This is a genomic window from Chloracidobacterium sp. (assembly GCA_025057975.1).
Taxonomy (GTDB): domain Bacteria; phylum Acidobacteriota; class Blastocatellia; order Chloracidobacteriales; family Chloracidobacteriaceae; genus Chloracidobacterium.
The window spans coordinates 57,672-115,342 of record JANWUV010000009.1 but is presented as its reverse complement, the minus strand read 5'-3'; the positions used below and the strand labels follow the sequence as shown (position 1 = coordinate 115,342).

The following is a 57,671-nucleotide window of genomic DNA, read 5'->3' as shown; positions in this document are numbered from 1 at the left end:
CATTCGCGGACTCAGCCCTGCCATCGCCGTTGAACAAAAAACCGTCAGCCGTAGCCCGCGCTCGACGGTTGGCACGGCGACAGAGATTTACGACTACCTGCGGCTACTCTACGCGGCGATTGGGATACCGCACTGCCCAACCTGTGGGACGCCGATTCGCCGGCAGGCGCCGGAAGCGATTGCCGCGTGGGCGATGGGGCAACCAATTGGGACAAAGCTAATGGTCCTTGCGCCTTTGGCCCGGCAGCGCAAGGGTGCGTTCAAACGAGAACTGGCGGTGGCGCTCAAGCGGGGTTTTCCGCGGGCGCGAATTGACGGCGTGATCTGTGAACTGGATGAAGGAGAGATTCAACTCGACAAGCGCAAAGCCCACGATGTTGAAGTGATTGTTGACCGGCTGGTGGTCAAGCCGGGGAGTGAGGAACGATTACGGGCGGCGGTTCAGGCAGCGACCGAACTGGCCAACGGTTTGGTTGTGCTCTCCCTCAGCAACGGCGAGGAGGTGTTGTTTTCACTCCGGCTGGCTTGCCCGGATTGTGGGATGAGCCTCCCCGATCCCGAACCACGCTCATTTTCCTTCAACAGCCGCTTCGGAGCCTGTGAGCAGTGCAATGGGCTGGGCGCCGTGACGGAGATTGTTCCAGAGGCGATTGTAAGCGATCCCGGCCAACCACTCGGTGACTTAGCGTTTAGGGTCAGCGACCGCCAAGCGGTCAGCGTGTTGCGGGCGGCGCTTCAGGCGGTAGCGCGCCGCCATCAAGTTTCGCTTGAGACGGCTTTCCGTGACGCGCCGCCTGAGATGCGGCGGGCGTTTCTCTACGGCACAACGGAAAAACTTGTTTTTCAGCATGGCGAGAACGCCTACCGTACGCGGTGGGTTGGCGTTGCTAACTACCTCAAGGGGCGGCTTGAGGTAGGGCGCGCGGCACGCTTACGGGCGGACGTGGAGCAGTTGACACAAACGACGGTGTGTTCGGCCTGCGGTGGAGCGCGGCTGCGGCCGGAGGCGCGGGCGGTGACGGTGCAGGGGCGGCCGATTGCGGCACTGACCCAACTGCCGCTGACGGAACTGGAAGCGTGGGTGCGCAGCCTGCGCTTGACGGCACGGGAAGCGCAAGTTGCCGCTGGCGTCCTCCACGAAATCCAGACGCGACTGCGATTTCTGATTGAGATCGGTCTTGGCTATCTGACGCTCGACCGTCCAACCAGCTCACTTTCCGGTGGCGAGAGCCAGCGTGTGCAGCTCGCGACTCAGCTTGGCGCGCCGCTCCGAGGGGTGCTGTATGTTTTGGACGAGCCGAGCGTCGGTCTGCACCCGCGCGACAACCAACGCTTGCTGGCGTCACTGGAGCGCCTACGCGACGCCGGCAACACCGTCATTGTCGTCGAGCATGATGAGGCCACCATTCGTCGGGCGGACTGGGTGGTTGACCTCGGCCCGGGTGCAGGCCGACATGGCGGGCGACTGGTTGCCGCCGGTCCTCCGGAAGCTATCATGGCTGCGCCGGAATCCGTCACTGGGCGCTATCTGATTGGCGCTGCGACGGTTGCCCGGCATCGGACGCGGCGCACCCCCAGCCGGGGTTATGTGACGGTGATTGGCGCTTCCCACAACAACCTCCGTGACCTCACAGTCCGCTTCCCGATTGGGTTACTGACCGTTGTCACCGGCGTTAGCGGCGCCGGCAAGTCGTCGTTGGTGATTGACACGCTCTACCGTGCGCTGAGTCGGACGGGACAACGTGAAGGGCCGCCGGGCGCACACCGCCGGATTGAGGGCGCAGAGGCATTTGACAAGGTCATCGAGATTGACCAGTCGCCCATTGGTCGCACCCCACGCTCGAACCCAGCGACCTACACAGGAGTTTTCACACCGATTCGGGAACTTTACGCCAGCTTGCCGGAAGCGAAAGCGCGCGGCTACCGGGCGGGACGCTTTTCATTCAACGTCAAGGGCGGTCGGTGCGAAGCGTGCGAAGGGGATGGTCTCAAGCGGATTGAAATGGCTTTTCTCCCTGACGTGTATGTGCCGTGCGAGGTTTGTCGGGGGCGAAGGTACAATCGGGAAACCCTGCAGGTAAAGTACCACGGCCGCAACATTGCCGAAACGCTTGACTTGACCATTGAGGAAGCGCTGACGGTGTTTGCCGCGTGGCCGGCGATCACAAGGAAGCTGCAAACCTTAGTTGAGGTCGGTCTGGGGTATGTCACGCTTGGCCAGGCGGCGACCACATTGTCGGGCGGAGAAGCCCAGCGGTTGAAGTTAGCCTGCGAGCTGGCGCGGCGCGCCACCGGCCGAACACTGTACATTCTAGATGAGCCGACGACAGGACTGCACTTTGAGGATGTCCGGCGGCTGCTGGAGGTGCTGCACGCGCTGATTGACCAAGGCAATACAGTGATTGTCATTGAGCACCACACCGATGTGATGTGGGCGGCGGACTGGATTATTGACCTTGGCCCAGAAGGTGGGACGGAAGGCGGTCAGCTCGTGGGCGAGGGACCGCCGGAGACCATCGCGCGGCTGGCGACGGCGACCGGCGCTGCGCTGGCCGCCGCCGCGAAGGCGCCTGGGCTGGGGGGAAGGTGACCGTGAGCTGACAGGTCGGCCTTCCTCCCGGCCTCAGTGGAACAACTCAGCCGTTGGAAGCAGGCTGGTTGAGCAAACGCTCCAGCGCCGGCTGTACCAACCGCGCGGCGTTTTCACCGGCGGAGAAGCTTCTGAGTTTGCCCTCGGCGTCAAAGAGGTAAAACGCCGGGACAAACTCGTTGCCAAAGGCGTCAGCGATGCGGTGGAGATTGTCAATGGCGCAAGGCTGAGTGAGACCGTACTTGGCGATAGCGGCGTCCACAGCGGCTGTGTCAGTATCGGCTTCATAGCGTGGCATGTGAACGCTCACCAACCGCACCCCTTTCTCGGCGAGCATCTCACGCCAAGCATTGATCTGGGGCATTTGTTTGGAGCAAATGCCGCAGCTGACGGCCCAGAAGTGAATCAACACTGGCGCTCCGCGGAGATCATCGGCCGTGACGGTCCCGTTGCGCCATTCGGTGGCACCGTCCAGCGACGGCAGCGGTGTTCCAATCCGCATCGGCATGGGTCGTTTCCCGGTGGTTGGCGAAAGGGTTAGATGTTCGGCTGGCCCGGCTTCCAGTTGGCAGGGCAACGGCCGCCGGATTGCAGCGCCTGCAGGACACGCAGCACCTCGTCTACGCTCCGGCCGATGTTGAGCGAGTGTACAACTTGGTATTGGAGGATGCCTTCCGGGTCAATGATGAATAGGCCGCGCAGCGCGACACCTTCGTTCTCTATCAGAACGCCGTAGTTGCGGCTGACCTCCTTAGTGATGTCGCTGGCGAGGGGGTACTTCAGACCGGCGACGCCGTTTTTCTCGCGTGGCGTCTCGATCCAGGCCTTGTGGGAGTACACACTGTCGGTGCTGACGGCGACCACCTCGGCGTTGAGCGCATGGAACTCTTCCAAACGGTCGCTGAACGCCGTGACTTCCGTCGGGCAAACGAAAGTGAAGTCAAGTGGGTAGAAAAACAGCACGAGCCACTTGCCACGGTAATCTTCGAGCTTGACCCGCTCTTGGAGCGTGGTCAGGTCTTTCGTAGACGCCATATCAAAGCTCGGCGCCGGTTGACCAACTTGCAGCATAGGACACTCCTTGATGGGAACAGTTCTGAAAAAGGTGAAAACAGCAATGCGCCGCCCCGCCGTGCGGAGCAACGGACGGGGCAACCTTACTTGCGCGGCCGCCTTGGCCGCAACGAGGGTTGGCGGAGTGCCGGTTGATGGATCTCAGTGGACACTGGCTGGCAGTTGAAGAGAACGTCGGGAACACGCCAGTTACGGGCCAATGCAGCGGCAAGAGGGGAAGTGCGGAAGGAGAGACTCGAACTCTCATGCCTTGCGGCGCCAGATCCTAAGTCTGGTGCGTCTGCCATTTCGCCACTTCCGCACCGAAGCACGCCGGCCGACACCAGCCAGCGGGATACAAGCCTACCATAAACTCAGGTTTGGACGGTAGCCGGCGCCTGCTGATTCTGGGGATCGCGCCAGAAATCCATCATTGAAGTTCGATGGACGCAGGCGATGGTGCAAAACGGCGCACAGGGTTTCGGCGCAGCGTACTCGCGGCGGAGATCGTCCTTGGTGTAGTTAGCGAGTGGAATGCCCGGATAACCGCGCTGTTGCGAACAGTAGTGCACCAAGCCGTCTTCACAGACGTACAGGTAGCGCGCCCCGGCCCGGCACTTCCACGTGTTCGGCCGCCCGTGGGCGAGGTTATCCTGAAACGTGTGAATCATTGAGTAGCCTGTCTTGCCAATGCGTTTGACTTCTTGGTAAGCGCGCAATTCAGCAGGCGAGAGAGGTTTGAGTGCGCCTCGGTGGTCGTGGATGATGCCGCAGGAGACGGCAAAGCCGAGCTCGGCGGCGCGTTTGGCGACCGTCACAGCGTCTTCGGGCCGGCGGATGCCGCCGCCGATGACAGAGTTAATGCTGACCTCAAAACGCGCATAGTGATGCAAGTCGACCAGCCGGCGGTCGAGCACCTTGAGGCTTTTCTGGGAAACTTCATCCGGCTGAACATTGTCAATGCTGATTTGCAAATATTCTAGCCCGGCTTCGTTGAGTTGCTCGATGCGCTCGCGGGTGAGGTAGTAGCCGTTGCTGATCAGGCCGGCCATCATCCCATGGGCGCGGATGTGCCGAATCATGGCGTAGAGGCCGGGATGCAGCATGGGCTCACCACCGCTAAACGCAACGATTGAGCTGCCGAGTGCGGCGAGCTTATCGATCCGGCGCAGCATCTCGTCGAGTGGAATAGGGTTAGAGACGGCGTCGTATTCGTTGCAGTAGGCGCAGGCCAGGTTACATCGGCGAATCGGGACAAGATGCACCAAAACCGGATGCCAACGGTCCAAGATGCCCCGGACAACCATCCGGGCCTCACGGTAGCGGCGAACAATGGGGCGAAAGGCGTCACAAAACCTCATTGGGGGTGTTACAAGCTGCACAAGACTTTGATACAGCGGTTGGTCCCCGGCCTAGCCGCCTGCTGGCGCTTGAGCGGAAGCGCCAGCAGCGGCCGGCGCACGTTCCGGCTCGGCTGGCGTTGCGCTAGTGCTGTGCGGTGCCGCCGGCAGCTTGACACGAAACGTCGTACCGTGGCCAGGCCGGCTGTCAACAACAATATGGCCGCCATGTTCTTGCACAATCCCGTAGCTGACGGCGAGACCAAGTCCCGTTCCTCGTCCGATTTCCTTGGTCGTGAAAAAGGGATCGTAGATGCGGTGGATGACATCGGCCGGGATTCCAACGCCAGTATCTGTGACTTCGATAACGACGGCGTTGCCCTGCCCAGTCGCCGCAATTGTCAGGACACCGCCGTGCGGCATGGCGTCCCGCGCGTTGAGAATGAGGTTCATAAACACCTGCTGCAGCTTGCCGGCGTCGCCCCAAACCGGTGGAAGGTCGCGGCTGTAGCAGCGTCGGATGTCAATCGCCGTCCCGCGCAAGTGTGTTTCCAAAAGCTGGAGTGTGTCGTCCAACACGCTGGACGGCGATACCGGCGCAAAGGTGGCGTTGCCGGTACGGGAAAAGTTCAAGAGGTTGTTGACGATGTTGGAAGCGCGGAGTGTCTGGCGACGAATCTTCTCCAGAATCACCCGGTTCGGATCGTCGGCGGCGCATCTCGCCAACAACATTTGCGTATAGCTGGAGATGCCGGCCAGCGGCGTATTGACTTCATGCGCCACACCAGCGGCCAGTAAGCCAATGGAGGAGAGTTTGTCGGCTTCACGGAGTTGCTCCTCCAGCCGAACGTGCGCGGTCATGTCTTCAAAGCACATCAAGACCCCCTCTTCCGCCGCTCGACTCCGAAACGGCAACAGCGTGATGTTGAGAACCAGCGCCTGGCCGTCGCGCCCCTGCGTACGGCGTCGGTAGATGGTGCGAGCGTCAGGGATGGACCAGTCGTCGCCGCCAACCTCGCGCATGGTACGCAGCAAATCGGGATCAAACACCGCCTCGACAGTCGGAGCGGCGGTCGCCGGGATGGCGAACAGCTTTTCAAAGGCGTGATTCCAGGTTGTCAGCCGGCCACACCGGTCAATGACGGTGATGCCGACATTGATCGACTCAATAATGCTTTCGTTAAACTCCTTGAGCCGGGCCAGTTCTGCGACGCGCGCGCGCTCACGCTCATAGAACAAACTGTTCTCGATAGCCACGGCGATGTACGGCGATAGGCTGCGCAGCAGTTCGGTGTCTTCAGAGGTTAGGAGCGTGCGCTGGGTGGTTTTACCTAGCGCAATGACAGCAACCAGTCGTCCCCGTGCTAGGCAGGGGAAGTAGTAGGCTAAGCCGCCAGCCGCTAGTCCAGCCTCATCTACCAGATACCCGCGCGGCCCCGCCTGAAGCAAGCGCTCCCGAATGTGGGGTGGGGCTTCCGGCGCATCGAGTCCGCCGACGAAAACTGGGCGCAACGGAACAGGCATTAGGGCGGCGTCGCCGGTGTGTAGGGCGTCCGGCAAAAAAATCGCCAAGTCGGTCACGGACACTGTTTCAGAGAGCTTGGCGGCGATGGCGGAAAGCAGTTCTGGGAGCGCCGTTGTCGTCGCCATGGCGCGGCCAAAGTCGGCGACGCCCAGCCGCGTGTCGTAGCGCGCACCGTAGAAGAGCCGGTCAATCCGTTCCTGAAGCCAGTTTTTGAACGGCGCGTAGAGGATGGCGCCACAGGACAGGATGATGACTTGAAGGAACGTCGTCGTGCCCGCCGGTATGGTGGGATACGTTTCACGCATCCAGTCGGCGGCCTTGACCACGCCGAGCATAAACAGCATGACGACGCTGAAGGTCGCCAGCGCATAGGTCAGGCTGCGACGAACGATGACATCCACGTCCATGAGGCGGTAGCGGACAATCGCGTACCCGAAGGCCAGCGGGATAAAGACCGTTGGTCCCAGCGCCAGCGCCTCCATAGTCGGGGTGGGTTCGACGCCGGCGACCACCGGCCCGCCATAGAAGGCCAGCCAGGGCACAATCCCCAGCGTTAACCCAACGACCATCCACTTCAGCTGCTGCTTGAGCAACGCCGTCTCGGTTTGGAAGAACGTGACGGTGACGACAACCAAGGCCGCGGTAAATGCTGCGGCAAAGTGGAGTAGGGCGAGTCGGTCGAGCGTCGAACGCAGGTTAAGCAGCCAGGCGCTGTAGCGCCCGGCATACAGATGCAGCGCTTCAAAAATGACCAGCAAAAAGGCGGGCGCATAAACCAGCCATGCCAGCCGCCGGTGGCGTTCCAGCCAAGCACTCCGCAGCGGAAAAACAGCGCAGAAGTGCAGGAAGGTCGGACACAACAGCGTCAGCGCGGCCCGGTCGCCCCAGAGAATGAACGTGTCGAAGGTGCCCAGCGTGCCGCTGGTGTTCCAGACCAAGTACACAAACGACAACGCGCAAATGGCAAAAAAGTGCAACGACTGTCGCAGATGCTCGTGCTTGACGAACACAACCAACCCGATGAGCAGGTACAGGGCCCCGACCACAGCGGCGTACAGTTCGAGCCAAAACCGACTGGGTTGCGAGTCCAAGTCGCGCAGCTCGGCTTGCCAGAGCCCAAGGCTGACGCCCAGTGGGTTGTAACGTTCGACAAGGTAGGTCACATGGCCGCCGACATGAACGTACTCATCAAGGTAATACTGGACATGCCATTCCTGAGAGACGGCGAGTGGTTCTGGATCGCCGCCAGCGACTGGCGGCAACACCATCGCTCGCAAAACGTCGCCTCGGATGACGCCGGCCCGCTCCGCTGAGCTGCCGGGACGGACGTACTCGGCCGTCAGTCCCAAGCGCGTCATCCGCCAGCGGACGCCGTCATCAGCCGGAGGCGGTTGGACGGCCCGCTCAACCAAGTTGCCGACGCCGAGCAGAACAATCGCTAGACTGACTGTGATGACCAGAGCCGTTGCAGAAGAGCGGGTGGGCATACACCGTCAGAAACGAACCCGCAGCCCGCCCCGCACCAACCGGCGGTAGGGCAAACCGAACTGCGCGCTCAGTCCCGTGATCTCGCCCCGGCGTTCATCTAGGTTTCGCCCCTCAACGACAGCTTCCCAGCGACCAAGCGGCGTCAGCCACGCGGGAAGCGCCTGGACAAAAGCAAAGCTTAACCCTGATTCCGTCCACGGCAATCGCGCCGTCAAGGGATCAATGGCATGAACCGCCGCGCCAGTGGCTCCCCGGTAGCCAATGCTCAGACGAGTACCTGTAGCCGGCAGGAAGGTCTCCGCCACGACGGCGACCACATGGTAGGTTGTCGCCGTGCGGGAACCGCTGTCCGGCGCGACGGCCGGCGCTCGCCCGGCGGCGTAGGCGGTGGAGATGGTCAGGCGATGGTGTGGACGGTAAGCGACCACGCCACCGCCCCCCTGCGCCCGGCCGTTCATGCGAGCGGCCATCTGTGCCGCCGCCGGCCAAGCGCGTCCATCAAGCCAATCTTGATAAGCAAACGTTTGGGCGGTTACCTTAGGGGAAAACCGCCAGGCGACGCCGAATTCCGCCCGCAGGGCGCGCGTTGCAACCAGTCCGTCCGCGTCACCCGCCGCCGGCGTTGGCGGCGTTGGGAAATCCTCGGCGAACAACACCCCTTCTGCGCCAACCCAGTCCGGCGTCGCTCGGCCGTCGGCGGTCAACGCCGTGTGAAAATGCAGGCTGGGGCATGGCCGCCAGTGCGCCGCCACCCGTGGTTGCCAAGCGGTCGCCTGCGCTCGCCCCATCTGGATGTAGTCAAAACCATACACCAGTTGTAGCGCTTCGGTGACTTGCCAAGCGTCCGCCGCTTGCGTCGTAGTGCGGCGGAAAAAGACAGGCGGAGCGGGCGGGGCTTCATCAGGGGACAGGTTGGCTAGCGTGATGCGGTCGGTTGCCATTCGGACAATGACTTGGTGCTGGTCGGTCACGTACCGCACCGCGCCGCCGACCATGGTGTTCCTACCGGCCCAGTCGCGGCGCAACAGCGCGCCGACTTCGAGTCCCGGACGAACTTCCGCCACGGCTTGGGCGCTGTATCCCGGAGAACCCGCTAGGAAGGTTGTCTGAAGAGAAGGCGACGCCGAGGCAGCGGCGGCCGGGGCGGCGTTGAAAATACTGCGGTGACGCCGGTTCTGGTACTTGACCGGGTTAACGCCAGAGGTTTTCGCGTCCGGCGCCGGGCGAAGCGTCAGGCGCATCGGCGTGGCGTCGCCTGGTGTCAGCGTCAAGCGCTCCGTCATCAGCGTTTGAAAGCCGCGCGCTGCCGCTAGCAGGCGATAGAGGCCAGGCGACAGGCGTGACAGAGTGAACCGTCCATTGCGGTCGCTCGCCGTCGTCACCACCACCTCCTGGTCGTTCCCATCGCGGAGCAGAGAAACAACAGCATGCGCGATGGGCGTTCCGTGGGAGTCCATAATGACGCCAGTCACACGGCAGCCTTCAGAGCGCTTGCTTGCCGCAACCGTCGCTGGGCCGGCCGCCAACAACACAAGGCTCAGGAGAAAACCGCCAATGAGGTATCGCATGCACTCGCTAAGCGCCGGCGTCCCGGCAGGTAGGATGTTTGGCGGCGTCGGCTTGCGATTGCCCATGGGTTGGTTTGACGTAAGCAAGCCCGCCGCTGGAAGGCGATATAATCAAATGGCGCGCCGCTACGCCTTGTCAAGCGGTCAGTTCCAGCTGAAGAGGCGGAAAACGGTCAGAGCCGAATGACCGTTTCGGGACCGCCATCCACGTGTACCGTCTCGACCAAGCGCACCGTATGCGGCTGCGTGGTCATGAGGAGCGAGGATGTGCGCTTGCCATCCCCGAAAAACCGCACGCCGCGCAACACCGTGCCGTTGGTGACGCCGGTCATGGCGAAGATGATATTTCGTCCCGGCGCAAGGTCATCTGTCCGGTAGACACGGGTTGGATCGGTGATGCCCATCGCCTGCAGGCGCGCAATGGTTTCGCTGTCCTCTGGGACCTTGGCGTAGTCTTCAGCGTGCAATTGGTCCTTGAGAACGAAGCGCGCCTGAATTTCACCGTTGAGGCATTTCATCGCCGCCGCCGTCAGGACGCCTTCGGGCGCGCCGCCGATGCCCATCACGGCATGGACGCCAGAACCGCCAACGGCGGCGCTGATGCCGGCTGAGAGATCGCCATCCGGAATCAGCTGGATGCGAGCGCCGGCGGCGCGAATGTCAGCAATGAGCTTTGCGTGGCGTGGGCGGTCGAGGACGGACACCACTAAATCGCTGACTGCCCGCCGCAGACAGGATGACAAAATCTTGAGATTTTCCGCCACCGGCGCGTCAATATCGAGCCGCCCGCGCGCCGCCGGCCCAACCACAAGCTTGTCCATGTAGATATCCGGCGCGTGTAAGAGCCCACCGCGCTCAGCGGCGGCTAGGACCGAAATGGCATTGGCTGCGCCGGTGGCACAGAGGTTCGTCCCTTCCAGGGGGTCAACGGCGATGTCCACAGCCGGAAATGTCTCATCGTCATCGGGCAACTCCGCGCCAGCGCCAACGCGCTCGCCAATGTACAGCATCGGCGCTTTGTCGCGCTCGCCCTCGCCGATGACGATGCGACCATTCATGCGCACCGTCCGCATGGCTTCGCGCATCGCCTCAACGGCGGCGCGGTCAGACTGTTTCCGTTGCCCGAAGCCCATGGTGCGCGCAGCAGCGATGGCGGCGACTTCCACAACGTGTAGGAACTCTTTTGAAAGATGGGAAAACTTGGTTTCGACGGACATAGTGCGTTACCCTAAGCGGCGGGAGACAAGCGCCGAACGGTGGCGCACCGACCGGCGGCGCAGGTGCGGCGCGAAACTAAGAAGGTCAAACCGACGGAAAGTCTTGGTGCCTGTCGCCGACTACGATACCGTTCTCCCGGCAAGAAACCAAGTCAAAATTTCACACGGCTACTTCCACAAAAAAGCCTGCACGAAAGTTTCCTGTGTCTGCTGAAACGACGCCGATTGAGTCCACCGCTGAGACCGCGCCGAGCTTGCCCGCCGCCCACCTGACACTTGGCGTGACGGGCTGTATCGGTGCCTACAAGGCCGTCCTTGTGCTGCGTGGTTTGCAGCAGGCAGGTGCAACGGTGGAAGTCGTGATGACGGAGGGCGCGCAACGGTTCATCCAACCGCTGACCTTCGAGGCGATTTCCGGCCGTCCCGTCCACACATCGCTGTGGGAGCCAAACACCAACGCAAGCATCGCCCACATCGCGCTGGCGCAGCGAACGCAGGCGCTGATTGTCGCGCCGGCGACCGCCAACTGTTTGGCGAAGTTCGCCCACGGCTTAGCGGACGACTTTCTTTCAGCGCTGTACCTAGCGACGACACGCCCAGTGTTTGTCGCGCCGGCGATGAACGTTGAGATGTGGCGGCATCCGGCGACCCAAGAAAACCTCGCTCGGCTTCGTGCGCGGGGTGTTGACATCATTGAGCCGGAAGCCGGCTTTCTTGCCTGCGGGATGACGGGCGAAGGGCGCTTAGCGGCGCCGGAGCGCATTGTCGAGACGGTGGTACAGCGTCTGGCATGGCGCGCCGCGCGTTCGCTAGCCGGGCAGCACGTTTTGGTGACGGCCGGCCCAACGGTCGAGGCGATTGATCCGGTGCGCCACTTGACGAATCGCTCGTCCGGCAAAATGGGCTACGCCGTGGCGCGCGCCGCCCAGTCGCGGGGGGCGACGGTGACATTGGTGACGGGACCAACACGGCTTGACCCACCGGCCGGCGTAGAAGTTGTTCCGGTTTGTTCGACGCGCGAGATGTACGACGCCGTGATGGCGCGGTTGGACGCCGCGACCATCGTAGTCAAGGCGGCGGCTGTGTGCGACTACCGCCCGCGGCGAACCGCTGCAGAAAAGCTCAAGAAAAACCAGACGCCGCTTGTGTGTCTCGAATTAGAGCCAACGGAGGATATTTTGGCGGCGGTCGGTGCCCGTAAAGGGAAGCGCTTCGTTGTCGGCTTCGCCGCCGAGACCACGTGGTCGCCGACGGCGGCGCTTGAAAAGCTGCGTCGCAAACAAGCCGACTTACTGGTATTCAACAACGTCACCGAAACGGGCGCTGGGTTTGACACCGACACCAACCGCGCCACGCTGATCGCCGCCGACGGTTCGATTGAGCCATTGCCGCTGATGACGAAAGAGGCGCTGGCCCATAAAATTCTCGACGCCGTTTTGGATCGACTGCAACCGCCACGACCTCCTGCGACACCCCATGACTGATGAGCCGCCGATCACTGCTGCCGTCTCTGAACCACTCCTTGGACTGTCCCGCCGTGTTCTCGTGGTGGATGACGAGGCTGAAATCCGGGAGTTTTTCCGCGACTTTCTTTCGGATTGCGACGTGCGGACAGCAGCCGACGGCAGCGAAGTAGCGCCGATCCTGCCGGCGTTTCGCCCGCATCTAGTCATCACCGATCTGCGGATGGCGCGCCAGAGTGGGTTGGCTGTGCTTGAGGTCGTCAAAGGCCACGATCCGTTTACGGAAGTGTTGGTCATCACCGGCTACGGACGCATTGAAGAAGCTGTCCAAGCAATGAAGCTCGGCGCGAGCGACTTTATCCTCAAGCCATTTGAGATTGAGCAAATGCGCGCCGCCATTGAAAAGTGCTTCGAGCGCCTCGCGCTCCGACGGCAGAACACGGTGCTGCGTCAGGCTAACGAGGAACTGCGCCGTATAACGGAGCTCAAGGAGAAGTTTCTGCGCCTGACCAGCCATGAGCTGCGTGGGCCGCTGACTGTCTTACAGGGCTACTGTGATTTGCTGGACGACATGGCCGAGTCGCCTGACGATGTGCGCGAGGCGCGCGCCGCAATGCAGGTCGCCATTTCCAACCTGACAACCATTGTTCAGAACCTAACGCTGTTGATGACGGCCACGACCGATGCCCTGCCGATCAGCCGCCAGCCGTTTGACGTAATGAGCGTCTTACGAACCACGCTGGCAGAAATCAAGGTGCAGGCCCGCCACCGGGCGCACCAGTATGTGCTGACCGGGCCGGAGACGCTGCCGGTTCTAGGCGACCCACTGCGGATTACCCAGATTGTCCGTGAGCTGCTGTTCAACGCCGTCAAGTTCACGCCCGATCAGGGTCGCATCCGCCTGGCGCTGACAACCGACGGCCCAAACTTTCGCCTTGAGGTGGAAGATAACGGCATTGGCATGAATGCGCAGGAAGTCGCCGTCGCCTTTGAATCGTTTTACGAAGCCGCCAAGACACAGTACCACAGCACATCACAGACGAACTTCAAAGGAGGCGGCCTGGGCATTGGTCTGACGCTCGTCCGCGACATTGTCGCCGCCTATGGCGGGCGTGTCGGAATTGTCAGTCAACCGGGGCAGGGAACAACCGTCACGGTGGTTTTGCCGCAGCAGTACGCGCCGCCGGACGTCGCTGCCGCAACCCCCGCTCAGCCACAACCAACGCCATGACCGACTGGTTAGTGACAGGTGGTACGGGGTACTTAGGCGTTCATGTGGCGGCAGCGCTTGGTGCAACGGCTGTCGGACGCCGTGTTGGGTGTGGTTTGTTCGAGCCGGCGCTGGCGGAAATGGTGGCGGAGCACCGCTTGGTTGTTCACCTCGCCGCGCATGTCGCCAAGCAGCCCGCCGCAGTGTTGCAATGTTTCGAGGTCAACAGCGACGGAACCCGCTGGTTGTGCGCGCAACTGACCGAACGCCACACGCTGATTGTGGCCTCAACCAAGGATGTGTACGGCGCACACGCTGAAGCGTACGCCGCCGTCCCCGAAACGTGCCAGACGACGCTCAACGGACAAAACGCCTACGCTTGGTCAAAATGGTTGGCCGAAGAATACGCCCGTTTCTACGCTGCGCAGCGCGGGTTCCGGTTGTTTATTCTACGCCTTTCAACCATCTTCGCCCCACCGACGCCAGGTAACCCGGGCGGGTTAGTCAGCGGATTGGCGCGGACAATTCGCGCCGGACAGCCGCTCACGCTGCGTTGGCGCGGTCAGCAAGTCCGTGATCTGCTGCCGGTAACAGAGCTGGTCGCCGTGATCCGCGCCTGCGTTGCGTCGTCATTGACCAATGAAACATTCAACGTCGGCGGCGGCCCTGCCTATGCCATGACGTTGGCGGAACTGGCGCAGCGGCTGGGTCGCCTCCACGGCGTGACGCCGCTGCTAACGCTAACGGATGAGACGCCGCCGCCGGGAGAACAGCGGCGCTACGTCAGCGACCTAACACGCATTCATCAAAAGCTTGGTTGGCAGCCCAACTTTGATCTCGACGCCGCGCTGGCGCGCGCTTGAACGCCGTGCAGGGAGTTTAGAGGCCAGTCATGAGCTGGCTTTCGGTGGCGTTTGCGCTGCGCCTCGCAGTAGTGCGGCGAGCGTTCGCACTACCGTGTTGGAAAAGAGCATCGCCTGCGTCTGGGCGATGGCCAGCGCTTTCTCCGGCAGGGAAAGCATCCGAAATGTTTCCAAAGAAGCTTTGACAGTGGGGGATTCTCCAATGGGCGCCGTCGGTTTTTCCTGCATGACGAGAACCTCCAAAAGATGAATGCAAGGGACACGTAGCGTTCATCGTCCATAACCATGAACCACGGCCAGCGCCGTCAGCGCCGTGACGGTAAACAGATTACTGCCGAACAGAAAACGAATGAAGCCGGGGTGCGCGCCGGTCTGACGCTGAGTAATGAGCGACCGTCCGGCGGCGTTGCGCCCCAAACTAGTCAGGAGACGGGCGTCATTCGGCGCACGATATAGCTGCACTTGCTGAATAATTTGCGGAACAAAGAACGCCACGCCCACCCAACCAATCGTCGGGTGGCCGAAGTGAAAACAGGCAGCGACAAAGATCAGTTGAGCAAGGTTGATTTCGGTGAAAGCAATGAGCATCGCGCCGCGCTCCCCATAGAGCACCGGCAGCGTCCGTAGCCGGTTCTGGCGGTCGCCCTCAATTGACTTGAAGTCGTTCATGGTAATGAGGCCCATGGCGACCAGCGTGTTGACGACGCCCAATGTCAAATGAAAGGTCGGCACTCCCGGCTCGCGTGAAAAGAGGTGCGCCGCCAAAAGCCACGGGACAAAACAGTAGCCAATGCCAACCGAGGTTGTGCCCAGCCAGCCGTTTTCCTTCAGCCGAAAACCAGGCGCGCTGTAGGCGTACGCTAAAAGCAGGCCGGCGACGCCCAACACCAAAATCAGCACGCTGCCGGTGACAAGGTAGAGCGCGAGCATGTTGCCGACCGCGAGCAAGCCCGTTAGGGTAAAGTTGGCTCTGGCGGCCGCCAGCGAAATCCGCCCCGACGGGATTGGGCGTTCGGGGTCGTTAATGGCGTCTAAGTGGCGGTCGAAATAATCGTTGATGGATTGGCTGAAGCCGGTCAGGAGCGGGCCAATCAGTCCACAGGCAAGGAAAAACTTTAGCCCATCGGTCGGCGTTACCTCCGACCACCGAAGCCCGGTCGCCAGAACGCCGCAGCAAAAAGACTGCCATGGCCCAAGCCAAGTCACGGGATCAAGCAGTTGGATGTGGGTGAGAAGCGCCCGCGTAAACGTGGGTCGGGCAATCGCATTCGAAGACGGCATTGAGCGATTTTCTGGAAAACCTCGATGAAAACATCCCGGCGTCGCCGTCGGACCCAGAGGGCGCTCAGCCGCCGCCGTTGACGCCAGGGCATAGTCTATACCATAGTGCGCTGTGTTTTCACGCACAGGCAGCCCCCCAGAACCGCCCGTTGCACGACCGCCATGCCAGCCAACGTCGGCGTCATCACTGGCAGCGACCCCTTTGCAGGTTACGCGCGGATTCAACAACCGCAGGCGGAGCAGGTCGCCGCTGCCTATGCCTACTGCCGCGACGTAACCCGGACGCACGCCAAAAGCTTTTACTTTTGTACGCAGACGCTCCCGGCCTGGAAGCGCCCGGCAATTTACGGCATCTACGCTCTCTGTCGGCGAATAGACGATCTGGTAGACACGAACCGCCGGGCGGCGGCCGAGGACATCGCGCGCGCCGTGAATGCTTGGTCGGAGGCGCTCCGCGCTGTCTATGCCGGCGAACCGTTTCCGGCCCATCCGGTATTGGTGGCTTGGTATGACTTTCTGCCACGTTTTCCCGTCAAGCTTGAGCACCCACTGGAGTTGATGCAGGGTTGCCTGATGGACGCCCGGCTGGATGGCCCGGTCCGCTTTGAAACGTTTGATGAACTCTATACCTACGCCTACCGGGTGGCGTCCCTAGTTGGGCTGATGACCAGCGAGGTTTTTGGCTACCGCGACGTGAGTGCGTTGCAGTATGCCGTGGCGCTCGGCATTGCGTTTCAGTTGACGAACATTCTGCGTGATGTCGGCGAAGACGCCCGGCGGGACCGGATTTATTTACCGCTGGAAGACCTTCGGCGCTTCGGCTGTACAGAAGCAATGATTTTGCAGGGGCGGCTGACGCCGGAAGTCATTGCGCTGCTGAAATTTCAGATCCGCCGGGCGCGAGATTTTTACCGTGAGGCGGAGTGCGGTATTCCGCTGCTGTCGCCAGACAGCCGGTTTACGGTGTTTTTGAGCAGTCGGTTGTACGGCGGCATTTTACGTGATATTGAGCGTCATGGCTATGACGTGTTTTCACGGCGCGCGCATGTGCCGTTGAGCGGCAAGTTATGGGCGCTACCGCGGTTGTGGCTGCAGGCGCGCTGGCAGTTTCGGACGTAAGGTCAATTATCAGACTCAAGCTGCCCCTAGCCAGCGCTCCGTGCTTTCAAGCAATGCGATGACAACCTCCGCTCTCGGCATTGACATCGGCGGCACAGGCGTCAAAGGCGCGCCTGTCAACCTCCACACCGGTGAACTACTCCGGGAACGCTTCCGCTTGCTTACCCCACAGCCGGCGACACCCAGCGCTGTTGTGGAGACCGCCTTCGAACTGATCCGGCACTTCGGCTGGAGCGAACAGGACGGCCCGATCGGCGTCGGGTTGCCGTCTGTCGTCAAGCAAGGGGTTGCTCATACGGCCGGCAACATTGATCCAGCCTGGATTGGTTGCGACGCCGCTGCGCTCTTCAAAACGTGTACCGGTTTTACCGTCACCCTGCTTAACGACGCTGACGCCGCCGGCCTTGCCGAAATGCGCTTCGGTAGCGGCCGCGACCTCTCCGGCCTGGTCGCTGTCGTTACGCTCGGCACAGGTATTGGAACGGCGTTGTTTTACGACGGACGACTTATTCCCAACACCGAGCTCGGCCACCTCACTATCCGCGACAAGGACGCCGAACGCCGCGCGTCTCTTGCCGCCCGCGAACGGCATGACTGGTCATGGAAGAAATGGGCCGGCTACGTCAGCGAATACTTGAGTGAATTGCACCGCCTACTCTGGTGCGACGCCTTCATCATCGGCGGCGGCGCCAGCAACAAGTTTGACCGGTTCGCCGCCTACCTGGAATGCCCTGCGCCGGTGCTTCCCGCGCAAATGGCGAACTTGGCCGGCATTGTCGGCGCGGCGCTGGCGACGCTCCCCACCCAAAAACCCAAAGCCTCCTGATGACGACCACGCGCCTGCTGCTCGCCGGCGATGTCGGCGGCACTAAAACCCACCTTGGCTTATTTGAGGCCGACTCTTTGACGCCGGTGGAGATTAAGACCTTTGCCAGCGCTGATTTCACCGACCTGCCGGCCATGCTGCGCGCCTTCTTCGGTGACCGCGACCCCCGCTGTCACGCCGCCTGCATCAGCGCAGCGGGACCTGTTCTGGACGGCGTCTGCCACATCACAAACCTGTCTTGGGCCATTCGAGTAGACGAGCTCCGCCAAACGCTTCACTGCCCGGCTTTTGTCATCAACGACCTTGAAGCCAACGGCAACGGCATCGCCCTGCTGCCTCAAAGCGACTTCCATCCCATCCAAGCCGGCGAGCCGCGCGTCGGCAATGCGGCGCTGATCTCAGCTGGTACAGGCCTCGGTGAATGCATCCTATTTTGGGATGGGATGCGCCATATTCCCATCCCCTCTGAAGGCGGCCATGCGAGCTTTGCGCCCAGCGACCTAACTGAGGCAGCGCTCCTAGCGTATCTCTGGGAAACCTACGAACATGTCAGTTGGGAACGGCTGGTTTCCGGGACATTCGGCTTTGAACATCTTTACCGTTTCTTACGCGACACTGGCCGCGCTGCCGGTTCGGCCGAACTGGAAGCCTTCGCCGCCGCTCACGGCTACGGCGCAGCCGTCGCCAAATTCGCCGACGAAGGACTCCCAATCGCCGTGGCAGTCATGGAACGCTTCGTCTCACTATACGGCTCGGAAGCCGGCAACTTAGCCCTGAAAGCCCTCGCCGTTGGAGGCGTCTTTATCGGCGGCGGCATTGCACCCAAAATCCTCAAGTGGATGACGGCAGGCGGTTTCCTGCGCGCGTTCATTGCCAAGGGAAGGTTTCGCCGCTTCCTGGAGCGCATCCCCGTCGCTGTGATCCTCAATACACAAACCGCCCTGCTGGGCGCGGCGCAGTACGCCAAACACCACGCTCCATGATCTTGGCGATTGACATCGGCTCGTCGTCGCTGCGCGCGGCCGTCTTTACCGCCGCTGGCGACCTCCTGCCTGACACCTTGGCGCGACGGCCCATCGCTCCGACGACGACCGACGACGGCGGAATGACGTATAACCCGGCGGCGCTTTTCGCTCACCTGACACAAGTCGTCAGTCGGACGTTGCGCCTCGCCGCCCGCTATGGCGGCAGCCTATCCGGCGTCGGTGTCTCCACGATGATGCACAGCCTCATGGGCGTCCGTTTGACGCCAGACGGCACGGCTGATGTCGGCGGGCCGACAACACCTGTTTTCGCTTGGGGCGACACACGTTCCGAGACGGAACGCGAGCACTGGGCAACGTCTTTTGCCGCCCGCCGACTCTACGCCCGAACCGGCTGCCCGCTCCACTCCAGCTACTGGCTGCTCAAGCTGTCATGGCTCAAGCGCCGCCTGAACCTTGCTGAATGGCGGTGGATGTCGTTCGCCGAGTACGCCTGGCTGCGACTCTTCGGTGTTGCGTACACTAGCGTTTCCTTGGCGTCGGCGACCGGCCTCTACTCACGCCGGGATGCCGATTGGGACGAGGAAATCCTCGCCGACCTTGGGCTGACGAAACACCACCTTCCGCCCGTCGCCGACGATGATTTTGCGTTGGCCGGCGACCAATTGCGTCCGCCGTTCCGAAACCGGTGGTCGCCGCTTCGCCAAGCGAAGTTTTTCCCACCGCTGGCGGACGGCGCCTGCGGCAACCTTGGCAGCCTGTGTTTCACGGACACGCGGGCTGCCGTCAATATCGGAACAACGGCCGCGCTCCGCATCACCGTTCCAACCGACCGCGAACCGGAAGCGCCGCCGCCGGGACTCTGGGCATACCGTCTTGACCGGCGGCGCGCGCTCATTGGCGGGGCGCTCAGCAACGCCGGCAACCTCCTCGCTTGGGCTCGCCGGACGCTGCGCCTGCCGCCGCCGGCGGCGTTGGAAGCCGCCACGAGCGCCGCCCGGCCCGACGACACCGGCCTGACGGTCCTGCCGTTCTGGGCCGGCGAGCGCAGCCTCGGCTGGCGCTCACACGCCGTCGGCGCCATCATCGGACTGCGGCTTGCCACCGACGCCGTTGCGCTCTGGCGGGCGCTGCTCGAAACGCTCGCCGTCCGTCTTGCCTGGATTGCCGACGAACTTGAAGCGGCGGGACTGCTTCCAGCGACCACACCGTGCGTGGCGTCCGGAGGGGTTTTGGCGTCGGTAGCTTTTGCTACGATACTGTGCCACGCGCTGGGACGCCCCCTGTGCGTCATTCCGACAGAGACCTCCGCCCGTGGCGCGGCGCTCTGGGTTAGCCTCCGTCTGGGACTGATCACAGCTGACCGGTGCCGCCCGCCCGACGGACAGTGGTTTCAGCCGGACGCCGCCGCGCATGCGCGCTACCGCGCCTGTCTCCGGCGGCACCGCGCTGCTGCTGACACCCTGTTCGGTGGCTCGACTGCACACCCCTGACGCCGTCGCCAATGCTTCGCACCCTCCACGTCGTTCTTGCTCTGACGCTCATTGCCGCTCTCACCATCGGGATGGGGCTTGTCACCCTACTGCTTTCGTTCTTTGATCGCACCGGCGAATGGCAACATGGTATAGCGCGCCTGTGGTGCCGCTTGATTGCCCTGATCGTTGGCCTGCGCCCTACCGCCGCTGGCCTCCACCACTTGCCCCGCAACATGCCGGCGGTCATCATGGCGAACCATCAGAGCCTGCTGGACATTCCTGTGCTGTTTGCTTTCCTACCTTTTCAGTTTCGAATTCTGGCCAAGAAGGAACTTTTCCGTATTCCCTTCCTCGGCTGGTTTCTGTGGCGGGCTGGGCATATCCCCGTTGATCGGGGTAACCGTAGCGCAACGCTGCTAACGATGCGGATGGCGCGTAAAGTGCTGGCGGCAGGCCTGCCCATCGTGATTTTTCCCGAAGGCACACGCAACACCCAACCGGCGCAGACCAAGGCGTTCAAGCCCGGTGGTTTTCGCCTAGCGCAGGAAGCCGGCGTTCCAATCATACCGGTCACGATTTACGGCACGGCCGCCTTTCTACCGGCTCGAACGTGGCGACTCACACCCTGTCCAGTCTTCATGACTGTTCATCCTCCCATACCGCCGCAAGGCTCGCTTGAGGACCTGATGAGGGAAGTCGCCGCCGTCATGAACCGGCAGCTGGCGGCCCATGCTGAGCAAGCCGCACGACCGGCTTCCTCGTCGCCGATGCCTCTACCCAGAGAAGAATCGCCGCGCCCATGAAGTTCATCACACCTGACCGCCCAAACCGGGTTAGTGCGCCACCTCACCCAACGGTCGGATGGACGGCCGGCGCGGCGGTGTTCACGTGGTTGCTGAGCACGGCCAGCCTCCTCCTCACCTCGCTGGGCGCGCAGTTGCTCTGGACGGCCTGGTTTTACTGGCGACACGCCGCGCTCCCAACCGAGGCCGATGTCGCCGGTTCCCGCTCGCTTGTGTTGGCGCTCGTTTTGTCAACCTTCGTCGCCCATGCCGTGACGCTGTTCTGGTGCTGGAAACTCATCACTCACACCTCTCCGCGCGGCCTGCGCACGACGCTCGGCCTCGACTGGTGCACCACCTTGTGGTCGCGGCAGGGCGCAGCGCTGGTCGCCGCCGCGCTCTCCGCGCCGCTGTTCTTGGCGTTTGGGGCCTGGCTTGAGCGCTACCTACCAAACGCCAAAACTGACCTTGACCGGGTGCTAGCGCTGGGGCCAGGAATTCGGCTCGCCGTCGCGTCGGTCGCTGCTCTGTCAGCCCCACTGGTGGAAGAAGTGGTGTACCGCGGCGTCTTGTTTGGCGGCCTGCAACGACAGCTCGGAACCGCCGTCGCCGTCGTCCTCGTCGCCGCCTTGTTTTTGGCAGTTCATGTTCCGCAGTATTGGGGGGGCTGGGCCGGACTGACAATGTTGGCTGTGCTGAGCTTTGTCCTCACGCTCCTCCGCGCCGCAACCGGCTCCATCCTGCCGGCGCTGGCGCTCCACTACGCTTTCAATGGCGTCCAAGCCGTTGCGATTATCTTCTTTTGGGAGTTACTAGCAACTTCCTCACCGACAACGCCATGAACTTTCACGGTCAAACCATCCTTGTTACGGGCGGCTCGCGTGGTATCGGTCGCGCCATTGTCATGGAGCTCGCCGCACGTGGCGCAAACGTTGCCTTCACCTACCGCAGTCAAGCCGCCGCCGCCCAGACTGTCGAAGCGGAAGCGCAGGCGCAGGGGGCGACAGTACAGAGCTACCAAGCGGACGCCGCTGACTTTGACGCAGCGCAACATGTTGTCAAGCAGGTTCGAGAACGTTTCGGTGCAATTCACGGACTCGTCAACAACGCCGGCATAACCCGCGATAAGCTGCTGGTTATGATGAAAGAGGAGGACTGGGATGCCGTCCTCAACGCCAACCTCAAAAGCGTTTTCAATATGTCAAAGGCCGTCGTGGCAATCCTTCTCAAGCAAAAACAAGGCGGCGCGATCCTCAACATCAGCTCAATCAGCGGCGTCGTCGGCATGGCCGGACAAACCAACTATGCGGCGTCCAAGGCGGGCATGATTGGTTTTACCAAGGCGTTGGCGAAGGAAGTCGCTGGTCGGGGCATCACCGTCAATGCGTTGGCGTTGGGCCTTATTGATACTGACATGACGCAGGCGCTGAGCCCTGAATATCGGGCCAAGCTACTTGAACAAATCCCACTGGGCCGGTTTGGTACGGCGACGGAAGTAGCACGGATTGCCGCCTTCCTGCTTTCCCCAGACGCACGCTACATCACCGGCCAAGTCATTCAAGCCGACGGCGGCTTAGCAATGTAACCGCCGCCCCGGAAATCTTCCGCCGATGAGGAACGCCCATGCCTGCGCCCGACCTTTCAAGCCTTGAGAAAATTCAGGCCGAACTACAGCGGTATGAACACCCGCTGTTTAACTTTCACGCCGAAGACGACCCACAAGGCGTGCGTGTGGTGATTTCTCTCAAGGTGGACGGTATTCTAGAACCATACAGTTTTGTGATTCCGCACCGTGACCTGCAGGACCCCCGCTACGGGTGGCGCTTCCAAAACCTCATGTTCAACTACCTACACGACTACATGGTCGAAACCTTCACCCACACGCCACACCACTTTCCGTAGTGCCCGTCCCGGCAGCCACCCCGTTGCACCCATCAGTTGCACGCAACACTAGGTCAGCCAGCGCTTGTGTTGCCAAGTCATTTGAAACCCCACGTACTCAGTTTCCACAGCCGTGAGCAGATTCCGTCGGCAGCCGCTCTACATTCTGGCTGGCGGCCGCAGCCAGCGCATGGGTCGGCCGAAGGCGCTTTTGCCTTTCCCAAAGCGGCCTTTGCTGGTGGTTTTAGCGGAGCGACTGGCTTCCGTTTACTCTGATTGGTGGATCGTCGCGTCAGTGGCCACCGCCCCACTTCTTGAAAAAACGTTATCAGACTATCGTCTCACCGCTCACCTCCTCCTCGATGACCGACCAAACGGTGGACCGCTCGCCGGCATCGAACGTGCCGCCTGCCACGCCCGTCACCTCGGCGCGTTACGTTGGCTGGTTGTCCCCTGCGATATGCCGCTTCTGACCACGGCTTTCCTTGAACGTCTTGCCGCCGCTTTCCCTGCGGCACCAGCTGTCGCCCCAGTCTCAGCAACCAGCTGTATTACTGGCGTCTGCGCCGCCTACAGCCCGGCCGTCCAACCGGCGCTGTCAGCCTTTCTAGACAGCGGCCGGCGGCGCGTCCAAGACTTTCTTGACCTTGTAGGCGCGGCGCGGCTTCCCTTCCCGGCGTACGCCGATCTGCCCCATGCCGACCGACTGCTATTCAATCTCAATACGCCGGACGACTACCGACAGGCAATGGAGGTGTGGAAGGAGGAGGATAAAGGATAAAGGATGAAGGATGAGGGATGAGGGATGAGGGATGAAGGAGCATTTCTTCCCTTTTCATCTCTCATCCTTCATCCTTTCCAACAGCGTCTCAAAATCCGTCTCCACCAACAACAGCGCCCGACAGTCCGGCGTCAAAAAACCCTCCTGCACGGCGTGGTCAAGGAACGCTAACAACCCATCGTAGTACCCGGCGACATTCAGTAAACCAACCGGCTTAGCGTGGTAGCCAAGCTGCCGCCACGTCCAAATCTCAAACAGTTCATCCAGCGTACCAATCCCACCGGGCAGCGCCACGAAGGCGTCTGAAAGCTCCATCATACGCGCCTTGCGCTCGTGCATTGTCCGCGTCACATACATTTCCGTCACGCCGAGATAGGCGACCTCACGCTCCAGCAGTCGCTCCGGGATGACGCCGATGACGCACCCACCCTCCGCCAAAGCCGCCGCCGCCACCAGCCCCATTAACCCAACTTGCCCACCGCCGTACACTACCGCAATCCCCCGCCGCGCCAACGTCCTTCCAACCATCTGCGCGACAGCACGGTACATGACCGACCGTCCAGCTTGCGACCCACAATAGACGCACACCCGCTTGATCCCGCCCAAACCACGCCCCCTTTCCTCACCGTAGTTTACAGACGAAGCTTTTCCATTATCAGACGAAAGTCACCTAACGCCGCCGTCAGCCACTGGCTACGGCGCCGCAGACAGCCATACCTTCCGCAAAAAGGCGTAGCTCCCCGACAACTCCAGCTCAATCCCCTGCACACGCTCGTGCGCTATGGCCACATTGTGCGGATGCCACAGAAAGACCTGCGCTGCGTCTGCCACAACTTGCTTTTGCACCAACCCGTACAGCCGGCGCTGCTCCGCTTTGTCAGTTGTAGCCGCCGCCGCCCGCAGCCAAGCGTCCACCTGCGGCGACCGATACCGCCCCCGGTTCGCGCCTTCACTATACCCCTTCTCTTTGGTGGGAATCCGCGACGACTCGTAAAAGTAACTCAAAAAATCCACGCTCTGATTACCGCCGACATTGATGAGGTAAAACATCTGAAAATTGCCGGCAATGGTGTCCTGTAAAAATGTCTGGAACTCAAATGAACGTAGGGAAAGCTGAATCCCAACCCGCTTGAGCTGCTCCTGCAACACAGCCGCGATCTGACGCGGTAGTTCCGCCGAAGAGGTTTTCAACTCTAACCGCAGGGGATTGGTCGGGCCGTACCCGGCTTCCGCCAACAACCGCCGCGCTTCATCGGGGGCGTAGCGCGGCGGCGGTAGGTCGTCAGGGTACGCCCACTGTTCCGGCGGCAGCGGCCCCGCCGCCGGCCGCGCCATCCCGCGAAACACCGTCCGAATAATCGTCTCCCGGTCAATCGCCAGCGCCAGCGCCCGCCGTACCCGCACGTCCGCCAGCCGCGGGTCTTCGCAGTTCAACCCAAGGTAAGCAAGGTTGGTGCCTTTCGCCTGCACCAGCTTCAACCCGCGCGTCTTACCTAACGCCTGGCTCGTGCTGTACGCCAAATCCGCGTTGACCGCCAACTGCACTGTCCCCTTGCGCAACTCCAACTCGCGCGTTACGGCGTCGGGAATAAACCGAATCCGCACCCGCTTCAACTTCGGCGCACCCTTGAAGTAGTCCGGATTGGCCTCTAACAAAATATCGTTGTTTTCCCGGTAGGCGACGACCTTAAACGGCCCCGTCCCCACCGGTCTCTGCGCCGCCTCGTCCGGCGTCGTTCCCTTTGGCACAATGCCAACCGCGACTAGACTCCCCAACATCGGCAAGTTCGGCGCGCGACACCGGAAAATCACCGTTCGCTCGTCGGGCGTCTCAATGTTCTCAACCAGCGCGAAATCGCCCTTCTTGGGCGAATTGAAATCGCGCGCGCGTAGCGTCTCGAAGGTGTATTTCACGTCCTCGGACGTCAACAAACGGCCGTCGTGAAACCGTATGTTGGGTCGCAACCGAAACGTAAACACCCGTCCGTCTGGCGAAACAGAGAAGTCGGCGGCTAAATCTGGTACCAAGTCAAGCCGGTCGTCTTTGTTCACCAACGTATCAAAAATGATCTGGTGTAGCCGCGCCGAAACCGCATCGTTACCGACGCGCGGATCCAGCGTTTTTGGAGGCTTTTCCACAGCCATCACCAGCGTATCGGCGGCGATCACCACGGGCCGCCGACAACCACTTGGCAACCACACCAGCAGCGCCGCCGCCGCTACGTACCAGAGACAGCGCCGCCGCCCACCACCTCGCGCCTCAAACCAAGGCATATCGGTAATAGTTGGCGTAGTTGTAGAAGTCTTCCCGCAGCCCCTGCCCAATCCGTCCCGTCCACGCAACAAGCTGCTTTTGCAACGCAAAGGATGAAAACTCGATGAAGTTCAGCACCCACGCCGACGTGTACACCGTCCCCAACTTGCGCGGGACAGCCTCCCAGATGTTCGGGTGCAGCTTCTGCATCTGAAGCATCAGCTGCACAAAGTCACCCCACCCCATGCAGTCTTGGAAAAGACCTGTCCTGACAGACGGCGGCAGCCGATGAAGCGCCTCCATGACGATGTTGAGTAATTCGTTGACGGCTTTCGGGTCCTCGCCTTCGTCCGCCACCATGTAGCGCGTAAACGCCGCCATAATCGCCACGCCCGGCTCGTAAGCGTTGATAAGCCGCAGCGATCTTTCATCCAAATGATTCCCTTTGAGCGCCAAATCAATGAGGTGCGTTATCCGACGCAGGTTCCGCACCAAAGACCCAAAGCCGCAAAAGGTCAACGGCGAATTCAGCGACGCTGCATCCCCCAGCAATAACACCCGATGCGTCGCCGTCCGCTTCTGCGGCCCTAAACCCACATGGTGCAGCCCCGGAATGTACCCAAACACCGGCCGCCGAAACGCAAAATCCGCGCCGGGCCGCTTGTAGCGCGGCAGCGTCTCAAAATACGTCTCAAACAATGCCAGCAGCGACAGCCGATCAATCGCCTCGACCGGCGCGTAGTGGAACAGGTACGTCGTAAACTCGTCATCGCGTCCGGCGAAGCCCTCCCACAACAACTGCCGCCCATGCTGCGCATGCTCAGTCGTCACTAGGATTTCCCCTACCCGCGCGTCTACTTCGTCCGCCGCCGTCCCCTTGGCGAAGCCGGTGGCGATCGTTCCAACCGTCGGACACAGGTAGGTCACCGTCTCACGCGGATTGAGTTGGCGGGCGATAGGCGAGAGCGTACCCATCGTGTCAATAAAGAGCCGCCCTCGAAAGCGCTTGCGGCCGTCTTCCTGACTAACCACATCCACCGTCACGCCGCCTTCTTCTACCTGCACCCGCTGCAGCGTCGTCCGGTCAAGACACTGACTGCGGCCATCCTGCAACAGCTTCCGCCGACACTGGGCCAGAAGTCGGTCCGACGACACCGCCAATGTCAGCACGTCGTCAAACCACAACCGGTCGGCGTCAAGGAAGCAACCTTCGGCGTGAAACTTGACGAAACCCCGGTCGTACTCAGCCACGATGAAGGTTTCCATTTCGGCGTCGGTAAACAGCCCAGCCTCCGTCAGCCGTTGAAGTTCACCGCGCGAGATGTTCCAGTCACGGTGGGTTTTCCCAACCTGATGGCGGTCAAACACCAAAACGCGCCATCCATAGCGCGCCGCCAAAGTGGCGCCGACAATCAAACCGAAACAACCGCCCGCGATGATGACGTCAAACGTTCCGGCGCTCGCCGGCCGTGTTTCCGCCGGCGGCCCATAGCCAAGCAGCAACTCCGGCGGAGCCAGTAAGCGCCGCCGGTTGGCGTCTAGTTCAATCAGCCGCTCAAGCCACATCTCACCGTCGGGCATGGCGGCGAACGCGGCGGCGGTGCGAGGATAGACGTCACCAATGGTGGATGAGGCAAGACGCGGCAGAATCGTGGAATGACTCATGAGCAATGACGCAGGGGTTGAGAATGTGAGAAAAGTCGCAGTACGCGGCACTTTACCGCACCCGCTTGCAAAACGAAACACCGTCTGCGCCGGCATCTCCCGCAGAGCGATGGAGGCCAGGCACTCTTTCGCTCAACTCTCCCTGCCTGACCGACCGCTGATTTTGCGTCCAAGTCGGCTGCGACCTGCCGGACTACTCACCCTTTCGCCTGCGTTTGTCGCCAGAGGTAGAAATCTTCCACGCGGTGGACAGTGGCCCAAACCGCTCGGCAGGACGGCTTGCCAAGCTCGACCACGACTTGTTCAGCGTGGACGCCGCCCTACCGGACCGCTCCGGCCTCTCGCCCTCTGACCTGGCTGATTTACTTGAAACCTACCGGCAAGCCGCCTCTCCCAGCCACGCAGGTAAACTCGGTGCCACCAAGTTTTCGTCAACTCAAACCTGCACACCAGCGGTGCGCTCGTGGAAGGGGCGCTAAGCCCCCTCGTTGAGCGCAACTTCAATAGCCTGCGTCAGTTCAGGGGAAAGCGGCTCGACACTGGATGGAAACACGGCGCGTAGCTTGCCGTCGCGGCCGATGAGGTACTTGTGGAAGTTCCACCGTACTTCCCCAGCCAGCTTTTCATTCCCGCCGCCCGACGTGAGGTACTGGTAAAACGGGTGCTTATTTGGTCCCTTGACCGTGATTTTGGAAAACATGTCAAAAGTGACGCCGTAGTTCGAGGTGCAAAACGCCTTGATTTCAGCCTCCGTCCCCGGCTCTTGCGCGCCAAAGTCGTTGGATGGAAAACCAAGGACGCGCAACCCCCTATCACGGTACTTCCGATGAAGGGCTTCCAGTCCCTTGTATTGCGGCGTGTAGCCGCAGCGCGACGCGACGTTAACCACCAGCAGCACATTACCCTTGTAATCGCACAGGTTGACTTCCCTGCCCTCGATGTTCTTTACCCGAAAGTCAAGCGCCGGCGGGCAGCCGGGCGTCGGATTGGACGTCGCGTTAGGTGCATTCGTCATAGACGGTTGGACTCCTTCATGTTGGCTTGAATGAGGCGACTTGGGTTGTTCGGCCGAGGCGGCGCAACCAACGGCAATCAGCGCCGTCAACACCAGTCCAAGCAGCGTTCTTCGATTCATGGCAAGACTCCTTGGCGACCAGAGAGGTGACCTGACCGGCCGCTGGCGAATGTGACGCTTACGGGTACGACGAATGTGCCGCAACCGCGTTGCGTCCGACGGTGTGTTTCACCGCACTTGATAATGCGAAAACCAACGCGGCGGTGGATTATGGGACTGTTTATGAGACTCTGGGCGGTCTCTGATAGGGGTCGTTGAGGCGTTCAGTGGTGTGCTCCGTCACGCTTGGCGGCTCAGCGACCGTCGCCGGGGCCGGGAAAGCCGCACGGTAGGGATACTCAGCCTTCGGGGTTGGTGTCTGACCAGGCAGCGGATGACCGGCCGCGCCGGATGGTGGGGCGGCGACCACTACAACTTGCGGCGACGGCTCCTTCTTGAAAGCCATCCGCGCATACACCAACACCAGAATCCCCGCAAAAACATCAGCCCGCCGAAACCGCCGAGGGAGTCAACGAGACGGGCCGGCCAGTGGCTGATGTTTTCCAGCACCGACGCCGAAACCGCAAGCGTCGCCCCTAGAAGCGGGCTGCCGGCGATCAGCTCCCAGCCAATTCGGCGCAGCTTGGCGCGTAACGCCTGCTCCTTTAAGTGCTGATAAGTGCTGAAGCGTCGCCAACTGCTCGGTGACCGCCGCCGCCAGGTCGCTTGGCGTCCGCCCAGTACCGGCTTGAAGTGCGCCGGCGACGACGGTCAGGTTCATACCGCACGCTTTACGGAAGTTTTGATCGGGAAGCTGAGTTTGCGTACCACAGGCCGGACAAAACATGAGCTGGTGAAAACCTCCAGGCAAACCACCTAGAAACACCTGAAACGCTCCGCCTTGGCTGCGGCCGGCGAGTCAGGGCCGGCCCGACCAAGGCATTTGGTTTGGAGCGCGGTTTCGCTCGCCGGGATAACAGCCAGCGGAAAAGCAAGGTTCCACATCCTGTCCGTCCGGCAGAGGCCGACGACGCCAGACGACGCCCGTAGGCTTACCTCCATCACCGATGTGTATAATCGCAGGTTGCTACGTCTTTGGCGCCGTCGCTGCGTACTACATCCATCGCGTCCTCAAACGGAAGGCTTCCAAAATGGCTCTGCCCAACCAAGCTCCACCGTTGACGTCCGACGACCTCATTCCGGTTGAACAGCTAGCCGACCTTGTGGACGAACCGCCGCCGGCGCTCCAACCGCCACCAATGCTGCCGAGCGTCGTCATCGTCGGCCGTCCTAATGTCGGGAAGTCCACCCTCTTTAACAAGCTCGTCGGCCGGCGACAAGCCATTGTCGGCGACGAACCGGGGATTACCCGCGACCGGCACTACGGCGTAGTCGAGTGGCTAGGGCGCGCCTTCGAGGTGGTGGATACCGGCGGCATCGTCCCCGACGAAGACGCCATCATCCCGGCCAACGTTTTCAAGCAAGCCTCTTTCGCCATCGAAGGCGCGACGCTGCTGCTGTGGGTGGTGGACGCGCGCGAAGGCGTCACACCACTTGATGAAGCTCTAGCCCAACACCTTCATCTCTTCGGCAAGCCGGTCTTTGTCGTCGCTAACAAAGTCGAGTCGGACAGCCTTCGGACGGCGGCAAGCGAGTTTTATCGCTTTGGCTTTGACGCGCTGTTTCCAATTTCAGCGGAACACGGCACAGGCACGGCCGACCTCCTCGATGAGATTCTGGCGTTCACCAACGCGCCGGCCGCCGCACCGCCGCCGCCGGAACGAATCCGCGTGGCGGTCATCGGACGGCCCAACGTCGGTAAGTCGTCGCTGGTCAACGCCCTGCTGGGTGAAGAGCGGGTCATTGTCAGTCCCATCGCCGGCACAACGCGCGACGCCGTTGACACCAACCTCGTTCACAACGGACGCCCCTTCACCCTCATTGACACGGCGGGGATTCGTCGTAAAGGCAGGACGACGGCCCTTGCCGAAAAGCTCTCCGTCATCATGGCACGCAAAGCACTAGAACGGACGGATGTTGCGGTCCTGCTGCTGGACGCCGTTGAAGGCCCAACGCATCTGGACGAAGTCATCGCCGGCTATGCGCTTGAAAGCGGCGCATCTATCCTCATCGCCCTCAACAAATGGGACCTTATCCCCAAGGACGCCGACACAGCTAAACGCTACGAAAGGCAACTGCGCGAGCGGGTGAAGTTTCTCGACTACGCCCCGGTCGTCTTCATTTCGGCGCTCACTGGTCAGCGCGTGACACGCCTGCTTGATTTGGCCGTGCGCGCCTATGAGGCGCGCCACCGGCGCATCCCAACCAGTGAACTCAACCGTTTCTTCGCCGAGTACCTTGAAACCCCACGGGCGACGCTGCCGACCAGTACGCCGGTCAAAGTACACTACGTGACGCAGGCGCGCAGCGTCCCGCCAACGTTCGTCCTCTTCACAAACTCGACCAAGAAGCTGCACTTTTCCTACCTGCGTTATGTCGAGAACCGGCTGCGCGAAAACTTCGACTTCTTTGCGACGCCGCTGCGAATCGTGTCGCGTCCGCGCAGCGGCAGGAAATCCGGCAGGTCGTCATGAGGGAAGCAGCAACGCCGACCGCCCCATCCGAAGCTGTCGCCGCCTTCACCAAACGGCTCAAGGCACAGGCACTAGCACTGGGCTTTTCTAAGGTAGGCGTCGCCCGCGCCGAACCACTTGAGGCCGAAGGACGACGTTTGGCGGATTGGCTGGCGCGCGGCCGCCATGCGACGATGGGCTGGATGGCGCGTACGGCTGAAAAGCGAATGCGCCCAGAGTTGCTCTTACCCGGCGTCAAGTCGGTGGTCGCCGTGGCGCTCAACTACGACACGCCGCCGCGCCATACAAACGCGCCCGGCATTGCTAAGATTTCGCGCTACGCCTGGGGCGATGACTACCACGATGTCCTGACCGAAAAACTGACGGCGCTGCTCGATTGGGTGCGCGCCGAACGTCCTACGGCGAAGGGATATATTGCGGTTGACGCCCAGCCCGCCATGGACAAAGCCTGGGCCGTTCGCGCCGGCCTCGGCTGGCTCGGCAAACACGGCAATGTCATCACGCGCGAGTTCGGTTCGTGGGTGTTCTTGGGCGAACTGTTCCTTGACATCGAACTTGAGCCGGAGACGGAGACCGTCCCCGACCACTGCGGCGTGTGCACGGCGTGCCTAGAGGCCTGTCCAACAGGGGCGATCGTCGAACCCTATGTGGTAGACGCCCGCCGCTGCATTTCGTTTGCGACGATTGAATCCAAAAGCGAGACCCCGGAGATGGACACGCACGGATGGGTCTTCGGCTGTGACGTGTGCCAAGATGTGTGCCCCTGGTCGCGGTTCCGGCAACCGACCTCGGAGCCCCGCTTTGCGCCGCGTGAGGGAATGGTTGCGCCGACGTTTGAAGAACTCAACGCCCTAACGCCGGACGCCTTCAAACAGCGGTTCGCCGGAACGCCGGTGTTGCGCGCCAAGCACCGTGGCTTAAAACGCAACATTGCGGCGGCGCAGGGTCACACGGCCGACAACGCCTCACAACCCGCCTTCCCAAAACCAATCAGCCATTACGGCGCCAGCGCGGCGTCGAAGCCGTCCAGTGAGCCGTGAAGACGGCGATAGACGGCTTCAAGCTTGGCGCGGCGATCGGCGGCCGTCGGAGCGTTGGCGTCATAGCCCAGCTTGTAGGCTTCAAACGCATCGGCATCCTGCTTGACGGCTTCAAGGACAGTCCCGAGCCGCCACGCGGCTTCCCGCCGCGACGGCGCCGTCGGATACGCCTTGACCGCCTCCCGCAGCCGGACCACCGCCGCCGCCGTCTCGCCCTGCTTGTAAAGCACCCACCCCAGCGTCATCTGGGCGCGGACGTAAAATTCCGCCAAACGGTCCTCCTCGCGCAGGCCGTCCACTCCGCCGCCGGCCGCACGGGCGGCGTCACCAAGGGCGTCAATCGCCTGCCGGGCGAAGCGTTCGGCGACACCCAGCTCGCCGACTTCCACCAGCGTCTCGGCCGCGCGCAGTAACCGCCACCCGCGTGCCGGGTCCTTGCCGGCGACAAACGCCTTGGCGGCCGCCTCCAACGGCGATTCGGTCAACCCCAGACCGGAAGACACGCCTTTGGCGCGGGCCTGCTTGGCCAGGAGGGCAAAGCGCACATAGCGCTCGACGGCGGCAATTTCATCCTCCTTGAGCAAGGTCGGCGCAACCAGCAGCGACGCCCGTCGTTCAAAGTCAAGCAGGCGCATAAGGCTTGGGCTGCGGACGGGCAGCGCGCCGCCCAACACCGCTTCAAACTCGCCGTCCGGCGTCACCGTGAGAAAGGTCTCAAAGGGTTCAAGGGCTTGGTCGTAGGCGTTGGCCAGAATGAGCGTTGCCCCAAGCTCAAACTGAAGCGTGGCGAATTGCGCCGTCTGCAGAGCTTCGCCAAGGATGTTTTCGGCTTCGGCAAAGTCGCCCGCCCGCCGCATCAAGTGGGCCTCGACGATGCGCAGCCAAGGATAGTTGGGCTGAAGGCGCTTTGCTTGCGCACTGGCGGCGGCAGCGGCCGTGAAGTTACCGTTGGCGGCGTGCAGATAGGCCAACTGCGTCAGAAAGCGTACATCGCGAGGGTTAATGGTCAACATGCGTGCCATCGGCGCAATGGCCTCGCTTTCGCGTCCCTGCGCCAAGTAACAAACGGCAAGTCCACCCCACGCGGTGGGATGTTCCGGGTCAATCTCCAGTTGACGCCGGTAGTTGGCTTCGGCCTGTGCATAGTCGCCGGCGGCGCGTTGGAGATCAGCCAGCGCCGCCCATGCAACCCGACTTTTCGGATCAATTTCGGTTGCCTTTTGAAAGGCGGCGGCGGCGGCCTCAAGCCGCAGCCCAATTTGGTAGGCGACGCCCAAACCGTGATGAAAACTGGCGGACGCCGGATCAAGCTCAACGGCGCGTTTGAAAACCTCTTGGGCGTCAGCCGGCGCTTCCAGACTGACATAAAACAGGCCGATTTGTTCCAGCGCGCCGGCGTTGTTCCAAGCGCAGGACTGGAACTCGCGCATCAGCAGAATCGCTTCCCTGCGAAAGCCCTGTGTCGCCAGCAGCAACGGCATTGGCAGGATCAACGACCGGAACACACGGGACGCCTCGGCTTCCGGTAGCGACTTGACGGCTTGGCGAAAGATTGCCTGGGCGCCTGCCAAGTCACCGGCCCGCAAGCGTTGCTCGCCAAGCTGCGCTTGGCTGCGCACCAAGGCTTGCCGGGCGGACATCTGCAGCGGCGACGCTGGATACGTTCTCAAAAACTGGCTGAGTTGGGCGATGCGCTCCTCAAGCGTCGCGGCGGCAAGCGCAGCCTCAAGGTCGGCTTGCTCGCGCAGTAGCTCAGTTGTCGTCGTCGGAGCCGCCAAAACCACCATCGCCGCCGGCGGCGATGGATCGGCGGTGGTCGGTAGGTTTGGGCGCGTACCGCCCGCCGCAGCGCCGGGTTGCGTTGGTACCAGCTGCGCCGAAGCGACAATGGCGAAGCTGGAAACAGCGACCTGCGCCAAGGCAGGACGAACGGCGGCGCGGATAAGCTTGGTCGTTGTCAAAGGCCTCATCGTCACACGTCAGACTTGGTCAGTTTGGCGAAAGCGTTTCGCACCGGATACTCACAGGCGACACACAGGATGATGACGGCCTGCAGAACGATGGTCAGGTCCTTAGAGACGCGCTCGGTAAAGATGCCGATAAAAAGCTGCGACCGAATCAACGCCCCAAACAGGACGGCTGCCAACACAATCCCAACCGGGTGGTTACGCCCCAGCAGCGCAACGGCGATGCCGGTGAAACCGTAGCCCGGCGAGAAGCCGTCATAGTAGCGGTGACGGTAGCCCAGCACCTCGCTTGCGGCGACCAATCCGGCGAGCGCGCCGCTGATGACCATCGCCAGCACAATGTTGCGTGGGACGTTGACGCCAGCGTACTCCGCCGCCGTCGGACTGCTCCCGACGGCGCGCAACTCATAACCCCATTTTGTCTTCCAGAGAAAGACATAAACGGCGACGCAGGCAAGCAAGGCGATCAAAAAGGCTAGACTCAACGGGATGCGTTCAGGAATGGCTGGGATCAAGCGGTGCATGCGCGCCAGATGGGCGGCGGGCGCGATCTCATAGGTTTGGAGAATCGGGTCGCCCGGCTCGCGGTAGTGGTACTGCACAAGGTAGCTGACTAACCCGGCGGCGATGAAGTTCATCATGATGGTGTTGATGACTTCATGGGCGCCGAAGCGGGCCTTGAGGATACCCGGCACGGCCGCCCACAACGCGCCGGCGAGCATCGCGCCCAAGATACAGGCTGGCGCCAGCACCGGCGACGGTAGTCCCGTCAGCGTGAACCCCACCCAGGCGGCGGCAAAGGCCCCAACGGTTAGCTGACCTTCCGCGCCGATGTTGAGCAGTCCGCACCGAAAGGCGACCGACACCGCCAAGCCAGTGAAAATCAACGGCGTCGCATAGAACAGCGTGTAGCCGACGCCATCGAGGGAGCCAAAGGCGCTGGAGAAGAAGAGTTCATAAACGGTGAACGGGCTATCGCCCATCAGCCAAACGATGACGCCGCCCAGCGCAAAGGCAAACACTACGGCCAGAGCCGGGAATAACACATCAAGCAAGGGTTTCCTCATGAGCGTTTAACAACCGTCGGCGAAGTGATGCGCTACAATAGCACCAAACAGCGCCTTTGACGCCCGACGGCTTTGATTTCCAGATGCAAAGCGCACGGCGGGCGCGCTAGAGTTTCATTTCACCCGGCGCTTGCCTACATTCCTCGCCCCAACGGCGCGCAGTTATGAACCTTCTGCGCTTGCTTTCCGATTGCAGCCCGCTGGTCATCGCCACGGCGCACGGTTACGGGGCCGCTTGGTTGGCGGTCAAGATGCTCTTCCGCCCGCTCAAGCCGGTGTACCTCTTCGGCTGGAAGTTGCCGTTCACGCCGGGACTACTACCGGCGGAGCGCGACCGTTTTGTGGACGCGCTGGCCGGCGTCATCGCCGAAAAACTGCTGACCGCCGACATCTTGGCCGCCGCACTCCATGAACTGCGCCTTGACGCCGATGTGGAGCGGCTGGCGCGTTCGCGCTACGCCGAGCGGTCGCAGTCCGACGCGCTGTTGCCGCTGGTCGCCGGTCGGATGACGGAGATGCTTGCCACGCTGAAGCATTCTTCGGAGGCCAAGTGGCGGATCGCCCATGAGTTGCGGGCGGTTGTGGTTCGGCGGTTAGAGCGGGACTACCACCCGGCGGTACGCCAGACGGCGACGTTTCTGGTCGGCGACGCTTTGGTGTACCGCATTGTTGACCGCGCCATCAATGAGCTTGCCGATCAACTTTCCGAGAGTATGGCGATTCGGGAAGTCGTTGATGAGGCGCTGCGGCGGTTGCCGGAGGCGATCTTTTCCAGCGAACGTCCGCTTCAGAAGCGGATCGCCCAGGATCTTGTTCGGCGGCTTAGCGAGCGGCTGGACATTCGGGGCATCATCAAGCGTCGTTTTGAGACGTTCTCGAACGACATCTTTGAAAGTCTCGTCTATGAGACCGCCGGCCGCGAGCTACGGGGCATTATGACGTTTGGAACGTATGTGGGTTTGGTCGTCGGCGTCCTGCAAACGAGCGTCAACTTGTGGCGCACCTTCGCTGGGCCATAGGCGTCTGGCTCTTGCTAGGCGACCGGACGGCCGGCTTCGCCAGCGCCCCTACTGTGCCCAACACCGCTTCCCCTGCGTCGTTCCTGTCTCTCACCCTAACTCGCGCCCTAACAAGAACAAATCACGAGCCCGGCAAGCATCCAACGGAAACTTGTTCCGGCGGCAAAATAGAAGCGGTCAGGTGCGAGGCTTGACTTTGACTGGGCTTGTGCGGGTTTGGGAAGGTTTGTGGAAACGAAGTGGAGTGCGCCCGGAGAGACTCGAACTCCCAACCCTCAGATCCGAAGTCTGATGCTCTATCCAATTGAGCTACGGGCGCATCAGCAACTAAGCCCGTATAGATGTAGTCGGCTTTTCAAGCCGGCGCAATGGTCGCCGTCGGAACGGCGGCGGCTTCCACCGACCGGAGCGACCGGCGTAAACCCAACACCAACACTAAGTTGGCAACGGTCATCGTCCCTTCGGCGACGCCGTGCAGCCAGTCCACATGCGTCAGCGAAGGTGCGCGATAAACCGTTCGGGCGACACCGCTCAACGCTATCGTGACAACGACGAACAGGATCAGCAACCCATAGCCGACAATCGTCTGGACGTTGAACGCCTCCCGATCCCACCGCCGATTCAGCGCCAGAAAGACGACAAACAGCGCATAAGCGAGTCCGGCTGCTTGGATCATCGCACCGCGCGTCCCGCCATAGGGCAGCCACGCCCGCGCCAACAGGAAGCCGCCGACCGTTAGCGCCGCCGCCGCCGTCAGCACCAAAACAAAACGCGGATAGCGCCGCACCCATTCACGCAAATGCAGCGCCGCCGTCGCCAGCCCAACGCTTCCAACAAGCGTCAGCAGCTCGTGCGTCCGTGGAAGCCACATCACATCCGGCGCGTCATTCGTCGCATGCCACGCAAGAACGCACAACCCCGCCCCCCAGTGCGGCAACATCGCCACGGCCAACCGTTGGACATCCACTCGCCCCAGCGCCGCACCCAACCGCCACGCCAAACCTATCGCCAAGGTCCACTCCGTGACGCTTGCGATATGAATCACCCAGACCGTGGGCGACAACAAACTCATACCCACCCCCCTCCTGCCCTGACGCAAAACGGCGGTTGAACCGACCACCTGCTTTCACCATACTGCGAGCGCCACAAACAACGCACCGAAAATCCTCGGCGGCCTAGGCCTACATGCGACCCGTTGTTGAAATCGAACGGCTCTCAATGGAGTACGTCACCGGCTTCTGGCGCAACAAGCGTGTCAAGTCGCTTGAGGATGTCAGTCTTGAAGTCTACGAAGGCGAAGTATTTGGCTTCCTCGGCCACAACGGCGCCGGAAAAACGACGACGCTCAAAATCCTGATGCGCATCGTTTATCCGACCGGCGGAACAGCTCGCATCCTCGGTCGTCCGCTGGATGACGTTGCCATGCGTCGGCGAATCGGCTACCTGCCGGAGACGCCCTACTTTTACGACTATTTGACCGGACGCGAACTGCTGGATTACTTCGGCCGGCTCTGCGGCATGGACGCCGACCGGCGCGCGCGGCGCATCGAGGAAATGCTCGAACTGGTCGGGATGCGGCACGCCGCCAATCGTCCGCTGCGCAAGTACTCCAAGGGCATGCTCCAACGCATCGGCATCGCCCAGGCCATCCTGCACGACCCCGAAGTGGTCTTCCTAGACGAACCGATGACCGGGCTTGACCCTATCGGACGCCGCGAAGTGCGGGACATCATCGCCGGCTTACGCGATCGCGGCAAAACGGTGTTCCTTTCAACACACATTCTGTCCGATGTGGAGGCTTTATGTGACCGCGTCGCCATCCTCAAACAGGGACGGCGCGTGGCGTACGGCACCCTAGCGGAGCTTCAAGCTGGACGGTCAGCGACACTGGAAATTGTCGCTACGGAAACAACACCTGAAACCGTCCAAGCTCTGCAGAGATACGCCGCGCGACTGCGCCAAACCGCCGCCGGACTGCACTGCGAACTCAAGTCGGCGGACGAGGTCGGCGACGCCCTAGCTGAACTGCGTCGCCATGGCGGGCGGCTTGTCTCCATTACGCCGGTCAAATCGGCGTTGGAAGAGTTTTTCATCCGCAACGCCGACGCCAGCGACATCGTCTAACGCCGCCTCGCCTTGGGCAACCCAACGCCGTGATACACTACCCCCAGCGCTCCTGACGATAACGGCAGGCCGGTGACGCTCCAGCCAGCCGAGAACCGGCCTGCGCTTCCGCAGCTTATCCCCCCAGGCCCGCCCGGAGGAGACCACCAAATATGGGTAAGTTCGCCGACAACTACGACGCCTACATGCGCCCGCTCGAACGGCGTATCTTCGCCGTGCGACGACAACGCCTGATCCCGCAGGCGACTGGTGATGTTCTCGAAATTGGCGGCGGCACGGGCGCGAATCTTCCCTTTTACCGGCAGGTCCGGTCGTTGACCTTCACTGACCCTGACCCCGCCATGCTGCGCCTAGCGCAAGCCAAACCGCGTCCGGCCGACCTGCCGGTGACGTTCTGCACAGCCGCCGCCGAAGCGCTGCCCTTTCCCGATGAAACATTCGATACCGTTGTCGTCACCCTTGCGCTGTGCACCGTCGCCGATCCAAAACAGGCGCTGGACGAAATCCGGCGTGTCCTGCGCCCAGGCGGCCAACTGCTCGCGCTGGAACACATCCGTCCGCCGGGACTCCTCGGCTACGTCGCCGACGCCCTGACACCGCTCCAAAAACGCCTCGCCGCCGGCTGCCACCTCAACCGCGCCACGTGCCACGCCATTGCGGCCGCTGGCTTTATCATCGAGCGCGAAACGCTTTCCATCTTTGACATTGTGGCGGAAGTTCAAGCCGTCGCGCCCAAGCCCGCCAGAACCACGGCACACGCCAACCAGACGGAAATGCCGTCCGCTCGCCAGCGCCCTGTTTCCTAAGCCAAGACTTTGCTTGAGGCCTTGCGCCCCACGCCCGGCCGCGGCGTATAAGCCAACACTGCCAACTGTTTCCAGTCAGACACCCAACCAACGGCTCATCGTCGGCTTGAGGCGTTACATGAAGTTTCACTCTTTTCCTCATCCCCCCTCTCAACCACACCGTCGGACGCCTTTGGCGGACTCCTCCCCCCCTTGTGAAGCGGCTCCCCTCGGCAACGACGAGGCGCTCGGTTTTGACTTGCTTTGGCGCGACGATTGGCGATAGAACATACCCACCGTTTGTTTTCTTACCTTACGTCCACACGCGCCGCCGCGCTCATTCCAGATTCCCTACATCCCAAACGCTCATGGCTTCCCTACCTGCCGTCCAACCGGCCGCCCGGACGACCGAACGCGACCAACTCTGCGTCACAACGCTCCGCACGCTCGCTATTGACGCCGTCGAGCAGGCGCAGTCAGGCCATCCCGGCGCGCCGATGGAAAATGCGCCGTTCGGCTACCTGCTCTTCACCCGCTATCTCCGCCACAATCCGCGCAATCCACACTGGCCCAACCGCGACCGCTTCGTTCTCTCCGCCGGCCACGGCTGTATGTTGCTTTACGGGCTGCTGCACCTGACCGGGTATGACCTGCCGCTCGAAGACATCAAGCGATTCCGCCAGTGGGGCTCAAAAACGCCGGGCCACCCGGAGTACGGCCACACGCCCGGCGTCGAAACCACGACCGGGCCGCTCGGTCAAGGCATCGCCACAGCCGTCGGGATGGCGATTGCTGAAACTAAACTCGCCGCGTACTTCAACCGCCCGGGCCACACCATCGTGGACTACAACACCTACGTGCTGTGCAGCGACGGCGATCTAATGGAAGGCGTGGCCTCCGAAGCCTGTAGCCTCGCCGGGACGCTTAAACTCGGTAAACTCATCGTCTACTACGCCGACAACCGCATCACCATTGACGGCAGCACCGATCTAACCTTCCGCGAACACGTGGCGACCCGCTTTCTCGCCTACGATTGGCACGTCCAGTCCATCGAAGGCAATGACCTCAAGCAAATCGCCCAAGCCATTGAACAGGCGCGCGCCGAAACCACCCGCCCGTCGCTCATCGTCGCCCGGACACACATTGGCTACGGCAGCCCCAACAAGCAGGATACAGCCAAGGCGCACGGTGAACCGCTCGGCGCTGAGGAAGTCAAGCTGACCAAACAGGCGTACGGTTGGCCCTACGACGCGCCGTTTACGATCCCCGCCGAAGCACTGGAAGTGTACCGCGCCTGCATTCCGCGCGGTGAACAGCTGGAAGCCGACTGGACGGCGCGCTTCGCCGCCTATGAAGCCGCTTACCCCGACCTCGCCGCTGAATGGCGCGCGTTTCACGCCGGCGAACTTCCGCCCGGCTGGGACGCTGACCTGCCGACCTTCACCGACGACATGGCGACCCGGCAAGCGTCCGGTGTGGTCATCAACACGCTGGCGGAGCGGCTGCCTTTTCTCATCGGCGGCTCGGCCGATTTGACGCCCTCCAACAACACAGCCATCAAGAGCGCAACCGCTTACAGCGCCACTGACCGCCACGGGCGTAACTTCCACTTCGGCGTTCGGGAACACGCCATGGGCGCCATCCTCAACGGCCTGGCGCTCAGTCGCGGCTTTATCCCGTATGGCGGCACGTTTCTCGTCTTTTCCGACTATATGAAAGCCGCTATTCGGCTGGCGGCGCTCATGCGGCTGCGCGTCATCTACGTCTTCACCCACGACAGCATCGGCCTTGGCGAAGACGGGCCGACGCATCAGGCCGTTGAACAACTCGCCGGCCTGCGCGCCATCCCCAATCTGACGGTCATTCGCCCGGCCGACGCCAACGAAGTCACCGAGGCCTGGCGCACAGCCGTCCGCAACACCGACGGGCCAACGGCGATTATTCTCACCCGCCAGAAAATACCGACTTTTGACCGTACCCACCACGCGCCGGCAAGCGAACTCTCACGTGGCGCATATGTCTTTTCCAAAGAACAACATAGCCCACCTGATCTCATCTTGATTGGCAGTGGTTCGGAACTCCAATGGGCGGTCGCCGCGCAAGCCCGGCTCCAGGCGGAAGGCGTCGCCGTGCGCGTCATTAGCATGCCGAGTTGGGAACTGTTTGAACGGCAACCGGAGGAGTACCGCCGCAGCGTCCTACCGCCAAACGTCAAAAAGCGCCTCGCCATTGAGGCGGCTTCCCCACTGGGCTGGAGAAACTACATTACTGATGAAGGCGCAATCATTGCTATGAAAAGCTTTGGCGCGTCGGCTCCATTTACGGTTCTCATGCGTGAGTTCGGCTTTACCACCGAAAACGTCGTGGCGACCGCCAAGGCGCTCCTCGCAAAAACCACCGACTGACCGGCTCGCCCAGCGCCCGAAAAACCTCGAAACCATCTAGGTTTCGATACTCTAAATAAAAGTTCCTCAACGGTTTCATTAACCTGGAGCAGTACCGTATGAATCCTCTTCGAGCGTTACATGAGCATGGGCAGTCGCCGTGGCTTGACTACATCCGGCGCAGCCTGATGACCAGCGGCGAACTGCAACGCTTCATTGACGAAGACGGGCTGATGGGCGTTACGTCCAACCCCGCAATTTTTGAAAAAGCAATCACTGGCAGCCAAGACTATACGGCGGCGCTGGCGGCGCTCGAACCGGAAAACCTCGATGCCATGACGCTGTATGAGCGGCTGGCCGTCGAGGACGTCCAGAACGCCGCTGACATTCTTAGGCCGGTCTACGAACGGACGCAGGGGCGGGATGGATACGTTAGCCTCGAAGTGTCGCCGTACCTTGCCAGAGACACCGACGGCACCATCGCCGAAGCGCGTCGGTTGTGGCAGACCGTCAACCGTCCGAACCTGATGATCAAGGTACCGGCGACCCCGGAAGGTCTCCCTGCCATCCAAACGCTCATCAGCGAGGGCGTCAATGTCAACGTCACGCTGCTCTTCGCGCAGGACGTGTATCGGCAGGTGGCGGAAGCCTACCTTGCCGGCCTCGAAGCCTTGGCGGCCGGCGGCGGCGACCTGCGCCGCGTCGCCAGCGTCGCCAGCTTCTTCGTCAGCCGTATTGACACACTGGTGGACGCTAAGCTCGACGCCAAACTCAAGGCCGGCGACGGTGACCGGGCGCTACTTGAAAGCCTCAAGGGAAAGGTGGCTATTGCCAACGCCAAACTGGCTTATCAGGCCTACAAAAAAATCTTTTCCGGCGAGCGGTGGGAAAGGCTGGCGGCAGCTGGCGCGCGGACGCAGCGCCTGCTCTGGGCCAGTACGGGAACGAAAAACCCGCAGTACAGCGACGTGCTCTACGTCGAGGCGCTCATCGGCCCCGACACCGTGAACACCATGCCACCGGCGACGTGGGAGGCGTTTCGTGACCACGGGCGCGTCCAACCAACGCTCGAAAGCGACCTTGAAGCTGCCCACGACACACTTGAAACACTTGAAAAGGTCGGCATTTCGCTCAAGGAGGTCACCGACACGCTGCTGACTGAGGCCGTCCGCCTCTTCGCCGAGCCGTTTGACAAGCTGCTTAACTCGCTCGACAAAAAGTGCAAGGCCGTCAACTGGACGCGCCTCAACGCGCAGGAACTCCACCTAACGGATGCTCACCGCCGACTGGTGGACGCCGAACTCGACGACTGGAAAATCAACGGCAAGGGGCGCCGTCTCTGGATGCGCGACGCGCGGTTGTGGACAGGCGGAGATGAAAGCCGGTGGCTGGGCTGGCTAGGTCTGATTGAGGATCAGCTCGCCAACCTGCCGACGTTGACGGCGGCGGCGGCGGACCTGCGGGGGAACTTCCAACACGCCGTTGTTCTCGGTATGGGCGGATCGAGTCTCTGCCCGGAAGTGCTGCGCATGACGTTCGGCGTGCTGGCCGACGCACCGGTGGTACACGTGCTGGATTCCACTGACCCAGCCCAGATCAGCGCGCTGGAGGCCCAACTCGACCTTGAGCGCACCGTCTTCATCGTGGCGAGCAAGTCGGGGACGACGCTCGAATCAAACATCTTCAAGCAGTACTTCTTTGAACGGATGAAGCAGATTGTTGGACCGGAGCGCGTCGGCGCGCACTTTGTCGCCATTACCGACCCCGGCTCAAAACTGGAAGCCGTCGCCAAAGCCGACGGCTTCCGGTATGTCTTCGCCGGCGTGCCGAGCGTCGGCGGACGGTATTCGGCGCTGTCGAACTTTGGGATGGTTCCAGCGGCGGTGATGGGCGTGCCGGTGGGCGAGTTCCTCGACTTAGCCGCCGACATGGCGGCCGCCTGCTCCTCCTGCGTACCGGTCGCCGAAAACCCCGGCGTGGTGTTGGGCTGTACGCTGGGCGCGCTCGCCAAAGTCGGGCGGGACAAGTTGACCTTTATCACCTCGCCCAAGCTGTGGGCGATGGGCGCATGGCTGGAACAGCTCATCGCGGAATCGCTCGGCAAGCAAGGCAAAGCCATCATTCCGGTGGATTTGGAGTTCCCGACCGACATTTCATCTTACGGCGACGACCGTGTTTTCGCCTACCTGCGGCTTGACGACGATGACAACGATGCCACCGACGCCGCCGTCGCCGCCTTCAAAGACGCGGGCTATCCGGTCATTGTCAACCGACTGACCAACGAAATGACCTTGGGGCAGGAGTTCTTCCGCTGGGAAATGGCCACAGCAGTCGCCGGCGCAATTCTGGGCGTCAATCCGTTTGATCAGCCGGATGTCGAGGCGAGTAAAGTCGCCACCCGTGAACTGACCGCCGCCTATGAACACACGGGCGCACTACCGGAGGAAACGCCGATCTTCGCCGCCGACGGCGTCAAGCTGTTTGCCGACGCGGCGAACGCGGCGGCGCTGGGCACGCACGACAACCTCGCCGGTTACCTACAAGCGCATCTGGCGCGGTTGTCCGCCGGGGATTACTTCGCCCTGCTGGCGTATCTTGAAATGAACCAGATCAACAAAGCTCACCTCCAGGCGATTCGGCACGCTGTCCGGGACGAGAAGCGCGTCGCCACCTGTTTGGGGTTCGGCCCACGCTTCCTGCACTCAACTGGCCAGGCGTACAAGGGCGGCCCAAACACCGGCGTCTTTGTGCAGTTGACCTGCGATGACGCCCATGACCTGCCCGTACCGGGTCATGCCTATACCTTCGGCGTCGTCAAGGCGGCCCAGGCGCGAGGGGATTTTCAAGTCCTCGCCGAGCGGAAGCGGCGCGTGCTGTGGATTCACTTAGGCGCGGATGTACCGGCGCAGTTGTTTAAGCTGCGAGAGGCGTTCGCGCAGGCGCTGGCGTCCAGCGCGCGCTCCTAGCCTGTCAGCTCCGCCACGGGCGGCGGGCGGACGCCGTCCCCGCTCTGACTTTGGTCAAGTCTTTTCAGAACGTGAGGTGGATATGACGGAACAGTTGGCCGACATCGGCCTCGTCGGTTTGGCGGTCATGGGCGGCAACTTGGCGCGGAACATGGCGCGCAACGGCTACACGGTTGCCGTCTGGAATCGTGATCCAGCGCGGGTGGACAAGTTTATGGCGACCGCTGGCCCGGACAAGAAGTTTATTCCGACCCGAACGCCACAGGACTTGGTCGCGGCGCTGGCGCGTCCGCGCAAGATCATGCTGCTGGTCAAAGCCGGCGAGGCGACCGACTGGACGATTGCTCAGCTCAAGCCCTACCTTGAGCCGGGCGACATCCTGATTGACGGCGGCAATGCGCTCTACCACGACACAATTCGCCGCGAAAAGGCGCTTAAGGCGGAAGGGTTGCACTTCATCGGCTGCGGCGTGTCGGGCGGTGAAGAAGGCGCGCTGTTGGGGCCGTCGCTAATGCCAGGCGGCGACCGCGACGCTTACGAACAGCTCCGTCCCATCTGGGAAGCCATCGCTGCAAAGGTGGACGACGGCCCCTGCGTGACCTACATCGGTCCCAACGGCGCAGGGCACTTCGTCAAGATGGTGCACAACGGTATTGAGTACGGCGATATGCAGCTTATCGCCGAGGCTTACGATTTGCTCAAGCGCGTCGGCCGCTTGACCGCGCCTGAACTTGGCGTCGTCTTTGCAGCTTGGAATGAAGGCGTCCTGCAGTCATTCCTCATCGAAATCACGGCGCAGATTTTCCGCGCTGTCGATCCCGAAACCCAGCAACCGCTCGTAGACCTGATCCTCGACAAGGCCGGGCAAAAAGGCACGGGCAAGTGGACGTCCGAAGCGGCGCTGGAGTTGGGCGTTCCTGTCCCGACGATTCAGGCCGCGATTGACGCGCGGCTGCTGTCCGCGATGAAGGCGGAGCGTGTAGCGGCGAGCCAGGTCATTGTCGGCCCGCCGACATCGCCGGAAATGCCTGATTTGAAAGATTTTATTATTCTTGTCCACAATGCGCTCTACGCCAGCAAAATCTGCTCTTACGCCCAGGGGATGGCGCTACTTGCCGCCGCCTCGCGGGCGTATGACTGGAATCTCAACCTGAGCGAGATTAGCCGCATCTGGAAGGGGGGCTGCATTATCCGGGCGCAGTTCCTCGACAAGATCAAACAAGCCTACCAGCGGCGGCCCGACCTGCCGAATCTCCTACTCGACCCAGATTTCAACCAGTGGATGGCTGACACGCAAACCAGTTGGCGGACGGTCGTCAGCATCGGCGCGCTAGCCGGGATTCCATTGCCCGCTATGAGCGCCAGCTTGGCCTACTTCGACAGTTACCGGACAGCCACCCTACCGCAGAACCTCACCCAGGCGCAGCGTGACTTTTTCGGCTCGCACACCTACGAACGCCTTGACAAACCAGAAGCCGGCCCTATCCATACCGATTGGAAGGCGCTTGTCCGGTAGCGCCGTCTCTTCCCTGCGCCGCCCGGCAGGGCGGCGCAAACCGGGAGCGATACACGATGGCGAACGATCTGAACCCCCTGCGCGAAGAAGCGCGCGTGGAGCGCACCCCTGACCCCTGCATCATTGTCATCTTCGGTGCGTCGGGCGATCTGGCGAAACGCAAACTGGTACCGGCGCTCTTCAACCTTGCCCGTGAGCGTCGGCTGCCCGGCGGCTTTTCAATGGTCGGCTATGCCCGCAGCCCCATGAGTGACGAAGCCCTGCGGGCGCTGATGCGCGACGCGGTGGCGCAGTTTTCCAGTTCAGGCCCGCCGACCGAGGCGGAATGGGAGAGCTTCGCCGCCGGCCTATTCTACTGTCAGGGCGGGTACGACGACCTTGCTGGCTACGAACGGCTCAAGGCGCGGCTTGCCGCAATTGACGCAGAACGCGGCGCGGGCGGCAACCGGATTTTCTACCTTTCTACGCCGCCCAGCCTGATTGGGCCGATTATGGACGCGCTTGGCGCGTCAGGTCTGGCGCGCCGGACGCCGGGCGGCTGGACGCGCGTCATTATTGAAAAACCCATCGGCTACGACCTTCAGACAGCGCGCGCACTCAACGCGCACGTCGGCCGCATCTTTGACGAAGAGCAAATCTATCGCATTGATCACTACCGGGCGAAGGAAACCGTGCAGAACATCGTGGTCATGCGGTTCGCCAACGGCATTTTTGAGCCAGTCTGGAATCGGCGCTATATTGACCACGTTCAGATTACGGCGGCGGAGGTGGTCGGCGTCGAGGGGCGCGGCGGCTATTACGAAGAGGCAGGCGCGGTGCGCGACATGCTCCAGAATCACCTGCTCCAACTGCTGGCGCTGGTCGGCATGGAGCCGCCCACGTCGCTGGACGCTGACGCCATCCGCGATGAGGCCGTCAAAGTCGCCAAGGCGATTCGGCCCATCCCGCCTGACGCCGTGGACGCCTATGCCGTGCGCGGGCAGTACACCGCCGGGTGGGTCGGCGGCAAAGCCGTCCCCGGCTACCGCGAAGAGGAGGGCGTCAACCCAAAGTCCACGACGGAAACCTATGCCGCCGTCAAGCTGGAAATTGACAACTGGCGCTGGGCGGGCGTGCCGTTTTATCTGCGCTCCGGCAAACGCCTAACCAAACGCGCCGCCGAGATCGCCGTCCAGTTTCGCCAGGTTCCCATGCGGTTGTTCACCACGACCGAGGCTGACTTGCACGAGCCGAACCTGCTGGTGATGAAGATTCAGCCCGACGAAGGGCTGACGCTGCGGCTAGCAGCGAAGCTGCCCGGTCACGCCATTCACCTGCGCTCCGTCAACATGGAGTTTCGCTACGGCACATCTTTTGGCGTACGGTCGTCGGAGGCGTACGAGCGGCTGCTGCTGGATTGCATGTTCGGGGACGCGACGCTCTTTACGCGCCGCGACATGGTGGAAACCGGCTGGGCGCTCATGACGCCGATTCTTGAGCACTGGGCGGCGAGCGGCGAACGCAACCTGCACTTTTACGAGGCCGGCACGTGGGGTCCGGAAGCCGCCAATCAGTTGATGGAGGAGGGACGCACCTGGCGGCGGCTCTGACGACGGCGGGAGAACTCCGGCATGGGCATCGTCGAAGACATTGAACGGCGTCGTCAAGTGGATGTGGCGGCGATTGAGCGCGAACTAACCGAGTTGTGGCAGGTCGCAGCGGAAGCCAAGGAAGGCGACGCCACCGCCGCCGTTATGCGCGTCTGTCTGCTCAACCTCCTTGTGTTGATCACCGACGAAGCGCATTTCGGCGCCGTTTCGGAAGTTGTTGCCAAGGTGACGGAATCCGCTCCATGCCGCGCCATCATTATGCACGCCAACCCGGCCGGGCCGGAGGCGGAAACTCACGCCTGGATTGCGTCACACTGCCACCTTGACGACCACATGCGGCAGGTGTGCTGCGAGGAAATTCGGGTCTCCGTCGGCGGCTCGGCCGTCAAATATCTGGCGCGCACCGTCGCGCCGCTCATCGTCCCTGATCTGCCAGTGTTTCTCTGGTGGCGCGACATCCAGACGCTGCGCGAGAAATACTTCGCCGATTTCCTGCCCGACGTCGATCGCGTTATTGTGGACAGTCGCGGTCTGACGCACCGCGACAGTCTAGCTGTGCAACTGGCGAAGTTCGTCCTTGAAACCCAGCGGCGTGCGGCCTTTAGCGACCTAAACTGGACGCGCCTGACGCGATGGCGCGATCTCATCGCCGGCCTGTTTGACGCGCCGGATTTGACGCATTACCTCAATGAATTGACGCGCGTGACCATTCGTTACGCTAAAGACGCCGAAGCGCCGGGGCTGCCATTACAGACATTGCTGCTGGCGGGCTTCTTCGCAGCGCAGCTCAACTGGACGCTCAGAGACGCCTATGAGATCAGCCCTCATCAGGCCGAACTTCGCTTTCGCGCCCATCGGCGGCGCGTCATGTTGACCATTGAGCCGCAACCCGACAGCCGCCTGCCGCAGCGTGAACTGACCGAGGTTTTGCTGATCGCCGAACGGCCCGAGCCGGCGCGTTTCAGCGTCGTTTGTCAGCTGTCGGAAGGCGCAGACCTGCTCTACATCACCTCGGTGGATATTACCGGCGGTGCGCGCCACCATACGACCATCACCCTGCCGCCGCTGACTGACGCGCGCTTGATGTCGCGGGAAGTTGAAATTTTCGGTCGCTCCAAGCCATATGAACGTGCGTTGCGGATGGCGCTTGAAATGATGACCGAGCTTGAGCTGGACGCGCAAAGCGAATAACGCCATGAACATTTTCGTCTTCCCGACCGCTGACGATTTGGCGCGTCATGCCGCTGAGTCGTTTGTGACGCAGGCTAACGCAGCAATTGACGCGCGCGGCCGATTCGCCGTCGCCTTTTCGGGAGGAAACACGCCGCGCGTTATTTTTCGCCTTCTGGCGACCGAGGCCTTCGCTCGGCGCGTCAACTGGAGCGCCGTCCATTGCTTCTGGGGCGACGAGCGGTGCGTCCCGCCCAACCATGCCGACAGCAACTTTCGGCTCGCCTGGGAAATCCTCCTAGCGCCGCTGGGCGTCTCGGAAAGCAACATTTATCGGATGGAAGGCGAGCTTCCTCCGGCTGAAGCGGCGGCGCGGTATAACGCCCGCTTACGGGCGTTTTTCCGCGACGCCCCCCTGCGCTTTGATTTGATTCACCTTGGCATGGGCGAGGACGGCCACACGGCGTCGCTGTTTCCCGGCACGGCAGCACTCGCCGAAACCGAGGCGAAGGTGGTGGCTAATGCCGTACCGCAACTGAACACGATGCGCCTTACCTTCACTGCACCGCTCATCAACGAAGCGCAGGCCGTGGAGTTTTTTGTCACCGGCAGCGGTAAGGCCGGCGTGCTGCGGGAGGTGCTGGTCGGCGACCGGAAAGATCGTTATCCGGCGCAAATGATTCACCCGACGCACGGAACACTGACATGGCTTGTTACCGCCGACGCCGCCGCGCAGCTTCCGGCGGAACTTGTGCGGCAGGCCGTAATTTGAATCTCATCCTTATTTGAATCTCATCCTTGCCCGTCATTTCGCGCTATGACGGCGACAACCCGCCCCAAGCCGCCGGTACTCGCACACGTCGGCGTACTGTGCTACTTATGACCAAAGTGTTCCCAAGGATACAAACCACCACGACCCGCCTATGGACCTGACAACCCTGATCCGAACGTTTCCTCTCGGCGACGGCGGCGAAGGCCGGTTGGTCTCGTTGCCCGCGCTCGAAGCCGCCGGCTTCGGCGAAGTCTCAACGCTGCCGATTTCACTTCGTATCGTCCTCGAAGCCGTTCTTCGCAACTGCGACGGCCGACGCATCACCGAAAACGACGTGCGGCGTCTAGCCGACTGGCAACCCAACGCTGAACGGACGACCGAAATCCCCTTCGTCGTGGCGCGCGTCCTGCTCCAAGACTTCACCGGCGTGCCGCTCCTGTGCGATCTGGCGGCGATGCGTTCGGCGTTCGTTCGTATGGGGAAGGACCCGGCCCTGATTGAGCCGCTCGTCCCTGTGGATCTGGTCATTGACCACTCCGTACAGGTGGATTTCACCGGCCGCGAACGCAACCTGCCTACCCTCGGCGACAACGGTACGCCGGCCGACCCGCTGACCCTCAACATGCGACTCGAGTTCGAGCGAAACCGGGAGCGCTATGAGTTTTTGAAGTGGGGTATGCAGGCGTTCAAAACCTTCCGCGTCATCCCGCCGGGCGTCGGCATCTGCCACCAAGTCAACCTCGAATACCTCGCCCAAGGCGTCCTGTCGCGCGATGGGATGTACTTCCCCGACACACTCGTTGGGACGGACTCCCACACCACCATGATCAACGGCCTGGGCATTGTCGGCTGGGGCGTCGGCGGCATCGAGGCGGAAGCCGCCATGTTGGGTCAGCCAGTCTCCTTCCTGACGCCTGATGTCGTCGGCGTCAACCTCACAGGACGCCTACGCGAAGGCGTGACGGCGACCGACCTCGTGCTGACTGTTACCGAAATGCTCCGCAAGGCGGGCGTGGTCGGCAAGTTCGTCGAATTCCACGGCGACGGCGCAGCCGCGCTGAGCGTCCCCGACCGCGCAACGCTGGCGAATATGGCTCCCGAATACGGTGCAACGATGGGCTTTTTCCCCGTTGATGAAAAAACCTGCGACTACCTGCTGGCGACGGGTCGCGCGCCGGAGCAGGTCGCCGTCGTCCGCAACTACTTCCAAGCGCAGGGTTTGTTTGGGATTCCGGCTGCGGGCGCGTGCCGGTACTCGACCGTCCTTGAACTCGATCTGGCGACCGTCGAGGCAAGCGTCGCCGGGCCGAAACGCCCGCAGGATCGCATTGCGCTGAACCGAGTGGCGACGGTCTTCAGCGAAACGCTCACGAAACCAACCGCCGCCGGTGGCTTCGGCATCCCCCCTGAGCAAACGACAATGCGCGCGCCGACCAGCGACCCCTACTTCGGCGACCTTGGCCACGGCGATGTCGTTATCGCGGCGATTACGTCCTGCACAAACACCTCCAATCCGAGCGTCATGCTCGCGGCGGGCCTCGTTGCGCGGAAAGCCGTCGCGCGCGGCTTGCGCGTTCGCCCAACGGTCAAAACTTCGCTCGCCCCTGGCTCGCGCGCCGTCACCGCTTACCTTGAAAAAACCGGGTTGCTCGATGACCTGCGGCGGGTCGGCTTTGACGTGGTGGGCTACGGCTGTACGACGTGCATCGGCAACTCCGGCCCGCTGGAGCCGACCATCGAGGAAGCCATCACCACGCACAGCCTCGTCGCCGCAAGCGTCCTGTCGGGTAATCGCAACTTCGAGGCGCGCGTCCACCCGAATGTCAAGGCGAACTTTTTGATGAGTCCGCCGCTGGTCGTCGCCTTCGCCTTGGCCGGGCGCGTCACCCTTGACCTCACTCAAGAACCGCTTGGCTACGACGACGCCGGCCAGCCTGTGTATCTGCGCGACGTGTGGCCGACGACCGACGAACTCGCCGCCGTCATGGACGCCGCTTTTGACCGCGACACCTACCGGCGACTCTACGCCGACTTCACCGAAAACCATCCGCTGTGGAACGCCATCCCCTCTGTCGCCGGACAGGTGTACGAGTGGCGGCCGGATTCAACCTACATTCAGGAGCCGCCGTTTTTCGCCGACTTCAGCCTTGCGACCAAGACATTCGCTGACATTCACGGCGGGCGGGCGCTGGCCATCTTTGGCGATTCAGTCACGACCGACCATATTTCCCCGGCGGGCAGCATCAAACCGACTTCGCCGGCCGGCCGGTATTTGCAGGAGCGGAACGTCGCCGTCGCCGACTTCAACAGCTACGGCGCGCGGCGCGGCAACCATGAGGTCATGATGCGCGGGACGTTCGCCAACGTTCGCATCAAAAACCTTATGCTGCCGGGGACAGAGGGCGGCGTTACAGTCCACCAGCCGAGCGGCGAGCGCATGCCAATCTATGACGCAGCAATGCGCTACGCCGAAACCCAGACGCCGCTGTTTGTGTTCGCCGGGAAGGAATACGGCACGGGCAGTTCGCGCGACTGGGCTGCCAAAGGAACGGCGCTGCTGGGCGTGCGCGTCGTCGTGGCGGAAAGCTTCGAGCGGATTCACCGCAGCAACTTGGTCGGCATGGGCGTTTTGCCGTGTCAGTTCACCGACGGCGTGACCGCGCAGTCTCTCGGGCTGGATGGAACGGAAACCTACGCGCTGGTTGGACTGGCGGAAGGCGTTGCGCCGCGCCAGACCGTCACGTTGGTCATCGAGCGGGTGAATGGCGATGTCGAGCGCGTCCCAGTTCAACTCCGACTGGACACACCAGTGGAGATTGACTATTACCGGCACGGCGGCATCCTGCCCTACGTCCTGCGGCAAATGTTGCTGAATGACGCCTAGGCGTAGACACCCTGCTTTGTGGTGAGTCGCTATTCCAGCCTTCGCTTGACCACAGGTAGGAATAACTTTTCAGAAGCGTTTCAAGCAAAAGTCGGAGGGCTAACGTTACTTGCAAAACCTACGCGATATGTCGCGGATGCGTCTGACGATCTTCCGCGACCACGGCTGGTTGCTCTACTCGCTCGTGCTGCGCGACTTGCGCGGCCGCTACAAGGGTTCCTTTCTCGGCTTTTTCTGGACGTTCCTCAACCCGCTGCTGCTGATGCTGACCTACAGCGTGGTGTTCGGGTACTTCCTCCAAGTCAATGCGCCGGCCTACCCGGCGTTCATCCTGAGCGGCCTGCTGCCCTGGATCTGGTTCTCGACGGCCCTGCTGCAAGGCTCGACCTCCATTCTGGAAGGCGCGTCCTACGTGGGGAAAACCATTTTCCCGACGCCGGTGCTGCCGCTCGTACCGGTGCTGGCCGGTATGGTCAACTACCTGCTGTCCTTGCCGTTGCTCCTGATGTTGCTGCTGTTTTTCAAGCTGCCCGTGGGGTGGGGCCTTCTGGTTTTCCCCATACTGGTCATCATCCAGACGCTGCTGCTGTGTGGTCTGACGATGGCCCTTTCAGCCCTCAGCGTCACCTTTCGCGACACCCAACACCTGCTCGGCCACATCATCACCATCCTGTTCTTTATGATGCCGATTATGTATCCGCTGAGGGCGATTCCGGAACGAGCGCGCTGGATTGTAGAACATAATCCGCTGGTCGGGCTTTTTTATGGCTACCAGCAAATCTTCTATTATGGCGAAGTCCCCGACCCACGCCGCTTGCTGTGGCTATTTGTCTTCGCTGTCGCCGTTTTCTACGGCGGGCAATTCACGTTCAACCGGCAAGCGGAGTCTTTCGCCGAACTCATTTAGCCACGCCGCCTCAGCCGGGAACGCTCCCGCCGCCGGTCGCGTGGTTTCCGCAACAAGCGGTTTGTCGGTAAGCAGCTTTTCACGTAGGAGAGTCGTCGGCCTATGAGCGCACCCACACCTTCGAGCCGTCCCACCGTCAACCCAATCCGCACCCGCGCCGACTGGCAAGCGCAACGCGACGCCTGCCTTCAGAATCCGGGCGCTTTTCATGGCGCGATTGCGCGGCGTGAAATTCACTGGTTCGACGCTGCACGGGCGGCATGGCTGACCTATGACGAAACCGCCGCACGCTGGACAGGCTACGACTACCGAACCGGAGCGCCCGTGACCTGTGACGCAGCCGACTTCACGCCGTGGGCGCAAGCCTTCGACGAGACGGAAGCGCCGTATTATCGCTGGTTCGTCGGCGGCCTCACCAACGCCTGCTTCAACGAAGTGGATCGCCATGTCCTTGCCGGCCACGGCGATGAAGTTGCGTTTTACTTCGAAGGCGACCGCTGGGATCAATCCCTTGACAACGGGCGCGGCGGCCCAGTGGTTTCCTTCCCCGTCACGCGCAAGCGCCTGCTGCTGGAAACGGTCAAGGCTGCGCTAGCGCTGCAGGGGCTGGGACTGCGTGCTGGCGACCGCATCGCCATCAATCTCCCCAACATCATGGAGCAAATTTACTTCACCGAGGCGGCCAAGCGGCTCGGCGTCATTTACACGCCCGTCTTCGGCGGGTTTTCGGCGAAAACGCTTAGCGACCGCATTCACGACTCCGGCGCGAAGGTCGTTATCACGTCGGACGGCGGCTACCGCAACGCGCAGATTGTGCCTTACAAAGAAGCCTACACCGACAAGGCGCTGGATGATTACGTCCCCGTCGCCGACGTCCTGGAGATCGTCCGCGACACGCTCGAAACCCTCACCGAAAAATCCACCTTCGGCTGGTTGGGCGAACATTTTCATGACTCGGTCATTGAGCATATTTGCCGGGCGGTACGCGACGCCGTCGTAGGTGACATCACCGTAGAACGCGCCGACGCCATGCGCGGCGTCGGGGTGGGGCTCAGCGAACTGCGCATGCTGTCGGCCAAAGCAAAGTCCATGATCCGCACCGCCATCGCCAAAGCGTTGGTCACAACGCCAGCGCGCGTCGAAGCCGTCGTGGTCGTCAAGCATACTGGGCAGGAGATTGTCTGGCGGGCGGAGCGCGACCGCTGGGCGCATGACTTGCTGGCTGAAGCCTCGCAGCGGCTGCTGGCGACGGCGCGTGCGCGCGGCTTCGCCGTTGAGACAGAGGAGGATTTGCTCAGTTTGCCCACAGCGGATTTGGTCAGTGTCCTCTACACGCATTCGCGCCCACTACCAGTGTCGTCCGAGTTTCCGCTGTTTTTCATCTACACGTCCGGCAGCACGGGCAAACCCAAAGGCGTCGTCCACGTTCATGGCGGGTATGTTGCCGGGATCGCCCATACGATGAAAGTGTCGTTTGACGCACGGCCGGGTGACGTGATGTACGTCATCGCCGATCCGGGTTGGATTACGGGACAGAGTTACCTGATTTCGGCGGCGCTGACGACGCGCGTCACCAGCGTCGTCGCCGAAGGCTCGCCGGTGTTTCCCAACGCCGGACGCTTCGCTTCCATCATTGAGCGTTACCGGGTCAACATCTTCAAAGCTGGCTCGACCTTTCTCAAAACGATCATGACCGACCCACAGAACCGCGCCGACGTGGAGCGGTACGATGTTTCGTCGCTGCATGTGGCGACGTTCTGCGCCGAGCCGACCTCACCAGCCGTTCAGCAGTTCGGCATGGAGTTGCTGTGTCGGCGATACATCAACTCCTACTGGGCGACGGAACACGGCGGCATCGTCTGGACGCACTTTTACGGCAATGACGACTTCCCGCTCCGCCCGGACGCCCACACTTACCCGCTGCCATGGGTGATAGGCGATGTGTGGGTGGCGGAAGCAACGGACGACAACGGTACAGCCGTCCGGCATCGGCCGGCTGAGATTGAGGAAAAAGGCGAAATCGTCATCACGCAGCCGTACCCATATCTGGCGCGAACTGTCTGGGGCGACACAGAAAACTTCGCCGTTACGACGACCGTCGTCGGCGACGGCGTGGAAATCGCCGCCGTTGCGCCGACGTGGCGCGGCGACTTCGAGCGCTACCGGAAACTCTACTGGACGAAATGGGCCGGGACGCTCACCTATACCCAGGGCGATTTTGCGCGGAAGTATGCCGACGGAAGCTTTAGCCTGCACGGACGCTCCGACGATGTTATCAACGTCAGCGGCCACCGCCTTGGCACAGAGGAAATCGAGGGCGCAATCCTGCGCGACAAGCAGCTGAACCCCAACTCGGTCGTCGGGAACGTCATCGTCATCGGCGCGCCGCACCGGGAAAAAGGCCAAACGCCGGTCGCCTTCATCCTGACGGCTGAAGGACGCAAGCTGACAACAGATGACGAACGCCGATTGTCGGAGCTGGTTCGGCAGGAAAAGGGTCTGACGGCCGTCCCGTCGGACTACATTCCGGTTAGCGCCTTTCCCGAAACGCGCAGCGGGAAGTACATGCGGCGGTTTTTGAAGAATCTGCTGTTTGACGAACCACTGGGCGACACGACGACGCTGCGCAACCCTGAAGTGCTGGACGAGTTGGCGGCTAAGATTAGGGCTTGGCGCGAAAAAACACGCCTGCGCGAGGCAAGCCGCGTCTTCGAGACCTACCGCTACGTGCGCGTGCAGTATTTCGATGTTATACCACCCAAAGACGGGCAAGCGGCGCAGCGCCTTGCGTTGGTAACCATCACCAACCCGCCGGTCAACGCTCTCAATGAGCGCGCGCTGGACGAACTCATCACCGTCGTTGAGCACCTCGAACGGCGCGATGATGTCAAGGTCGTCATCTTTACAGGCGAGGGGACGCGCTCATTTGTCGCTGGCGCGGACATCAAGCAGTTGCTTGACTTCAAAACAGTCGCTGAGGCGCTGCCGCTGCCGAACAATGCGCATCTGGTCTTCGGCAAAATCGAGCGCATGTCCAAGCCGGTCATTGCGGCGGTGAACGGTGTCGCTTTAGGCGGCGGCAATGAGTTTCAGATGGCGTGCCACTACACGGTGAGCGAGCCGACAGCCGTGTTTGGGCAACCTGAAATCCGGCTCAATTTGATTCCCGGCTACGGCGGGACCCAGCGTTTGCCGCGCCTGCTGGCGCTCCGGCGGGGCGAGCGAAACGGCCGGGATGAGTGAACGGCCAAAGCCCGTTTCAGGGCGCGTTTTCGGCGCAGGGCCGCTCCCGGTGTCATCGCCCTCCGAACAGACGGCGGAGTGGGGCTGTGATTCGCCACGAACGCGAACGGAGAACGTTTCCAAGTTGCGTCTCAACCTCGCGGCGTTCCGCTTCCGCTTGCTGGAGTCGTTGCTCCAGTTGGCGGCATTCTGCCTCCACCTGTCGCCACTGCGCCTCGACACGGCGGCGATCAGCGGAAGCCGCCTCAAGCTGCCGCTCCACTTCCGCTAGTCGCTGCCGTAAATGCAGAACTTCGTTGCTTTTGGCATGCAGCGTTTGTTCCCGCTCCGCCAGCCGGGCGCTCAAATCGGCAATTTCGGCGTCCTTTGCGCGCCACACCTCCGCTACCTCGTGGTCCTTCTTCTGAAGCGCCGCGTGCAGACGGCGTTCAAACTCAGTCGCCTGAGCGGACAGGGCGCGTTCGGACTCAAGCTGGACCTCACGCAATCGCTCCCGTAGCTCCAGCACCCGACACTGCATGGTGAGCGGATCAAAATCCTCGACGCCCAGTGTCCGCAGCAACCGCAAAAACGGCTCGAACCGTTTGCGCCGACCGGCGTCCGTCACCAAACACCACCGCGAAACGGCCAGCGACGGATGGACATCCGCCATTGTCAGCAACAGCGGCCGCCCACCTTGTTGACGCATCACCGCCATCAAATCGCCGACGTGAATGATATCCGCCGCGTCTAACCACCGGCCGAGAACGCCGTCGTAGGCAGCCAACGACGGAACCTCCGCCAGACGGTCAAACAGTCCGACCTTCGGCGGCGTGGCGTCTGGGTCTGTGACGAATGTCGCTGCATACCGCCGGACAAATGCCGCGTTGTCTTCTTGCGCCACAGCCGTCAGAAAGCGCGCCGGCCAGCAGTTCAACTCATCCGGCGCAGGGTGTTGATCGTCAACCGCCGCGCCGTCCGGCGTCATTAGGGCAAAGTCACCCTGAATCAACCCGCACGACCGCGCCAGATAAGCAATCCGGCGATCCAAAATGTGCCAAGATGCCGGCTCGCCGCCGCTCACCAGAGCGGATGAACCGACTTCGACGCCGCCGACCTGAGTGGTATCGTATGACTCACTTCGTGATTTTTGTTCGGAGTACGAAGACGCCCGTATGACCACGTTACCTGCATCGCCCATCAAGTATGCCGTCATCGGCGGTAGTGGTTTCTATCGCATGGAGGGT

45 protein-coding genes, 2 tRNA genes and 1 pseudogene (2 of these 48 cut by a window edge) are annotated in these 57,671 nt (G+C 61.9%); 28 read left to right on the top strand and 20 right to left on the bottom strand.

Annotation, left to right across the window (positions count from 1 at the left end; genetic code table 11):
• A protein-coding gene (gene uvrA / locus NZ585_09615; GenBank protein MCS7080292.1) for an excinuclease ABC subunit UvrA crosses the window boundary here: on the top strand, positions 1–2,590 show its 3' portion. It extends 224 nt beyond the left edge of the window; 2,590 of the gene's 2,814 nt are visible here — the last part of the coding sequence; the start codon falls outside the window, past its left edge; the stop codon is at positions 2,588–2,590.
• 46 nt (positions 2,591–2,636) lie between these two features.
• Here uvrA and NZ585_09610 read toward each other — a convergent pair whose 3' ends face one another.
• From NZ585_09610 to glpX, 7 genes are all read right to left on the bottom strand, one after another.
• Positions 2,637–3,092 (bottom strand): TlpA family protein disulfide reductase, encoded by a 456-nt coding sequence (locus NZ585_09610; protein ID MCS7080291.1) that lies wholly within the window; start codon positions 3,090–3,092, stop codon positions 2,637–2,639.
• Between the two features lie 35 nt (positions 3,093–3,127).
• Entirely contained in the window at positions 3,128–3,661 is a 534-nt protein-coding gene (locus NZ585_09605) for a peroxiredoxin (protein MCS7080290.1), read from the bottom strand.
• A gap of 223 nt (positions 3,662–3,884) precedes the next feature.
• Positions 3,885–3,965: transfer RNA gene (locus tag NZ585_09600), tRNA-Leu, on the bottom strand.
• Between the two features lie 52 nt (positions 3,966–4,017).
• A complete protein-coding gene (locus NZ585_09595) occupies positions 4,018–5,004 on the bottom strand; it encodes a radical SAM protein (GenBank protein ID MCS7080289.1) in 987 nt (328 codons plus the stop codon).
• Between the two features lie 51 nt (positions 5,005–5,055).
• Positions 5,056–7,995, bottom strand: a complete 2,940-nt coding sequence (locus NZ585_09590; protein MCS7080288.1) for an ATP-binding protein — start codon at positions 7,993–7,995, stop codon at positions 5,056–5,058.
• A gap of 6 nt (positions 7,996–8,001) precedes the next feature.
• On the bottom strand, positions 8,002–9,630 hold the full coding sequence (locus tag NZ585_09585) for a carboxypeptidase-like regulatory domain-containing protein (protein ID MCS7080287.1): 1,629 nt from the start codon (positions 9,628–9,630) through the stop codon (positions 8,002–8,004).
• A 107-nt stretch (positions 9,631–9,737) separates the two neighbouring features.
• Positions 9,738–10,781, bottom strand: coding sequence for a class II fructose-bisphosphatase (gene glpX / locus NZ585_09580; GenBank protein ID MCS7080286.1), 1,044 nt, complete (start codon positions 10,779–10,781; stop codon positions 9,738–9,740).
• 203 nt (positions 10,782–10,984) lie between these two features.
• On the opposite strand from glpX, the gene coaBC reads away from it, so the two are divergent.
• From coaBC to NZ585_09565, 3 genes are read left to right on the top strand one after another with little or no spacing between them, the layout of a single operon-like run.
• Positions 10,985–12,265, top strand: a complete 1,281-nt coding sequence (gene coaBC, locus NZ585_09575; GenBank protein MCS7080285.1) for a bifunctional phosphopantothenoylcysteine decarboxylase/phosphopantothenate--cysteine ligase CoaBC — start codon at positions 10,985–10,987, stop codon at positions 12,263–12,265.
• Positions 12,258–13,475 (top strand): hybrid sensor histidine kinase/response regulator, encoded by a 1,218-nt coding sequence (locus NZ585_09570; GenBank protein ID MCS7080284.1) that lies wholly within the window; start codon positions 12,258–12,260, stop codon positions 13,473–13,475. Before coaBC ends, NZ585_09570 begins: the two co-directional genes overlap by 8 nt.
• Entirely contained in the window at positions 13,472–14,317 is an 846-nt protein-coding gene (locus NZ585_09565; GenBank protein MCS7080283.1) for an NAD(P)-dependent oxidoreductase, read from the top strand. The genes NZ585_09570 and NZ585_09565 overlap by 4 nt, the downstream gene beginning before the upstream one ends.
• Positions 14,318–14,344: 27 nt before the next feature.
• Here NZ585_09565 and NZ585_09560 read toward each other — a convergent pair whose 3' ends face one another.
• Together NZ585_09560 and NZ585_09555 are read right to left on the bottom strand one after the other, a co-directional pair.
• The gene (locus NZ585_09560) at positions 14,345–14,545 is read right to left on the bottom strand and encodes a hypothetical protein (protein MCS7080282.1); all 201 of its coding nucleotides are present in this window, start codon (positions 14,543–14,545) and stop codon (positions 14,345–14,347) included.
• 42 nt (positions 14,546–14,587) lie between these two features.
• Positions 14,588–15,724, bottom strand: a complete 1,137-nt coding sequence (locus tag NZ585_09555; protein MCS7080281.1) for a UbiA family prenyltransferase — start codon at positions 15,722–15,724, stop codon at positions 14,588–14,590.
• A gap of 36 nt (positions 15,725–15,760) precedes the next feature.
• On the opposite strand from NZ585_09555, the gene NZ585_09550 reads away from it, so the two are divergent.
• From NZ585_09550 to NZ585_09510, 9 genes are all read left to right on the top strand, one after another.
• Complete coding sequence (locus tag NZ585_09550) at positions 15,761–16,717, top strand: squalene/phytoene synthase family protein (GenBank protein MCS7080280.1); 957 nt, start codon at positions 15,761–15,763, stop codon at positions 16,715–16,717.
• A gap of 58 nt (positions 16,718–16,775) precedes the next feature.
• Positions 16,776–17,543 (top strand): ROK family protein, encoded by a 768-nt coding sequence (locus tag NZ585_09545; protein ID MCS7080279.1) that lies wholly within the window; start codon positions 16,776–16,778, stop codon positions 17,541–17,543.
• A complete protein-coding gene (gene glk, locus NZ585_09540) occupies positions 17,543–18,526 on the top strand; it encodes a glucokinase (GenBank protein ID MCS7080278.1) in 984 nt (327 codons plus the stop codon). Before NZ585_09545 ends, glk begins: the two co-directional genes overlap by 1 nt.
• Positions 18,523–20,019 carry an FGGY family carbohydrate kinase gene (locus NZ585_09535; GenBank protein MCS7080277.1) on the top strand — a complete coding sequence of 499 codons (1,497 nt, stop codon included), beginning with the start codon at positions 18,523–18,525 and terminating at the stop codon, positions 20,017–20,019. Before glk ends, NZ585_09535 begins: the two co-directional genes overlap by 4 nt.
• Before the next feature lie 11 nt (positions 20,020–20,030).
• Positions 20,031–20,804 (top strand): 1-acyl-sn-glycerol-3-phosphate acyltransferase, encoded by a 774-nt coding sequence (locus NZ585_09530; protein ID MCS7080276.1) that lies wholly within the window; start codon positions 20,031–20,033, stop codon positions 20,802–20,804.
• Positions 20,801–21,625, top strand: coding sequence for a CPBP family intramembrane metalloprotease (locus NZ585_09525; GenBank protein MCS7080275.1), 825 nt, complete (start codon positions 20,801–20,803; stop codon positions 21,623–21,625). The genes NZ585_09530 and NZ585_09525 overlap by 4 nt, the downstream gene beginning before the upstream one ends.
• Positions 21,622–22,368 (top strand): 3-oxoacyl-[acyl-carrier-protein] reductase, encoded by a 747-nt coding sequence (gene fabG / locus NZ585_09520; GenBank protein MCS7080274.1) that lies wholly within the window; start codon positions 21,622–21,624, stop codon positions 22,366–22,368. The genes NZ585_09525 and fabG overlap by 4 nt, the downstream gene beginning before the upstream one ends.
• Positions 22,369–22,406: 38 nt before the next feature.
• Entirely contained in the window at positions 22,407–22,685 is a 279-nt protein-coding gene (locus NZ585_09515) for a hypothetical protein (GenBank protein ID MCS7080273.1), read from the top strand.
• A 112-nt stretch (positions 22,686–22,797) separates the two neighbouring features.
• On the top strand, positions 22,798–23,445 hold the full coding sequence (locus tag NZ585_09510) for a molybdenum cofactor guanylyltransferase (GenBank protein ID MCS7080272.1): 648 nt from the start codon (positions 22,798–22,800) through the stop codon (positions 23,443–23,445).
• Positions 23,446–23,499: 54 nt separating this feature from the next.
• On the opposite strand, the gene NZ585_09505 is transcribed toward NZ585_09510, so the two are convergent.
• From NZ585_09505 to NZ585_09480, 6 genes are all read right to left on the bottom strand, one after another.
• Positions 23,500–24,042 (bottom strand): TIGR00730 family Rossman fold protein, encoded by a 543-nt coding sequence (locus tag NZ585_09505; GenBank protein ID MCS7080271.1) that lies wholly within the window; start codon positions 24,040–24,042, stop codon positions 23,500–23,502.
• A gap of 96 nt (positions 24,043–24,138) precedes the next feature.
• Positions 24,139–25,719 (bottom strand): ABC transporter substrate-binding protein, encoded by a 1,581-nt coding sequence (locus NZ585_09500; protein ID MCS7080270.1) that lies wholly within the window; start codon positions 25,717–25,719, stop codon positions 24,139–24,141.
• Positions 25,706–27,364: a hypothetical protein gene (locus NZ585_09495; GenBank protein ID MCS7080269.1), complete on the bottom strand. Its 1,659-nt coding sequence runs from the start codon at positions 27,362–27,364 to the stop codon at positions 25,706–25,708. Before NZ585_09495 ends, NZ585_09500 begins: the two co-directional genes overlap by 14 nt.
• A gap of 475 nt (positions 27,365–27,839) precedes the next feature.
• Positions 27,840–28,499 carry a glutathione peroxidase gene (locus tag NZ585_09490; protein ID MCS7080268.1) on the bottom strand — a complete coding sequence of 220 codons (660 nt, stop codon included), beginning with the start codon at positions 28,497–28,499 and terminating at the stop codon, positions 27,840–27,842.
• 160 nt (positions 28,500–28,659) lie between these two features.
• Positions 28,660–28,884, bottom strand: coding sequence for a hypothetical protein (locus tag NZ585_09485; GenBank protein ID MCS7080267.1), 225 nt, complete (start codon positions 28,882–28,884; stop codon positions 28,660–28,662).
• A gap of 63 nt (positions 28,885–28,947) precedes the next feature.
• On the bottom strand, positions 28,948–29,199 hold the full coding sequence (locus NZ585_09480) for a hypothetical protein (protein MCS7080266.1): 252 nt from the start codon (positions 29,197–29,199) through the stop codon (positions 28,948–28,950).
• A 370-nt stretch (positions 29,200–29,569) separates the two neighbouring features.
• Between NZ585_09480 and der the strand changes: the two genes are divergently transcribed.
• Together der and queG are read left to right on the top strand one after the other, a co-directional pair.
• Positions 29,570–31,012, top strand: a complete 1,443-nt coding sequence (der, locus tag NZ585_09475) for a ribosome biogenesis GTPase Der (protein ID MCS7080265.1) — start codon at positions 29,570–29,572, stop codon at positions 31,010–31,012.
• Positions 31,009–32,052, top strand: coding sequence for a tRNA epoxyqueuosine(34) reductase QueG (gene queG, locus NZ585_09470; GenBank protein MCS7080264.1), 1,044 nt, complete (start codon positions 31,009–31,011; stop codon positions 32,050–32,052). Before der ends, queG begins: the two co-directional genes overlap by 4 nt.
• Here the strand turns inward: queG and NZ585_09465 are convergent.
• Both NZ585_09465 and NZ585_09460 read right to left on the bottom strand, forming a co-directional pair.
• The gene (locus tag NZ585_09465; GenBank protein ID MCS7080263.1) at positions 32,010–34,022 is read right to left on the bottom strand and encodes a tetratricopeptide repeat protein; all 2,013 of its coding nucleotides are present in this window, start codon (positions 34,020–34,022) and stop codon (positions 32,010–32,012) included. The genes queG and NZ585_09465 overlap by 43 nt on opposite strands.
• A gap of 2 nt (positions 34,023–34,024) precedes the next feature.
• Entirely contained in the window at positions 34,025–35,086 is a 1,062-nt protein-coding gene (locus tag NZ585_09460) for an ABC transporter permease (protein MCS7080262.1), read from the bottom strand.
• Positions 35,087–35,250: 164 nt separating this feature from the next.
• Between NZ585_09460 and NZ585_09455 the strand changes: the two genes are divergently transcribed.
• Complete coding sequence (locus NZ585_09455; protein MCS7080261.1) at positions 35,251–36,105, top strand: DUF445 family protein; 855 nt, start codon at positions 35,251–35,253, stop codon at positions 36,103–36,105.
• Positions 36,106–36,350: 245 nt separating this feature from the next.
• Here the strand turns inward: NZ585_09455 and NZ585_09450 are convergent.
• Positions 36,351–36,424, bottom strand: a tRNA-Arg gene (locus tag NZ585_09450).
• Between the two features lie 36 nt (positions 36,425–36,460).
• Positions 36,461–37,177, bottom strand: coding sequence for a DUF2499 domain-containing protein (locus NZ585_09445; protein ID MCS7080260.1), 717 nt, complete (start codon positions 37,175–37,177; stop codon positions 36,461–36,463).
• 113 nt (positions 37,178–37,290) lie between these two features.
• Here NZ585_09445 and NZ585_09440 point away from each other — a divergent pair, with 113 nt between their 5' ends.
• The 11 genes and pseudogenes from NZ585_09440 (at position 37,291) to NZ585_09390 (ending at position 56,406) form a co-directional block, all read left to right on the top strand.
• Entirely contained in the window at positions 37,291–38,229 is a 939-nt protein-coding gene (locus NZ585_09440) for an ABC transporter ATP-binding protein (protein MCS7080259.1), read from the top strand.
• Positions 38,230–38,381: 152 nt separating this feature from the next.
• Positions 38,382–39,035 carry a class I SAM-dependent methyltransferase gene (locus tag NZ585_09435; GenBank protein MCS7080258.1) on the top strand — a complete coding sequence of 218 codons (654 nt, stop codon included), beginning with the start codon at positions 38,382–38,384 and terminating at the stop codon, positions 39,033–39,035.
• Positions 39,036–39,382: 347 nt separating this feature from the next.
• Positions 39,383–41,419 carry a transketolase gene (tkt, locus tag NZ585_09430; protein ID MCS7080257.1) on the top strand — a complete coding sequence of 679 codons (2,037 nt, stop codon included), beginning with the start codon at positions 39,383–39,385 and terminating at the stop codon, positions 41,417–41,419.
• A gap of 98 nt (positions 41,420–41,517) precedes the next feature.
• Entirely contained in the window at positions 41,518–44,364 is a 2,847-nt protein-coding gene (locus NZ585_09425) for a bifunctional transaldolase/phosoglucose isomerase (GenBank protein MCS7080256.1), read from the top strand.
• Positions 44,365–44,446: 82 nt separating this feature from the next.
• Positions 44,447–45,880, top strand: a complete 1,434-nt coding sequence (gndA, locus tag NZ585_09420) for an NADP-dependent phosphogluconate dehydrogenase (GenBank protein MCS7080255.1) — start codon at positions 44,447–44,449, stop codon at positions 45,878–45,880.
• Between the two features lie 56 nt (positions 45,881–45,936).
• On the top strand, positions 45,937–47,469 hold the full coding sequence (gene zwf / locus NZ585_09415; protein MCS7080254.1) for a glucose-6-phosphate dehydrogenase: 1,533 nt from the start codon (positions 45,937–45,939) through the stop codon (positions 47,467–47,469).
• A gap of 21 nt (positions 47,470–47,490) precedes the next feature.
• Complete coding sequence (locus NZ585_09410) at positions 47,491–48,660, top strand: glucose-6-phosphate dehydrogenase assembly protein OpcA (protein MCS7080253.1); 1,170 nt, start codon at positions 47,491–47,493, stop codon at positions 48,658–48,660.
• A gap of 4 nt (positions 48,661–48,664) precedes the next feature.
• Positions 48,665–49,411 carry a 6-phosphogluconolactonase gene (pgl, locus tag NZ585_09405; GenBank protein MCS7080252.1) on the top strand — a complete coding sequence of 249 codons (747 nt, stop codon included), beginning with the start codon at positions 48,665–48,667 and terminating at the stop codon, positions 49,409–49,411.
• A gap of 151 nt (positions 49,412–49,562) precedes the next feature.
• Complete coding sequence (acnA, locus tag NZ585_09400) at positions 49,563–52,295, top strand: aconitate hydratase AcnA (protein ID MCS7080251.1); 2,733 nt, start codon at positions 49,563–49,565, stop codon at positions 52,293–52,295.
• Positions 52,296–52,422: 127 nt separating this feature from the next.
• Positions 52,423–53,202, top strand: coding sequence for an ABC transporter permease (locus tag NZ585_09395; GenBank protein MCS7080250.1), 780 nt, complete (start codon positions 52,423–52,425; stop codon positions 53,200–53,202).
• A gap of 102 nt (positions 53,203–53,304) precedes the next feature.
• Positions 53,305–56,406, top strand: a pseudogene (locus tag NZ585_09390) (AMP-binding protein).
• 91 nt (positions 56,407–56,497) lie between these two features.
• Here NZ585_09390 and NZ585_09385 read toward each other — a convergent pair.
• On the bottom strand, positions 56,498–57,640 hold the full coding sequence (locus NZ585_09385) for a hypothetical protein (protein ID MCS7080249.1): 1,143 nt from the start codon (positions 57,638–57,640) through the stop codon (positions 56,498–56,500).
• Here NZ585_09385 and mtnP point away from each other — a divergent pair.
• Positions 57,600–57,671 carry the start of an S-methyl-5'-thioadenosine phosphorylase gene (mtnP, locus tag NZ585_09380; GenBank protein MCS7080248.1) on the top strand. The gene runs 822 nt beyond the window's last position, so only the first 72 of its 894 coding nucleotides appear in the window; it begins with the start codon at positions 57,600–57,602; its stop codon lies beyond the right edge, outside the window. The two genes, NZ585_09385 and mtnP, sit on opposite strands and share 41 nt — an antisense overlap.

What these genes read in the sequence shown, in the direction of transcription:
- NZ585_09425 (MCS7080256.1), top strand. Translation starts at nt 41,518, where the DNA reads ATGAATCCTCTTCGAGCGTTACATGAGCATGGGCAGTCGCCGTGGCTT.
- NZ585_09610 (MCS7080291.1), bottom strand. Translation starts at nt 3,092, where the DNA reads ATGCGGATTGGAACACCGCTGCCGTCGCTGGACGGTGCCACCGAATGG.
- glpX (MCS7080286.1), bottom strand. Translation starts at nt 10,781, where the DNA reads ATGTCCGTCGAAACCAAGTTTTCCCATCTTTCAAAAGAGTTCCTACAC.
- NZ585_09515 (MCS7080273.1), top strand. Translation starts at nt 22,407, where the DNA reads ATGCCTGCGCCCGACCTTTCAAGCCTTGAGAAAATTCAGGCCGAACTA.
- NZ585_09530 (MCS7080276.1), top strand. Translation starts at nt 20,031, where the DNA reads ATGCTTCGCACCCTCCACGTCGTTCTTGCTCTGACGCTCATTGCCGCT.
- NZ585_09545 (MCS7080279.1), top strand. Translation starts at nt 16,776, where the DNA reads ATGACAACCTCCGCTCTCGGCATTGACATCGGCGGCACAGGCGTCAAA.
- NZ585_09385 (MCS7080249.1), bottom strand. Translation starts at nt 57,640, where the DNA reads ATGACGGCATACTTGATGGGCGATGCAGGTAACGTGGTCATACGGGCG.
- NZ585_09445 (MCS7080260.1), bottom strand. Translation starts at nt 37,177, where the DNA reads ATGAGTTTGTTGTCGCCCACGGTCTGGGTGATTCATATCGCAAGCGTC.
- NZ585_09595 (MCS7080289.1), bottom strand. Translation starts at nt 5,004, where the DNA reads ATGAGGTTTTGTGACGCCTTTCGCCCCATTGTTCGCCGCTACCGTGAG.
- tkt (MCS7080257.1), top strand. Translation starts at nt 39,383, where the DNA reads ATGGCTTCCCTACCTGCCGTCCAACCGGCCGCCCGGACGACCGAACGC.
- NZ585_09465 (MCS7080263.1), bottom strand. Translation starts at nt 34,022, where the DNA reads ATGAGGCCTTTGACAACGACCAAGCTTATCCGCGCCGCCGTTCGTCCT.
- NZ585_09605 (MCS7080290.1), bottom strand. Translation starts at nt 3,661, where the DNA reads ATGCTGCAAGTTGGTCAACCGGCGCCGAGCTTTGATATGGCGTCTACG.
- NZ585_09535 (MCS7080277.1), top strand. Translation starts at nt 18,523, where the DNA reads ATGATCTTGGCGATTGACATCGGCTCGTCGTCGCTGCGCGCGGCCGTC.
- gndA (MCS7080255.1), top strand. Translation starts at nt 44,447, where the DNA reads ATGACGGAACAGTTGGCCGACATCGGCCTCGTCGGTTTGGCGGTCATG.
- NZ585_09440 (MCS7080259.1), top strand. Translation starts at nt 37,291, where the DNA reads ATGCGACCCGTTGTTGAAATCGAACGGCTCTCAATGGAGTACGTCACC.
- NZ585_09590 (MCS7080288.1), bottom strand. Translation starts at nt 7,995, where the DNA reads ATGCCCACCCGCTCTTCTGCAACGGCTCTGGTCATCACAGTCAGTCTA.
- der (MCS7080265.1), top strand. Translation starts at nt 29,570, where the DNA reads ATGGCTCTGCCCAACCAAGCTCCACCGTTGACGTCCGACGACCTCATT.
- NZ585_09410 (MCS7080253.1), top strand. Translation starts at nt 47,491, where the DNA reads ATGGGCATCGTCGAAGACATTGAACGGCGTCGTCAAGTGGATGTGGCG.
- queG (MCS7080264.1), top strand. Translation starts at nt 31,009, where the DNA reads ATGAGGGAAGCAGCAACGCCGACCGCCCCATCCGAAGCTGTCGCCGCC.
- NZ585_09485 (MCS7080267.1), bottom strand. Translation starts at nt 28,884, where the DNA reads ATGGCTTTCAAGAAGGAGCCGTCGCCGCAAGTTGTAGTGGTCGCCGCC.
- NZ585_09480 (MCS7080266.1), bottom strand. Translation starts at nt 29,199, where the DNA reads ATGAACCTGACCGTCGTCGCCGGCGCACTTCAAGCCGGTACTGGGCGG.
- pgl (MCS7080252.1), top strand. Translation starts at nt 48,665, where the DNA reads ATGAACATTTTCGTCTTCCCGACCGCTGACGATTTGGCGCGTCATGCC.
- NZ585_09395 (MCS7080250.1), top strand. Translation starts at nt 52,423, where the DNA reads ATGTCGCGGATGCGTCTGACGATCTTCCGCGACCACGGCTGGTTGCTC.
- NZ585_09490 (MCS7080268.1), bottom strand. Translation starts at nt 28,499, where the DNA reads ATGAATCGAAGAACGCTGCTTGGACTGGTGTTGACGGCGCTGATTGCC.
- NZ585_09565 (MCS7080283.1), top strand. Translation starts at nt 13,472, where the DNA reads ATGACCGACTGGTTAGTGACAGGTGGTACGGGGTACTTAGGCGTTCAT.
- NZ585_09495 (MCS7080269.1), bottom strand. Translation starts at nt 27,364, where the DNA reads ATGAGTCATTCCACGATTCTGCCGCGTCTTGCCTCATCCACCATTGGT.
- zwf (MCS7080254.1), top strand. Translation starts at nt 45,937, where the DNA reads ATGGCGAACGATCTGAACCCCCTGCGCGAAGAAGCGCGCGTGGAGCGC.
- acnA (MCS7080251.1), top strand. Translation starts at nt 49,563, where the DNA reads ATGGACCTGACAACCCTGATCCGAACGTTTCCTCTCGGCGACGGCGGC.
- glk (MCS7080278.1), top strand. Translation starts at nt 17,543, where the DNA reads ATGACGACCACGCGCCTGCTGCTCGCCGGCGATGTCGGCGGCACTAAA.
- NZ585_09455 (MCS7080261.1), top strand. Translation starts at nt 35,251, where the DNA reads ATGAACCTTCTGCGCTTGCTTTCCGATTGCAGCCCGCTGGTCATCGCC.
- NZ585_09435 (MCS7080258.1), top strand. Translation starts at nt 38,382, where the DNA reads ATGGGTAAGTTCGCCGACAACTACGACGCCTACATGCGCCCGCTCGAA.
- NZ585_09570 (MCS7080284.1), top strand. Translation starts at nt 12,258, where the DNA reads ATGACTGATGAGCCGCCGATCACTGCTGCCGTCTCTGAACCACTCCTT.
- NZ585_09585 (MCS7080287.1), bottom strand. Translation starts at nt 9,630, where the DNA reads ATGGGCAATCGCAAGCCGACGCCGCCAAACATCCTACCTGCCGGGACG.
- fabG (MCS7080274.1), top strand. Translation starts at nt 21,622, where the DNA reads ATGAACTTTCACGGTCAAACCATCCTTGTTACGGGCGGCTCGCGTGGT.
- NZ585_09560 (MCS7080282.1), bottom strand. Translation starts at nt 14,545, where the DNA reads ATGCAGGAAAAACCGACGGCGCCCATTGGAGAATCCCCCACTGTCAAA.
- NZ585_09460 (MCS7080262.1), bottom strand. Translation starts at nt 35,086, where the DNA reads ATGAGGAAACCCTTGCTTGATGTGTTATTCCCGGCTCTGGCCGTAGTG.
- NZ585_09525 (MCS7080275.1), top strand. Translation starts at nt 20,801, where the DNA reads ATGAAGTTCATCACACCTGACCGCCCAAACCGGGTTAGTGCGCCACCT.
- NZ585_09550 (MCS7080280.1), top strand. Translation starts at nt 15,761, where the DNA reads ATGCCAGCCAACGTCGGCGTCATCACTGGCAGCGACCCCTTTGCAGGT.
- NZ585_09500 (MCS7080270.1), bottom strand. Translation starts at nt 25,719, where the DNA reads ATGCCTTGGTTTGAGGCGCGAGGTGGTGGGCGGCGGCGCTGTCTCTGG.